The organism is Stenotrophomonas sp. STEN225 (assembly GCF_056756445.1).
In genome coordinates, this window is record NZ_JBRRBV010000005.1 from 226,899 (window position 1) to 271,933 (window position 45,035).

The following is a 45,035-nucleotide window of genomic DNA, read 5'->3' on the forward strand; positions in this document are numbered from 1 at the left end:
TCGCTGTTGTTCACGGTGGCCGCCGGCCTGCTGCTGGTGACGCTGGACAACTCGGTGCTGTACACGGCGCTGCCCACACTGACGGCAGAACTTTCCGCCAGCGCGGGTCAGGCACTGTGGATCATCAATGCCTATCCACTGGTGATGGCTGGCCTGCTGCTCGGTGCGGGCACGCTGGGCGACCGCATCGGTCACCGTCGCATGTTCCTGATCGGCCTGGTGGTCTTCGGCGTGGCTTCGCTGGCGGCAGCGTTCTCTGTCACCGCAGCGCAGTTGATCGCTGCCCGTGCGCTGCTCGCCGTGGGCGCCGCGGCGATGATGCCGGCCACGCTCGCGCTGATCGGCCTCAGCTTCCATGAAGAGCGTGAGCGCAACATCGCCATCGCGATCTGGGGCTCGGTGGCGATCGTCGGCGCCGCACTCGGACCGATCATCGGTGGCTGGCTGCTGCAGCATTTCTGGTGGGGATCGGTGTTCCTGGTCAACGTGCCGGTGGTGATCGTGGCCTTCGTCGCGACGCTGCTGCTGGCGCCGGAGGGGCAGCGCGACACGTCCCGGCCGTGGGATCTGCTGTCCTCGCTGCTGGCGCTGGCGGCGCTGTCGGGGCTGGTGCTGGCGATCAAATCGCTGATCGCCACGCCGCCTTCCTATGGCCTCGGCGCGGCGGCATCGGTGCTGGCGCTGGCGGCGGGCGCCGCGTTTGCCCGCCGCCAGCAGCGCCTGCCGCATCCACTGCTGGACTTCGCGATCTTCCGCAATCCGGCATTCCTGGCCGGTACGCTGTCTGCGGTGTTCACCCTGTTTGCGATGGCGGGCCTGCAACTGCTGACCACCCAGCGTTTCCAGCTGGTCGCCGGATTCACGCCATTGCAGGCGGGCCTGCTGGTATCGGTGGCGGCGCTGGGCAGCCTGCCCAGCGCGCTGCTCGGCGGCAGCATCCTGCACCGCGTCGGCCTGCGTCCGCTGATCTGCGGCGGACTGGCCGCGGGGGCACTGGGAGTGGGCGTGGTCGCGTTCGGTTTTCCGCACGGACTGGGCTGGGTCGTCGCCGGCATGGCGATCACCGGGTTCGGCATGGGCTCGGCAATCTCGGTCGCATCCACCGCCATCCTCAACAACGTGCCTGCGCACCGTGCGGGCATGGCGTCCTCCGTGGAGGAGGTCTCCTACGAATTCGGCGGCCTGCTGGCGGTGGCGATGCTGGGCAGCCTGGGCGCAGCGATGTACGGCGCCTTCCTGCCGGTATCGGCGGATGTTCCGGCACTGGCGCGGGAAGGATTCGCCCAGGCGCAGCAGGTCGCCCGCGAAGCCGGCCCGGGCGAGTGGTTCGCCGGCGCCACCGCCGCCTATGACCGCAGCTACCAGATCGTGCTGCTGGTCATCACCGCGGTGCTGGCCGTGGGTGCAGCGCTGATCGCGCGCCTGCTGCGCGGGCGGGCGGGGAGCCGCGAGGGAGCGGCCGATCGCGTAAAGTAGTGCGATGAGAACCAGCAAGCGCCAGCGCATCCTCGATGCCGCCGTCAACGTGATCAATCGAGACGGCGTGCGCGCGGTGACCTTCGAGTCGGTGGCGGCAGAAGCCGGCCTCACGCGCGGCGGCCTGCTGTATCACTTCCCGTCGCGCGAGGCACTGCTGCGCGGCATCGACGAGCACCTGGTGCACAACTGGGAGGCGTCGATGGAAGCGCTGCTCGGCAAGCGTGCCAGCGAGGCCACGGCGCTCGAGCGCTATCAGACCTTCGTTCGCGTGTCGGCGCAGAGCGCGACGCGCGCCGAGCTGATGTTCATGCTCGAATCGGTGGACCCGGAGGCCGGTGAGCGGCCATGGAGCCCGGCCGTGCAGCGCTGGGCGCCATCGCCGCCGCCGGCCGGCGTGGTTGATCCTGCGGCGCTGGACAATTTCGTGGCACGGTTGGCGGCCGATGGGCTGTGGATCTACGAGGCCATGTACGAAGGACAGCTGGACGACGCGGTGCGCGCCCAGGTGGCCGAGCGCATTGCGGGCCTGTTGTCACCCGGCCGATGATGGGGGTTGCCCACTGACGATGGCGGGTCCCGCCATGGCCGCGTTCATGCCGTTGGCATGTCTTCCGGCCGCAACCGCTCTGGATGGGTGTACACATTGAATCCACTGCCGCGGGCGAAGCCGACCAGGCACAGCCCTGCGCTGCGCGCCAGATCGATCGCCAACGCCGTTGGCGCGGACACGGCGGCCAGTACGCTGGCACCGGCGCGCACTGCTTTGCTGACCATCTCGTAGCTGGCCCGGCTGGAAATCAGCAGCAGTCCACCGTCGATGGCGTGCTCGTTGTGATGCAGGGCGCCGATCAGCTTGTCCAGTGCATTGTGGCGGCCCACGTCCTCGCGCACCCAGCCGATGCGCCCGTTGGCGTCGGCCCAGGCGGCCGCGTGGGTGGAGCCGCTGGCCGCATTCATCGGCTGGTGCTGCGACAGCGTGGCCAGTGCCCGCTGCAGGGCCGCCGGCGCGTAGGTCCGTCGTTCGCGTACCGGGGGCAGGGGCCGCAGCACATCCTCGAGCTGCCGTGTTCCGCACAGGCCGCAGCCGCCACGGCCGGGCAGCAGGCGGCCATCGGCCGGATCCAGACCGGCGCCCGGTGCCTCGGCGGCAACCGTCATCCGCAGTTCGATGCCTTCCAGCTGCGGCGCCACATCGATCGAGAGCAGCTGCGTCGGCGTGGTGATCAAGCCCTCGCTGAGCGAGAAACCGAGCGCAAAGTCCTCCAGGTCACAGGGCGTGGCCATCATCACCGCGAACACGGTGCCGTTGTAGTGCAGCGCTACCGGCACCTCTTCGGCGACCACGTCGGCCTGCGCCTGCACCTGCTGCCCGCCCTCGCGCCAGCGCTGCAACGTGCGCTGCGCGGTGCCGGCAGGCGGAGAGGGCGGCGGGGGCGAGTCAGCCATGCAGAGTGTCCGGACAGAGTGAGCGTGTCATGGGCTGTTGGCCCACGCCCCGAGGATAACGCAGTGCGTCCGTGGCAACGCAGCAGACTCCGTCGCCCCGGAGGCGCGCCGGAAGATTCGGGGCGGCTCTGGCGAAGCGGTCCCGGGCGTGCTTGACTCTGTCTGTCGTGCCCTTCGCAGTCTCGTCTCCTGGCGCCAGGTCTTCGAACATGTCCGAGCAGAAACCACCCCGTTACAAGCCCTACAACCAGCCCGCAGGCGGTTGGGGTGCGGCCGGCGCCACCGCCCGGGTTCTGCTGCAGCAGAGCGTGATCGGCAACGGCTCCAGGGCACTGCTGGCGATGAACCAGCCCGCTGGCTTCAAATGTCCCAGCTGCGCCTTCCCCGACGCCGACGAGCGCAGGAAACTGGAGTTCTGCGAGAACGGGGCCAAGGCACTGGCCTGGGAGGCGACCCGGTTCCGGGCGGATCGCGAGCTGTTCGCGCGTTATACCGTCAGCGAGCTGATGGAGCGGACCGACTACTGGCTGGAAATGCAGGGGCGGCTGACCGAGCCGATGCGTTACGACGCAGCCACCGACCACTATGTGCCATGCAGCTGGGACGAGGCGTTCGCACTCATCGGCCGTCACCTGCGGTCACTGGACAGCCCGCATCAGGCCGAGTTCTACACGTCGGGCCGCACGCCGAACGAGGCGGCGTTCCTGTATTCGATCTTCGTACGCGAGTTCGGCACCAACAACTTCCCCGATTGTTCGAACATGTGCCACGAGCCGACCAGCCGTGGCCTGCCACCTTCCATCGGTGTGGGCAAGGGCACCATCGTCCTGGAGGATTTCGAGCACGCCGAGGCGATCTTCGTGATCGGCCAGAACACCGGCACCAATTCGCCGCGGATGATGGGCAACCTGGTCGAGGCGCGCAGGCGCGGCGTGCCGATCGTGGCGGTCAACCCGATGCCCGAGCGCGCCCTGATCCGGTTTGCCGAGCCGCAGGATGTGGTGCAGATGGCGACCTTCGGCTCCACCGAGATCAGCAGCGAATTCGTGCATATCCGCATCGGCGGTGACCTGGCGCTGATCAAAGGCATGATGAAGGTGATGTTCGAGCGCGAGGCACAGGGCCAGCGCGTGCTCGACCATCGGTTCCTGGATGAACATACGGTCGGCCTGGACGCCTTGCGCGCGGACGTGATGGCGCAGGACTGGGACGACATCGTCAGGGTCTCCGGCATCTCGGAGGCGCAGATCCGGCGCTGCGCCGAGATCTACATCCGCTCCAATGCCACGGTGATCTGCTATGGCATGGGCCTGACCCAGCACCAGTATGGCTCGCGGCTGCTGCAGCAGGTCGCCAATCTGCTGATGCTGCGCGGCAACTTCGGCAAGCCGGGGGCGGGGATCGGCCCGATCCGGGGTCATTCCAACGTGCAGGGCGATCGTACCGTCGGCATCGACGAGAAGCCGGCGGCAGCGTATCTGGATCGCCTTCAGGAGGTGTTCGGTTTCAATCCGCCGCGGGAGCACGGGCATCATGTGGTCGAGTCGATCGAGGCCATGCTCGATGGCAGCGCCAGGGTGTTCGTCGGGCTGGGCGGCAATTTCATCCATGCCGTGCCGGACACGCCCCGGGCCTACGAAGCCATGCGCAGCCTGCAGCTGACGGTGGGTATCGCCACCAAGCTCAACCGCGGGCACCTGGTGCATGGGCGCGATGCGCTGATCCTGCCGGTGGTGGCGCGCTCGGAACGTATCGTCACGCCCGCAGGCGAGCAGTTCGTGACGATCGAGGATGCGATGTCGAACGTGACCGCTTCGCGCGGTGTTCTTGAGCCGGCCAGCGACCAGCTGCTGCCGGAGGTCGAGATCGTCTGTCGCATGGCGATGGCGACGCTGCCGGACAGCAGGGTCGACTGGGCAGGTTGCAGGCATGACTATGCGCGGATCCGTGACCTGATCGCTGCCGTGTACCCGCAGATCTATGCAGGCTTCAATGAGCGCATCCGGCAGCCGCACGGCTTCCATCTGGACATTGCACCGCGCCGCCGGGTGTGGCCCACCGCCAACGGCAAGGCCAACATCCTGGTGATGCCGGGCCTGGATGTGGACGACCCGGTGCACGATCCGGACATGCTGCGACTGGCCACGGTGCGTTCGCATGACCAGTTCAACACCACCATCTACAGCTACAACGACCGCTATCGCGGCGTATACAACGATCGCAGGGTGGTGTTCATGAACATCGAAGACCGGCTGGCACGCGGTCTGGAGAAGGAGGCGCGGGTCAGCCTGGAGACGCTCAGCGCAGATGGCGTGCGGCGTCGCATCGACGGGCTGACCGTGCTCGACTACCCCATGCCACGGGGCGCGCTGGCGGGCTACTACCCTGAGTTGAATGCGCTGCTGCCGCTGGACTACTACGATCGCCTCAGCGGCACGCCTGCGGCGAAGTCGATTCCGGTACGCATGCGGGCAGACGCAGGCAGCGCGGACACCGCATAGGGTCCGGTGGCGGCCCAGCCTGCCACGCCCATCGGCTATGATGCCTGCGATGAATGCTGCTGCTCTCCTGCTGCGCTGGCTGTTGCTCGTTGCCCTGGTGCTGACCGCACCGGGACTGGCGCGGGCTGCATCGGGCGACGGTGGACAGGGCGACACGGAGTACTGCGCCGCGTCGCATGAGACGGCCGTGGATCCGGCCGGATGCTGCGGCGATCGATCATCGGGCGACTGCGCAGCCAGTGAGTGCCCGTGCCCTCCCGCGTGTACCGGCGTGCCGGCGACCTCCTCCGCCGTGGCGATCACACCCTGGCGCGAGGCGCCACGCGCTGCCCTTGCACGACGGCCTGTGCCGCCGCCCCTGACCGACGCGTTGCGACCTCCCATCGTGTGATGGCCTGCAGGCGCCAGCCGCCTGTTGTCCTGCCTGTCCCATTCCCGATTTTCCCGCGCCTTCGATGCGAGGGTCGCGGGCGTTCCGCCCGCATGCACAAAGGAACCAACACGATGAACCGTTCTCTCTCTCTCGGCCTGCTGCTGGCCAGCATTCTGTCCGGCGCCGGCTGCGCCCGTGCAGCCGAAGAGGTGGCCGCGGCGCCGGGCCATGCCCACGCAGCGGCCGATGCCGCCTCCGTCCCCGATGCGCAGCTGCCGACCGCAATCGTCCACAAGACCGCCAGCTGCGGTTGCTGTGGCGTCTGGGTCGAACACCTGCAGGCCGCGGGCTTCGCGGTGGACGTGCGGGATACCGATGACATGAACCCGATCAAGCGGCGCCTGGGTGTGCCGGTCGGCAAGGGGTCCTGCCATACCGCCGAGATCGACGGCTATGTGGTGGAGGGGCACGTTCCGGCCGAGGACATCAAGCGGCTGCTGAAGGAGCGTCCTGCGGCGCGTGGACTGGTGCTGCCGGGCATGCCGGCCGGTTCGCCCGGCATGGAGATGCCCGACGGTTATGTGCAGCCGTACACGGTGGAACTGGTGCGCGGTGACGGCAGCACCGAGCCGTTCGCCCACCACGGCCAGGGCGGCTGAGGGTCGCTGCTGCTGTGGCGGCTCACAGGCCGCCACGGCTTCAGTGCGCGTTGTCGCGTTCCCTGGCCAGCTGTGCCTCGAAACTGCGCTCGGCTGAATCCGCGTAGGCGCTGCAGCGCATCGCTGCAGCACTGGCCTTGGCGCCTGCGGCATAGTCCCAGCCGCTGGCGCCAGGATGCGGGGTCAACAGCACGTCGCAGGGCAGGCGGCGCACGGTCGCGAAGCTGCGGCGATAGTCCTCGATCAGGTGCGGATAGCGGGGATTGCCCTGCAACCGATAGCCCGGCGCACTGAGGCTGTCCGCATAGGCGATGCGTACCGGCCTGCCATCGCGGGTGTCGTTCCAGGTCCAGGCGGTGCTGCCCGGTGTGTGACCCGGCATGAAATGCGCGGTGAAGTGCATTCCGCCCAGCGACACGACCTCGCCGTCCATCAGGATGCGGTCGGCATTGGCCGGAGGGAAGGTGATGTCATCGCCGAAGTGCAGATCGTTGCTGCCCCCGCGCGCCAGCAGGACGGCCGTTTCGGCGTTGCTGGCGATCTGCGCGCCGGTGCGGCGCTTGAGTTCGGCCACCGCACCGGCGTGGTCGGCATGGGCATGGCTGAGCAGGATCCAGCGCAGCTGCTGCGGTGCGACGCCGCGCTGCTGCAGGTTGGCCAGCAGGTGATCGGCCATCTGCGGCATGCCGCCATCGATCAGCACCGCGCCGTCGTCGGTCTGTACCAGCAGTGCGGTCAGGTTTTCGGTGCCGATCTGCCAGGTATGGTCGGCGATCTGCAGCGGCCTCATCGGCTGCAGCCATGAAGCATCCACCGTGTAGGCCCGCAGCTGGGGCAGGGGCGGCTCTGCTGCATGTAGCGGCGGGACCGCCACGGCAAGGACGAGGGCAGGCAGGAAAGAGCGCATCGTGAAGGTTCGCTGGGAGGAGGCGCAGAAACTAGCATGGGCCTCGTCGGCCGCGTTCCGCATAGATTTCATGGCTCCCATAAGGCTAGTCCAGCCCGGCCCGCAGCCGGTCGTACAGGCGGACCAGGTCGACCAGCGTGCGCGCGCCCATCTTGCGCATCACCTGGGCGCGGCGCACCTTCACCGTGATCTCGCTGACGCCCAGGTCCGCAGCGATCTGCTTGTTGAGCCGGCCCCGGACCACACCATCCACCACGTCGCGCTCGCCGGCCGACAGCGACTCCCAGCGCTGCTGCAGGGCGCCCAGTTCGTCGCCTTCGCGGCGGCGCTGGCGATCGATGCCGATGCCCTTGTGGATCGCATCCAGCAGTTCCTGGTCGCGGAAGGGCTTGGTCAGGAACTCGATCGCACCGTCCTTGATCGCGTTGACACCCATCGCGATGTCACCGTGGCCGGTGATGAACACCACCGGCAGGTGCAGGCCACGCTGGCGCATGCCGCGGTGGAATTCCAGGCCGCTCTGGCCCGGCATGCGCACATCCAGCACCAGGCAAGCGGGCGCATCCAGCAGCGGTTGTTCGAGGAACGCCTGGGTGGACGCGAAGCCCCGTACCTGCAGGCCCATCGAGGCCAGCAGATCCTCCAGCGCCGCGCGCACCGAGGGATCATCGTCGATCACGTACACGATGGGCGCCGGCTCGACGGCCGGTGCAGCGGGTCTACGCATGGCGGTCCCCGATGGCAACAGGCAGGTCGAACACGAAGCAGGCGCCACCGCCGGCAACGCGTTCCGCGCGGATGTGGCCGTCATTGGCCTCGATCATGGAGCGGCTCAAGCTCAGGCCCAGGCCGAGTCCGCTCGACTTCGTGGTCCAGAACGCCTCGAACACGCGCTCCGGCTGTTCCGCCGGCAGGCCGATGCCACGGTCGCGCACGCTCAGGGTGATCCGTTGCCCGTCGCGCCGGCTCAGCAGTGACAGCCGGCGTTCGGCCACCGCTACGCCTTCCATCGCATCGACGGCATTGAGAATCAGGTTGCCGATCACCTGCTGCACCTGCACGCGGTCGGCCTGCACCGGCGGCAGGTCCGGCTCCAGCAGCAGGGCCACGGTCACCCCATGCTGGTCGAGTTCGCTGCGCGAGAGCGCAAGCATTTCCTCCACGGCCTGATTCAGGTCGAAGGTGTCGCGCTGGGGTGCCGCACCCCGGGTCAGTCCGCGGATGCGGGCGATCACATCGCCGGCACGATGCGCGTCGGCGAGGATGCGTGACAGCGCCTGCCGTGCCTTGTCAACATTCGGCGGTTCCTGCGCCAGCCAGCGCTGGCAGGCGTCGGCGCTGCTGGCAATGGCTGCCAGCGGCTGGTTCACCTCGTGCGCGATGGACGTGGTCAGCTCACCGACGGTGGACGCGCGGGCGACCCGCAGCAGGCGTGCCTGCGCCTCCTGCACGGCGGCCTTGGCGGCTTCCATTTTCAGCGCCAGCCAGGTGGTGATGGCGATCACCAGCATGCCGATCACCGAATTGACCAGACCGATGCGGTAGGTGCCGAAACGCGTCAGTACGAAGCTCAGGCTGGTCAGGGCGACACAGGCCACGGCCAGGGCCAGCAATCCGCGCGGCGAAAGCACCCGCGAGGCTGCCAGGATCACCGCCGCATAGAAGCAGGCGGCTGCCACCGCGTAGTCGGTCAACGTGTCGAGCAGGAAGATCGCCACTACGGAGACGATCAAGGCCAGCAGCACCAGTGGACGGCGGGACGACAGCGAAGGCATCGGGACAGCTCCCTGGCGGGATGGAAAGGATAGCAAAGCCGGATCTGCCTTCCGCGGCAGGGCGTGTGACCCGTGATGGCAGCGGCTGCCGCGCTGCACGTGCGCGCGATGATCTCGCGTCACTCCTCCAGGCTGGCATTCCAGAACCCCTGCAGGACGCCGGGCGTGGTGGATAACGCCGCCAGAACCGCATCCAGCTCGTCGCCATCGGCGGTGGTGGCATACAGTACCGCTTCGATCTCCACATCGCGCTCGCCGAAGGGATGGTGGTCCACCGCGCGCACGGGGTACTGGGCCTGTTCCAGCAACAGCAGCAGGCGATCCAGTACCTCGGCCTGCTGTTCGCGCTGGCAGACGACATTGATGGCATAGACGGCTTCGCTGAACGTCTCCGGCAAGGGCTGCCGCTGGATGCGGTTGACCACCGGCCGCAGCAGCGTGTTGGCGGCGAGCACGAACAGCGTGGCCATCACCGCCTCCGGCAACAGCTTGATGCCGGCACAGGCCCCCACTGCCGCCGAGCCCCACAGGGTGGCGGCGGTGTTCAGGCCCGAGACCTGCGCGCCCTCCTTCATGATCGCGCCCGCGCCCAGGAAGCCGACACCGGAGATCACGTAGGCGACCACGTGCAGCGGCGACGGCGGCCCGCCGTACAGGTCGTGGAAACGGACAGCCAGGTCGACGAACACCGCCGCGCCGACGGCTACCAGCGTGTTGGTGCGCAGCCCTGCGGTACGTTGGCGCAGCTGGCGCTCCAGGCCGATGGCGGCACCGAGGACGAAGGCGGTGGACAGGCTCAGCAGCGAGCCGAGCGTGGCGCCGGCGTTGAACGCGGGCAGGTTCAGGTTGATGGCGGACATCAGGATCTCCCCAGGCACGGCCGGCAACGCCTACTGCCAGCCGTAGCGACGGATGTAGAGCTTCTTCAGTGCAGTGGTCAGTGCGGCATAGCCGAACAGGATCGCCACCAGGAACGGCCAGTACCCTGCCGGCAGTGCCTGCAGCCTGAAGTAGGTGGCCAGCGGGCTCATCGGCAGGATCACGCCCAGGGCCATGATCAGTCCCGTCATCAGCAGCAGCGGTGGCGCGGCGATGCTCTGCAGGAACGGCAGCTTCGGCGTGCGGATCATGTGCACGATCAGGGTCTGGGTCAGCAGGCCGACGACGAACCAGCCTGACTGGAACAGGCCCTGGTCGGCGGGTGTGCGAGCGTCGAACACATACCACATCAGGGCGAAGCAGCTGAGGTCGAAGACCGAGCTGATCGGTCCGAAGAACACCATGAAGCGGCCGATGTCGGCCGGGTTCCATTTCAGCGGCTGCCGCACCAGGTCCTCGTCCACATTGTCGAACGGAATGGCAATCTGCGAAACGTCGTACAGCAGGTTCTGCACCAGCAGCTGCAGCGGCAGCATCGGCAGGAACGGCAGGAAGGCGGACGCTACCAGCACCGAGAACACGTTGCCGAAGTTGGAGCTGGCGGTCATGCGGATGTACTTGAGCATGTTGCAGAAGGTGCGCCGGCCCTGGATCACGCCTTCCTCCAGCACCATCAGGTTCTTTTCCAGCAGGATGATGTCGGCCGCTTCCTTGGCGATGTCCACGGCGCTGTCGACGCTGATGCCGATGTCGGCGGCGCGCAGCGCGGGCGCATCGTTGATGCCGTCGCCGAGAAAGCCGACCACCTTGCCCTGCGCGCGCAGCTGGCGTACCAGTCGTTCCTTGTGCAGCGGCGTCAGGCGGGCAAACACGCGGTGGTGCTGCAGGGCGTGTGCCAGCGCTTCATCGCCCATGCGTTCGATCTGCGGGCCGGTCAGGATCGTGTCCGCGTCGAGTCCGACCTGGGCACAGACACGGGCGGTGACCAGTTCGTTGTCGCCGGTGAACACCTTGACCTCGACGCCATGCATCGCCAGTGCCTGCAGTGCCTGTGCAGCCGATTCCTTGGGCGGATCAAGAAAGGCCACGTAGCCGATCAGGGTCAGTCCACATTCGTCGGACTGGGTGTAGGTCGCCTGCTGCGCGCTGGTTTCCTTCATCGCCACCGCCACCACCCGCAGGCCCTGTTCGTTCAGTTCCTCGGTGGTCTGCCGGACCCGCGCCAGCCGCCGTTCGTCCAGTGGCATGTCGTGGCCGTTCTCGCGCACGGTGGAGCACACCGCGAGCATCTCCTCGACCGCGCCCTTGCAGATCAGCTCATGGTGATTCCCGCATTCGGATACCACGACCGACATGCGGCGGCGCTCGAAGTCGAACGGTATCTCGTCCACCTTCCGGTAGTCCTGGCTCAGGCGCAGCGAGCTCTGCAGTTCCACGTGCTCCAGCACGGCGCGGTCCAGCAGATTGATCAGGCCGGTCTGGAAGTGGCTGTTGAGATAGGCGAACTTCAGCACGTCTTCCGAGTCACGGCCGAACACGTCGGTATGCCGTTCCAGGGCGATCCGGTCCTGGGTGAGCGTGCCGGTCTTGTCGGTGCACAGCACGTCCATGGCACCGAAGTTCTGGATGGCGTCCAGGCGCTTGACGATCACCTTGCGGCGCGACAGCAGCACCGCCCCCTTGGCCAGGGTGGAGGTGACGATCATCGGCAGCATTTCCGGGGTCAGGCCGACCGCCACCGACAGGGCAAACAGGAAGGCTTCGGTCCAGTCACCCTTGGTCCAGCCATTGACCAGCAGCACGAACGGCACCATCACCAGGGCGAAGCGGATCAGCAGCCAGCTGACACTGTTGACCCCGGCCTGGAAGGCCGTGGGCGCACGGTCGCTGGCGATGCTGCGCTCGGCCAGAGTGCCGAAATAGGTGCGGTTGCCGGTAGCCAGTACCACTGCGGTGGCCGTGCCGGAGACCACGTTGGTACCCATGAACAGCAGGTTGTGCTGATCGAGCAGGCCGGCCTGCGCATCGCCCGGATGGGCGAACTTCTCCACCGGCAGTGATTCCCCGGTCATGGCCGCCTGGGCCACGAACAGATCCTTGGCCGACAGCACCCGGCAGTCGGCCGGAATCATGTCGCCGGCCGAGAGCACGAGGTGATCGCCGGGTACCAGCTCGCGGATCGGCAGGTCCAGCAGCCGTGAGGGCCGCCGGCTGTGCAGGTGCGCACCGAAGTACTGATCGGCCAGGTCTGCCGCTTCCGTTCCAGGGGTGCGCCGCAGTACACGCGCCGTGTTCCCCACCAGTGCCTTCAGCCGTTCAGCGGCGCGGTTGGAACGCCCTTCCTGGACGAAGCGGATCAGGGTGGACAACAGCACCATCGCGCCGATCACCACCGTGGCCTTCGCATCCTCCGTCAGCCAGGAGACCGCTGCCAGCACGGTCAACAGCAGGTTGAACGGATTGCGGTAGCACTGCCACAGGTGGCGCCACCACGGCAGCGGCTTTTCGTGATCGACTTCGTTCGGGCCGAGGGCGGCCAGCCGTACGTCCGCCTCGTGCTGGCCCAGGCCATCGGCGTGCGAGTCCAGCCTGCTCAGCAGGTGCGCTTCATCGAGCTGCGCCAAGGTGACCAGTCCGGCGGTGAGGTTGAACGGTACGCTCCCGCTGTTGCCGGGACCGAAGCCGGCTTCGGGCATCGCCCGGCGCCGGAACAGGTTGCCGGCGCGCCGGCTGCGCAGGAAAGCGTTGAACCAGGCATTGAGCAGGCTCATGGGGAACTCCTTGATGGGGCCGGCGCAGGACCGGCACGCAGGGGGCAGGGCGTCGCGTCGCCGTTCAGGCGGAGCGCAGGGCCAGTACGTCAGGCGACCAAGGCTGCATGCGAAGGCGCTGGCTGCCGCCGATGCACAGCGGCTTCATCGCGTCGCGGAGGGGGTAGGGCAGATGGCGCAGGACGCTGATGCGCTCGCTGATCGGCAGCAACGAAAGGACGTCGGCCACCACGCGTGGCGAGCCCAGCGCCAGCGAACGGGCAAACAGCACTGGGCCATGCACCCACAGCTGGCTGCGCAGGGCGGTGACATCGCGCTTACCCATCAGGCGGCGCAGGGTGATGTAGAGGGTCTTGCAGGACATGGGGGCACTCTCCAGGCAGGTGCGCCTGGCGGCCCCCGCACTCACGCAGGCAGGGACCGGCCGCCAGGCGCCCGGTACGGGCGGAAACAGGCAGGCAGGGGCGCGTTGCGCCCGGCAGGGTCGGGATCCATCGGCGTCTCCGTGCAGGTGGGAAGGGGCTGCCGGGCGCGTTTCCCGGCGGTGGTGCCATTGTCGGCCGCTGGCCGGGCACGGCCTAGAGGCCCGTGGGTTAGCGTCGCTATACCTTGGTATAGCGGCCGCAGTCGAAGCTGACGGAATTGTCAGGCAGGCGACAGCATGGTGCCGGAGGTTGCCACCCAGGATGACGGCAGGCCTGCGCAGACCGGCGCGGGCACCGGATTGGACCCCCTGCCATGCGATTGCCTGATGTCACTGCGCTGCTGCGCCGCCGCCACCTCGCGCTGGGAGCGGCACTGCTGGTTGCCCTGTTGCTGGCGATGTTGTTCCACGGCGTTTCCCGCGGCGACGCACAGCCCAGTACGGCACCGCCACCGGTACCGGTGGTCACCACGCGCGTCGAGCAGCGTGATGTACCGCACTGGCGAAGCGGCGTCGGCACGGTGCAGTCGCTGCAGAGCACGGTGCTGCGCCCGCAGGTGGATGGCGTGCTGACCGAAGTGCTGTTCGAGGAAGGGCAGAAGGTGCGCAAGGGGCAACTGCTTGCGCGTATCGATGATCGCGCCATCCGTGCCGGTCTGGGCGGTGCACAGGCGGCGCTGGTGCGCGACCGTGCCACGCTGGATGCGGCGCGCTCGGACCTGTCGCGGCTGCAGCATCTGTCCAGCGACCAGCTGGTGTCGCGGCAGATGCTGGAGCAGCAGGCCGCCACCGTGCAGCAGTTGCAGGCCACCGGCCGCGGCAACCAGGCTGCGGTGGACGCAGCGCAGGTGCAGCTCTCGTATACCCGCATCGTGGCGCCGATGGACGGTCGCATCGGTCTGCGCCAGGTGGATCCGGGCAATCTGGTGCGCGCCAGTGACACGCAGGGGTTGGTGACCGTGCAGCAGACCGATCCGATCTCGGTGGTGTTCGCGCTGCCGCAGGACGCGCTGCCGCAGCTGCGACAGGCGCTCGCCGCAGGCGGCGCACAGGTGCAGGCACTGGACCGCGAGGGTGGCCAGCTGCTGGCTGAGGGCACGTTGCAGGTGATCGACAACCAGGTGGACGAGGCCTCCGGTACGGTGCGGCTGCGCGCGCGCTTCAGCAATGCGTCCGACCAGCTGTGGCCCGGACAGCTGGTCAGCGTGCGGGTGCGCACCGGCCAGAGCACGGGCGCGCTGGTGCTGGATGCCGCGGCGATCCAGCGTGGCGTGCAGGGCAGCTTCGTCTACCGCGTGGTCGCTGATGGCAGCGTGGAATCGCTGCCGGTCACGGTCGGTGAACAGGACGGCGGGCAGGTGGTCGTGCAGGGTGAGCTGCGGGTCGGCGATGTGGTGGTACGCGATGGACAGTCGCGGCTGCGGCCGGGCACGGTGGTGGCCGAGGCCAAACCCGCCGCGGCGCCTGCAGCGGTCCGGCGCGGGGCGGCACCGTGAGCGCGCGCACCTCGCTGTCCAGCTGGTTCGTTCATCACCCGGTCGCCACGACCCTGTTGACCCTGGCGGTGGTGCTGCTGGGCGTGGCAGCATTGCCGCGCCTGCCGGTGGCGCCGTTGCCGGAGGCTGAGTTCCCGACCATCCGGGTCAATGCCAATCTGCCCGGTGCCAGCGCCGAGACCATGGCCTCGGCGGTGGCCACGCCACTGGAAACCCAGCTGACGGGCGTGCCCGGCATCATCGAGATGACCTCGACCAGTGCACTGGGCAGCACTTCGATCACCCTGCAGTTCGATCTGGAAAAGAACATCGACACGGCCGCGCAGGAAGTGCAGGCGGCGATCAACGCCGCCGCCGGCCGCCTGCCCAGTGAACTGCCGAACATGCCGACGTGGCGCAAGGTGAATCCGGCCGACAGCCCCATCCTGGTGCTCAGCGTGGTGTCGACCCAGATGTCGATGACCGAACTGAGCGATCTGGCCGAGAGCCGCCTCGCACGCTCGATCAGCCAGATCAGCGGCGTTTCGGAGGTCGGCATCGTCGGCCAGCAGCGTCCGGCGATCCGCATCCAGGCCCAGCCGGAGCGGCTGGCGGCGATGGGCCTGACCCTGTCCGACCTGCGTGGCGTGGCGCAGAACGCCAGCCTCAACCAGGCCAAGGGTGCACTGATGGGCGAGCAGCGCACGTCCACCTTCGAAGCCAACGACCAGCTGTTCAGTGCCCAGGACTACCGGCGCCTGGTCGTTGCCTATCGTGACGGCGCACCGGTGGCGCTGGGTGATGTCGCGCAGGTGATCGACGGCGCCGAGAATGCCTACGTGCAGGCGTGGCCCAACGGCCAGCCTGGGGTCGGCCTGATCATCAGCCGGCAGCCCGGCGCGAACATCGTGCGCACCACCGATGCGGTGCTGGCCGCCTTGCCGGAACTGAGCGCGAACCTGCCGGCCAGCGTCGATGTGGAGGTGCTCAACGACCGTACGCGCACCATCCGCGCGTCGCTGCACGAGGTGGAGCTCACCCTGGTACTGACCATCGTGCTGGTGGTGCTGGTGATGGGCCTGTTCCTGCGCCAGCTTTCCGCCACGCTGATCGTCGGCGCGGTACTGGTGGTCGCGCTGGTGGCGACCTTCGCCGCGATGTACGTGGCCGGCTTCAGCCTCAACAACCTGACCTTGGTGGCACTGGTGGTTTCGGTCGGCTTCGTGGTCGACGACGCGATCGTCGTGGTTGAGAACATCCACCGTCACCGCGAGGCCGGGCTCGGTCCGGTGGACGCCGCCCTGAAGGGCGCCGGCGAAATCGGCTTCACCGTGGTCTCGATCAGCCTGTCGTTGATTGCCGCCTTCATCCCGCTGCTGTTCATGGGCGGGGTGGTCGGGCGCCTGTTCGCCGAGTTCGCGCTGACCATCACCGTGGCGATCCTGATTTCCATCGTCGCCTCGCTGACCCTGGCACCGATGATGGCCGCGCACCTGATGAAGCGCATGCCGGCGCACCGGGACAGCGAGCGGACCCTGGCCGGGCGCCTGCTGGCCGGCTACGACCGCAGCCTGCAATGGGCCCTGCGCCGCCAGCGGCTGGTGCTGGCGGGCTTCGGCCTGACCGTGGCGGTGGCGGTGGCCTCGTACATAGTGATTCCCAAAGGCTTCTTCCCCCTGCAGGACACCGCCTTCGTGTTCGCCACCACCGAGGCGGCGCAGGACATCGGCTACGAGGACATGGTGGCCAAGCACCAGCAGCTCGCGCGCATCGTTGCGGATGATCCGGCCCTGCAGGCCTACAACCACGCGGTCGGTGCCACTGCCGGCAGCCAGACGCTGTCCAACGGCCGCTTCTGGTTCGTGCTGAAGGACCGCGGCGACCGCGATGTGGACGTGCACGGCTTCATTGACCGGGTGCGGGCGAAGATGGCCAGCGTGCCCGGCATCACCGTGTACATGCGCGCGGCGCAGGACATCAATCTCGGCGCCGGGCCGGCGCGGACGCAGTACCAGTATGCCCTGCGCGGACAGGACAGCCGCGAGCTGTCGCAGTGGGCCGAGCAGCTGACCGAGCGGCTGCGGGGCCTGCCGCAGCTGCGCGACGTATCCAATGACCAGCAGGTCGGCGCCAGCGTGACCCGGCTGGAGATCGACCGCACGGCTGCGGCGCGCTTCGGCCTGACCGCCAACGACATCGACCAGGTGCTCTACGATGCCTTCGGCCAGCGCCAGATCAACGAGTTCCAGACCGAAACCAACCAGTACCGGGTCATCCTGGAGATCGCGCCGGGCATGCTGGGGCAGGTCGATGCGCTGTCCTACTTCCACCTGCGTTCGCCACTGACCGGGCAGATGGTGCCGCTGTCGGCCGTGGCCCAGGTGCAGCCTCCGGGCAATGGTCCGCTGTCGATCAGCCACAACGGCATGCTGCCGGCGGTGAACCTGTCCTTCAATCTGGCCCCCGGCGTTTCACTGGGCGAAGCGGTCGGCCTGGTGGAGCAGGCGCAGGCGCAGATCGGCATGCCTGCCAGCATCAGCGGCCGCTTCCAGGGCACGGCACAGGCCTTCCAGGAGTCGCTGGCCAGCCAGCCGCTGCTGATCCTCGCGGCCCTGCTGGCGGTCTACATCATCCTCGGCGTGCTGTACGAGAGTTTCGTGCACCCGCTGACCATCCTGTCCACTCTGCCGTCGGCCGGCATCGGCGCAGTGCTGATGCTCTGGCTGTGGGGGCTGGACTTCTCGATCATGGCGCTGATCGGCATCGTGCTGCTGATCGGCATCGTCAAGAAGAACGGCATCCTGATGGTCGACTTCGCCCTCGACGCACAGCGCAACCGCGGGCTGGCGCCGCTGGAGGCGATCCACGAGGCCTGCCTGACCCGGTTCCGCCCGATCATGATGACCACGCTGGCCGCGTTGCTCGGTGCCATTCCGCTGATGATCGGTTTCGGTACGGGTTCGGAACTGCGCCAGCCGCTGGGCGTGGCGGTGGTCGGTGGCCTGCTGATCAGCCAGCTGTTGACCCTGTACAGTACCCCGGTGATCTACCTGGCCCTGGACCGCCTGTTCCTGCAGCGTCGCCGCGAGCGCAGGGAGGCGGCGGGCGCTGCCCTGGCGGACCCTGGATGAAACTGCTGATCGTGGAAGATGAAGGCAAGACCGCCCATTACCTGCGCACCGGCCTGGGCGAGCAGGGCTGGGCGGTGGATCTGGCTGCAGACGGTGTCACCGGCCTGCATCTGGCGCGCGAGTTCGACTACGACGTGATCGTGCTGGATGTGATGCTGCCGGGCATGGATGGCTTCAGCGTGCTGCGCGAGCTGCGCCGCAGCAAGCAGACACCGGTGATCATGCTGACCGCGCGGGACCGCGTGGATGATCGCGTGCACGGCCTGGGGCAGGGCGCCGACGACTACCTGGTCAAGCCGTTCTCGTTCATCGAACTGCTGGCGCGGCTGCAGGCCCTCGTGCGGCGTGGGCGCCAGCAGGAGCCGACCGAACTGCAGGTGGGCGATCTGCAGGTGAACCTGCTGGCCCGGCGGGCTTACCGCGATGGCTCGCGGCTGGACCTGACCGGCAAGGAGTTCGCGCTGCTGGCGCTGCTGGCACAGCGGCGGGGCCAGATCCTGTCCAAGACGGTGATCGCCGCCCAGGTCTGGGACATCAATTTCGACAGCAATACCAATGTGGTCGAAGTGGCGATCAAGCGCCTGCGCGGCAAGATCGACGGCCCTTACCCGAGCAAGCTGCTGCATACCGTGCGCGGCATGGGCTACGTGCTGGAAGTGCGCGAGGACGAGGGTGGGCGGGGATGAGGATGTCGATCGCCCAGCGCCTGTCGGCGATGTTCGCGCTGGCCGCATTGCTGGTGTTTGCTCTGCTGGGCGTGGGCGTCTATGGCGTGCTCGAGCGGCAGGTGGTGCGCTACCAGCATGCGGAACTGCAGACCAAGCTGCACGCGGTCAGTGGCAGCGTCGCGATGTGCGACAGCACCGAGCGCTGGAACAAGGTGCGCGAGAAGGTCGGCAACCTGATCTCCGGGGACCGCGACACCCTGGTCTGGGCATGGAGCGAGAACCCCACATTCCGCATCGGCCAGGCAGAGCCGCAGGTGCAGGCCCCCGGCAAGGGTGACAACGGCATGGGCACGCTGGCGCGTGAGGGTGGGCACCCGCTGCGCACGCTGTATGAACGGGTGCCGGGCAAGGGTGCGCGACCGGATGTGGACCTGTGGATCGGCATCGACTCGGAGCCCTATACGCAGGCGCTGCAGCGCTTCGGCGTTGCGTTGTGGGTGGCCGGCGGGCTGGGCGTGCTGCTGGTGGCCGGGCTCGGCTACTGGATCGCCCGGCTGGGGCTGGCCCCGCTGCGGGCGCTGTCCAACGAGGCACGCTCGCTCAGCCCGCAGCGGCTGTCGCAGCGCCTGGCCGCGCAGGGACTGCCGGCCGAACTGGGCCACCTCACGCAGGCCTTCAACGGCGCGCTGGATCGGTTGGAAGCAGCGTACACGCGGCTGGACGGGTTCAACGCGGACGTCGCGCACGAGCTGCGCACCCCCCTGGCCAATCTGATGGGACAGACCCAGGTGGCCCTGTCCCGTCCGCGTGATGTGGCGGCGCTGCAGGAGGTCATGCAGTCCAACCTGGAGGAACTGGAGCGCCTGCGTGCGATCGTCAACGATATGTTGTTCCTGTCGCGGGCCGGCCAGGGCGATATCGCGGTGGAAACGCGTCAGGTCCAGCTGGCAGACGAGGTCGCCACCGCCGGTGAATTCATGGAATTCCTGTTCGAAGAGGCCCAGCTGACGTTGCATGTCGAAGGCGACGCCACCGCCCGCATCGATCCGTCGTTGTTCCGCCGCGCGCTGACCAACCTGTTGCACAACGCCGTGCAGCATGCGCGTCCAGGCAGCGACGTGCGTGTGCAGCTGCAGTCCGAAGGCGAGGGCGTGCGGGTGGCCGTGCTGAATGAAGGCAACGGCATCGCCGCCGAGCATCTGCCCCTGCTGTTCGAGCGCTTCTACCGGGTCGACCAGGCCCGTGAGTATCGGGGCGAGCGCCATCACGGGCTGGGGTTGTCCATCGTCAAGGCCATCGCCGCACTGCATGGCGGCGAAGTGTTCGTGGCCAGTTCGGACGGTCTGACGACGGTCGGCTTCACCGTGGCACGGTGAAGGGGCGATTCAGCCGGGCTGGCCGAAACGATCGGCGAAGTCGTCGGTCGCGCGCACCAGCGCGTCGGTCGTGGCCGCTTCGTTCGCACTGTGGCCGGCAATCACCATCTCCAGTCTGGCTTCCGGCCACGCCTTGGCCAGTTCCCACGCGCTGCGTGGCGGACAGATGATGTCGTAGCGGCCCTGTACGATCACCGCCGGGAGGTGGCGGATCCGCTCCACATCGCGCAGCAGCTGGCCGGGCTCAAGGAAGGCCCTGTTGCGGAAGTAATGCGCCTCTATCCGGGCCTTGGCCAGGGTATCCATCGGGTCGCTGCTGGATTCGGCGGACACCTCGTGCTGCAGGGTCGCAGCATTGTCCTCCCAGCCCAGCCACGCCATTGCGGCAGCAATGCGGATGGCGGGGTCCGGGCTGTCCAGGCGTGTCCAGTACGCCTGCAGCAGGTTGCCGCGCTCATCTTCGGGAATGTGCGCTTCATAGCGGTCCCAGCGCTCCGGAAATATCCAGCGCGCACCGCCCTGCGGCTCGGAAAACCATTGGTTCTCGATGTCCCGCCCCAGATACACGCCGCGCACGATGAGGCCGGTGGCGCGGGCGGGATGGGCCTGCGCGTACGCCAGCGACAACGTCGAGCCCCAGGAGCCGCCATACACCAGCCAGCGCTCGATACCGAGGTGCTCACGTACCTTCTCGATATCGGCCACCAGTTCCTGCGTGGTGTTGTCGCGCAGTTCGCCGAACGGGGTGGAACGGCCGCTGCCGCGCTGGTCGATCAGCACGATGCGGTACCGCGCCGGGTCGAAGAAGCGACGATGCGTGGGTGAGATGCCGGCACCGGGACCGCCATGCAGATACACCACCGGAATGCCGTCGGGCGTCCCGCACTCTTCGACATGCAGGGTGTGCAGCGTGCTCACGGGTAGAGTGTGCTCGCGATAGGGCGTGATCGGGGGATACAGCGTGCGCATGATGGACGTCAGTGGACCGGGGTCTGACAGCATACCCCCGGCGCGCGCCTACAATGGCGTCATGTCCAGGCAGCCCACTCTCGACGACCTGCGCCGCTACGCGGTGGCGCGCACCCTGTTCCCGCCAACAACGTTGATGGCTGCGATCCGGCGGCTGGGCTTCGTACAGGCCGATCCGATCCGCGCGCCGGCCCGGGCACAGGATCTGACACTGCGGCATCGGGTGAAGGACTATCGGGCCGGTGACCTCGAGCGGCGTTACCCGCGCCTGCCGGTAGAGGAGGACTGCCTGGTCAACTACGGCTTCCTGCCGCGCGAGTACCTGGCGTTGATGCATCCCCGCGTGGCCCGGCGTGCATGGGACGCGGACACCGAACGCCGTGCGGCGGATGTGCTGGCGTTCGTGCGCGAACGTGGCAGCGTGCATCCGCGCGAGGTCGACCAGGCGTTCGCGCACGGCCGGGTGACCAACTACTGGGGCGGCACCAGCAACGCCAGCACGCATCTGCTGGAGGGCATGCACTATCGCGGCCTGCTGCGGGTGCAGCGGCGCGACAGCGGAACGCGCATCTACAGCGTGGCCGAGCATGCGCCGGCGGAGGACAGCGAGGACGGGCGCGTGCGGCGCGCGGCTGCACTGGTCGCGTTGATCGTGCGCAAGTACGCGCCGCTTCCATCGGCCAGCCTGACCTACCTGGCCCGGCTGCTGGGCTACGGCGCACCGCATCTGGCCGAGCAGACCCGGCAGGCGCTGAAGCTGGCGAAGGAACAGCTGGCGAGCGCTACCGTGGAGGGCACCACGTGGTACTGGCCGGCGGACGAGAATCCGCGCTCACGACGGCATGCGCCGGACGAGCAGGTACGCCTGCTGGCGCCGTTCGATCCGGTGGTCTGGGACCGCCGGCGGTTCGAGCTGCTGTGGGGCTGGGTCTACAGGTTCGAGGCCTACACGCCGGCGCCCAAGCGCCAGTATGGCTACTACGCGCTGCCGATGTTGTGGCACGAGCAGGTGGTGGGGTGGGCCAATGTGACTGTCCGCGACGGCCAGCTTGAGCCATCGCTCGGCTACGCGGGGCGCTCACTGGCGCGCGACCGGCTGTTCCGCAGTGCGCTGGAGGACGAGCTGCAGCGCATGGCGCTGTTTCTGGCGGGCGGGCGCGGGGCCGGGTAGCGCTCGCAGCAGGTTGCTGTGGGCGCGTTCGCCATGATCGCCGAGCGTCGTTTCGATGACGTCGACGGCGCCTGCATGACGGCGCAGGCACAGTGGTAGCTCTGCCCGCCGGCTTCAGGAGTTCTGCATGGCCCGCCGCAAGACGTTGCGCATCGCCACGTTCAACGTCAACGGTATCGGCACGCGCTTGCCCCATCTGCTTGCCTGGCTCGACAGGACATCGCCGGACGTGGTCGCATTGCAGGAGCTGAAGGCCACCGATGCTGCATTCCCGGCCGATGCGCTGGAACAGGCCGGCTACGGTGCACTGTGGCTGGGCGAAGCGCGATGGAATGGCGTGGCCCTGCTGGCAAGGGATGCGGTGCCGGTGGAGAGCCGGCGGCGGTTGCCGGGCGAACCGGCGGATGTGCAGAGCCGCTATCTGGAAGCGGCGGTGCACGGCATCGTCGTGGGTGGTCTCTACCTGCCCAACGGCAATCCCCAGCCGGGCCCCAGGTTCGACTACAAGCTGCGCTGGATGAAGCGCCTTATCCGTCACGCGCGCAGCCTCGTCGATCTCCCGCACCCTGCAGTGCTGCTGGGCGATTTCAACGTCATCCCCACCGAGGCCGATGTGTACGACCCGAAGGCATGGCGCCGCGACGCGCTGTTACAGCCGGAGGTGCGCGAGCAGTTCGAGCATCTGCTCGCGCAGGGCTGGACCGACGCCCTGCGCAGCGTGCACGGTGACAGCACGATCTACACATTCTGGGACTACTTCCGCCAGCATGCCGAGCGCGACCGGGGACTGCGCATCGATCACCTGCTGCTGAACCCGATCCTGGCGGCACGCCTGGTGGATGCAGGCGTGGATCGTTGGGTGCGCCTGCAGGACAAGGCCAGCGATCACGCGCCAACGTGGGCGACGGTGCGCACCTGATCCGGATCCGGCGTTGTCCGTCGGCACTGTGGTGGGGCGTCCGCTCAGCGCGTCTGCAACGATGCCTGCAGGGCGGCGGCCAGGGCAGCATCACCTGACACCAGGTCACGCCAGCGCAGGACCACACCCTTGCGCCGGCCTTTTTCCACCAGCTTCAGGCCCTGCGGATCAAGCGTCAGGGTGTAGTGCTGGCCGTCGATCTCCAGTTCACGCCGCAGTGGCCGGTCCAGCGGCGTCATCTGCGTGCTGCCGATGCAGGCCGGGGGGCGCGTGCCGAGACGTGCCGATGGCCGCGGACATGCCAGCGCCACGGAAAGTCGACGGCGCGGCTGATGCCGATCCGCGGGCCGATGACCGGGTCCGTCGGCGGAGGTGTGCCGTCGCGGGCAATGACCACACCATGGCTGCCCGTCACCAGATCGGCGCCGTCGAAGCTCTTGTCCAGGCCGAATGCCTGGGACAGCTTGCCTGGGCCGCTGGCAAGATCGCGGTCGTGCCGTGCGGCTGGCCTGAGTTCCCGCATCCTGTCGATGCCCTGCACGGGCTCCGCTGCACGCAGCAGGATTGCCACGCCCTCGTGTTCCTGCCCGCACACCACGTTGCTTCCCCAGTGGATGCCGTAGCTGAAGTACACGTACAGATGCCCGGCCTCCCCGAACATGCTGGCTGTCCGCGGCGTCGGTCCTCGGTAGGAGTGCGCGGCCGGGTCCTGGCTGCCGCCGTAGGCCTCGACCTCGACGATACGGGCCGCCCGTCCATCGCTGCGTATCAGCAGCGCATTCAGGAGTTCGGGGGCGACCTCCTGCGGCGGACGCTGGTAGAAGCGGCGCGGCAGGAGCGTCCAGTGATCGGGCAGCCAGTCAGGCACGGCGGTAGCGGGTCGGCGAACGGGGGATCAGTCTGACGCTGGCAGGGTGAAGCGGATGCGGACGCGGCGTCAATCCGGTGAACGCGGCGCGCGAAGCGCCGCACGCCGGGCGGCGTAGACTTCCGGCGTCTGCGGTTTGACGAACAGCGCCACCAGTTCCGGGTACTCACGCTTGACGGCGTTTTCGATGCGGGTGATGCAGGCCTCGATCTGCGGCGTATGCCGATCATCCTCGAACTCCGCGCTGAGCATGGCCACCACCTGCTCTGGGCCCATCTGCATGGTGGTCACGCCATTGGCGCGGCGCAGATCGGCATCGGTTTCGGCGACGGCCAGGATGCGCTCGGCCACCGCTGGATGGGCAGGCTCGCCCACCAGCAGGCCCTTGGTCTCGCGTGCCAGCAGGAACGCAGTCACCGCCAGAACTGCGGCGATGCACAGCGAGGCCACGCCGTCCAGGACCGGCATGTCCAGGAGTTGCGCCGCGACCAGCCCGGCCAGCGCGAATCCGAGACCGAGCAGGGCTGCACTGTCCTCCAGAAGCACGGTGAACGTGGACGGGTCCTTGCTGCGTCGGAACGCCTCGAAGTAGCCGAGCCTGCCCTTGGTGCGGCGGAACTCGCGCAGCGCCACCCACCACGACGCGCCTTCGAAGAGGATGGAAATGCCCAGCACGCTGTAGCTCAGCACATGGTGGGTCGCCGGTTCCGGCTGGCGGATGTGCTGGATGCCCTCGTATGCCGACACGCCCGCGCCCGCCGCAAACACCAGCAAGGCCACGATGAAGCTCCAGAAATACAGCTCGCGCCCGTAGCCGAATGGATGCACGGTGTCCGGCGCCTTGCCGGCCCTGCGCAGCCCGTACAGCAACAGTACTTCGTTCAGGGTGTCGACCAGCGAGTGCACGCCTTCACTGAGCATCGCTGAACTGCCGGAGATGCCAGCGGCGATGAATTTGGCCACGGCAATGGCGAGGTTGCCGGCCAGGGCGGCATAGATGACGAGGCGGGGACCGGTGGGGGCGGACATCGCAGGGCGGTTCAAGGAAGGTTGCCTGATCTTCCTGATACTGCCGTCCCCGGGGCGTGCAGGGCGTCCGTCAGCGACCCTTCGGATTCAGGTAGAGCCGCGCGCCGTCGGACTCGCGAAAGCCAGACCACCGTCCGCCACCCGATGCACGGAAACGGCCGTACACCGTGTTGCTGGTGTCGGTCAGCAGCAACTGGTTACCGGAAAGCACCCAGCGGTTGGCCGGGAAGAATCCCTCTGGACAGCCCGCCGGCACATAGGCGCTGTAGCCGCCGAACCACTCCATGCTCTTCAGTTCGATCGTGCAGGTGTTCCCGTTCTCCTCGCCCAGCGTCCACGTGCCGAACAGGTCGCTGTCACGCAGATCGCGGGGATGGCGGCGTTCCTGGCCCCAGCGATCGGTGTCATCGGGGACGCCGATCTCCAGATCCACGCCGGTGCTCTCGCTGTTCGATTCGGAATGCGTCCGGGAATGGGTGCTGGACTGCGAGGTCATCGAGCCGCTGCTGCCGAAGGCCGTGTCATCGCTGCGCTGGCTTTGGCGCTGGGTGGTCGAGGTCTGGGTGGTCTGCGAGGTTTCGGTGCTCTGCTGGCCAAAGCCGAAGGATGCATCCTGGGCCATGACGGGAAGGGACAGGCAGCACAGCGCGGCCAGGCAGGTACGCGGGAGCAGGGCGATCATGGCGGGATGCTCGGGAGGGCGACCCGGAAAGCATGAGACCGGCAGGGTGGGAGACCGCGTGATGGTGCCATGCGGGCTGCGCAACGGTCCTCACTCGTCCAGAACCTGCGCGATGGCATCGGCCAGCAGCATGCGTACGCGGGGCGTGGGCAGATCAGGGTCGCGCACTGCCCGCATGGCCAGCCCTTCCACCAGCACTCGCAGCAGCAGGGTACGGCGGGCGATCCGCTCTTCGTCCAGCGTGCGGCCACGGCCCGCGTCCCGCTCACGCAGCCAGCCATGAATCGCGGCGGTGATCTGCTTGTCGTGGCGGCGCAGCACCTCGGCCAGCGCCGGGTCGCGGTGTGCTTCGGCGTTGATTTCCGCAAACAGCGCCACGCTGGCAATGGCATTGCCGTGGATCGGCAGTACCTCACCCCGTGCCCATTGCTGGTAGCACTCCAGCAGGCCAGCCAGCAGGTCCGGTGCGTCCGGCATCTGGCTGATGGACGCTTGGTCGTGCCGGAGCTGGCGCTCGATCAGGGCCAGGATCAGGGCACGCTTGTTGGCGAAGTAGCGGTACATCAGTCCCTGGCTGATCTGCGCCTGCGCAGCGATGTCGGCAATGGAGCCGGCATGGAATCCCCGGGTGATGAAGCATGCCTGCGCGGCATCGAGGATGCGCCGCCGCTGTGCATCTGCATGGGCGGCGGCGGTATCCGCTGCGGGCGAGGGGACCGCGGGCGTCTGTGTCATGGATCTTCCTGGCTGGGATGAAGGGCCGGGATAGTACTTCACGGATCGCGTGAATGAACGGTCATTCATCTGTCACTGGCCGCCTCCACACTGCGCCGGCCAGCCCCTTCCGTGAATGAGTCCGATGCGCCACCTTCCGCTGCACCGATCCCTCCTTGCCCTGGCCGTTGCCACTACGTTGCCCGCCTTGGCCCGTGCCGAAGAAGCCCCGACCGCCGATATCTCCAGCGAAACCGCGCGCACCGTGGTCGCCCTGGACCAGGTGGTGGTGACCGCACAGAAGCGCGCCACCAACCTGCAGGAAACGCCCATATCGGTCTCCGTCGTCGACGCAGAAGGCTTGAAGGATCGGAGTGCGATCTCGCTGGGCAGTCTGTCCGACGGATCGATCCCATCGCTGCGTGTCACCCCGTTCGCGACCCGCAGCTCGGCGCTCAACATCGGCATCCGCGGCATTGGCGCATCCGGAGACGCCAATCAACCCGCCCGCGATGCCGGAGTCGGCATCTATGTCGATGGTGTGTTCATGGGGCGTGCGCAGGGCTTGGGCAGCATGCTCTACGACGTGGAGCGCATCGAAGTGCTGAAAGGGCCGCAAGGCACGCTGTTCGGCCGCAATACTGAAGGCGGTGCGGTGAGCATCGTGACAAAGCAGCCAACCGGGGAGTTCGGTGGCAGCGTGAGCGCGGGCGTGTCGAACTTTGGTGGCTACACCACCGCACTGCACCTGGATCTGCCGAGGGTGGCGGATCTCAGCTTCAAGGTCGATGCCGTGCAGGCAAAGCGTGACGGCACCACGGACAATCCGATGCGCGGCGAGCGCGATTTCAACGCCTATGACAAGCGCGGCGCGCGACTCAGCGCGCTCTGGCAGCCCAGCGAAGATTTCTCGCTGCTGTACGCCTTCGACAGATCCTACGATGCGACCACGCCTTACCACACGCAGGTGCTGGTCCCGGGTGCCTTCCTCAGCCCGCTGCAGCAGGCCGGTGCCAGCCAGGACCGGCGCGACAGTGCGATCCTGGGAGGACCGCAGGAGGACAATATCGGCCGCACCAGCGGACACCTGCTGAACCTGTCCTGGACCCTCAGCGACCAGCTTGAGCTCAAGTCCATCAGTTCCTATCGCGAACTGACCCAAGGCCAGTTCGACATGGGCCTGGTCGACGCGATCTCGGCCTATGGAGGGGCCGGTACGCCATTCGGACGCTACAGCCTTGCCCAGGTCTACCAGCACCAGTACAGCCAGGAGTTCCAGCTGATCGGCAACACCGACCAGCTGCAGTTCCTGGGCGGAGCATTCTTCTACCACGAGACTGCCGGCGACAATGCGCAGACTCCGAACATGCTGGTGTGGGGGCCGGGTGGCAACAGCTACACCGTCAACCCGGCAACCAATCCGCTGGATCTCTCGAAAGTACGCGTGGACCGTGCCAGCAAGGCATGGACCGACAGCCTGGGGGTATTCGGGCAAGCGACGTGGACGCCGGAAGCGATGGACCGGCTGCACCTGACCGCAGGTGGCCGTTACACACGCGATGACAAGAAGGGCAACCTGTACACCGTCAACGGTGCCGCCACCCAGCTGGCGTTCAACGACCGCTGGAGCCGCTTCGACTCGATGGTCAACATTGCCTATGACCTCGGTGGCCAGGCCATGGTCTACGTGCGTTACAGCACCGGCTTCAAGGCTGGTGGCGCGAATTCCCGCTCGACGAACTACACCGCGTTCGGCCCGGAAGAAGTGACCGCCTACGAGCTGGGTTTCAAGACGCAGTTCTGGGACGACCGCGCCCGTCTCAACGTCGCGCTCTTCGACGCCACGATTGCTCACAAGCAGATGGATTTCTCGTTGCCGTTCGACCCGAACAGCGGCGAGACGCGTACCACGATGGTCACCACCAACGCACTGGGCGATGGCAGATCACGCGGCGCGGAACTGGAGTTCAACGTGATGCCGGTGGACAACCTCACCCTGGCACTCAACTACGCCTACACGAAGATCGATGCGCAGACCGCGGTCGATCCGTTCGGCGCAGGCGTGCAGGTGACCGTGCAGCCGCTGCTGGCGCCGAAGAACGCCGGCAGCCTGGCCATCGACTATCTGGTGCCGTTCGCTAATTTTTCCGCGCTGAAGTTCCACGTTGATGGGAACTGGTCCGACGGCTTCTACACCAGCGAGTACGACCAGATGCTGACCGACCGTTCATTCGTGGTCAATGCCCGCGTTGCACTGGTGGATGTACCCATGAACAGCACTGGCACCACGATGTCGTTCTCATTATGGGCGCGCAATCTGCTCGATGAGCAGCACCTGTTCTACAAGCTCAACAGTCCGGCACTTGGCCAGACCGGCATCTTCAACGACCCGCGCACCTTTGGCCTCGATGTGGCCATCAACTTCTGAAAGCCCTGGAGAACCTCATGAAGACCCGCCCTGCCAGCCTTTTCCTGGCCCTGATGCTCTGCTTGCCGGTGGCCATGACTGCGGTCGCCGCCGATGCCCCGGAGGCCGTGGCTGCAAAGCCGACTGCCACCGCCAACGTGGTGCCTGTCGCCGCCGATGCGTCGCGGGAAATACCGCTGCAGGGAGCATGGAACGTGCGTACCTTCGCCGGTCTGCAGGGCCGCCATGGGCCGATTCCCGCCGAGGCATTCGTGCGCACCGCCGACCTCGGCCGCCTGACCGACGCAGACCGCGACGCGCTGGCCGCGGCCGGGGTGAAGCTGGACATCGACCTGCGTACCGCAGACGAGGAACGGCAGTCGCCGGACCTGCTGGCCCGCGATGAGCGCTTCGATTACCAGCGCATCTCGCTGATGGGCACCGAGCAGATGGACCTGCAGAAGATGATGGCCAGCTTCCCCGATACGTTGGGCGATGCGTACGTACAGTGGCTGGGCCACAGCCAGCCACAGTTCAAGCAGGTGTTCCAGCGCATCGCCGCACAGCAGGACGGCACCGTGCTGTTCCACTGCACGGCCGGCAAGGATCGCACCGGCATCATCGCGGGCCTGCTGCTGGATCTGGCCGGCGTGCCCGAAGCGGACATCGTGCACAACTATGCGATCTCAGCCCACTATCTGCAGGGGCAGCCGAAAGACAGCGCCATGAACGCGCAGATCATGGCGCTCATCAGGCAGAATCCGGAGATCGGCCGCAAGATGGCCGGGATGGCCGGGACCGCGCCGGACAACATGGAGCGGTTCCTGGCGGCGCTGCGCAGCCAGTACGGTGGTGCCGAGGGTTATCTGAAGGCGATCGGCGTGAGCGAGCGGGAGATCCAGCAGCTGAAGATCAGGCTGGGCCAGGCAGGCTGAGCGTCGGCATGACGCGTGCGCGGGGACGCGTTGGATGGCGTCCCCCGCCCTCAGGGCCTGGGTTTCAGCCGCGCCACGCGTCGTCGGTACTGGTAGACGTTGTCGCCCTCGATGCGGGTGGCCTCGGTGCCGCGCACCTGGCCCACCTTCTGGTCCGAGCCGCTGACGGGCGCGGCCTGCACTTCGGTTTCATGCTCGAAGGCGTGTGATTTGTCGGTATTGCGGTAGTAGCGGTACAGCGCCCAGTACAGCGCGGTCGCGCCGGCCGGACCTGCCGCCAACAGCCAGAGGCCACTGTCGTCGCTCATGCGGTCGCCATCAGAATGAGGATTGCCACTGCTTCGATGATCGTGCCGGCCGTAAGGGCTGCCAGCAGCATCTTCCACTGCTGCACGGGCACGCTTCCCATGGTTTCGCCGGTACGCCCGTTCACCGCGATGTAGTGCAGCATGCCGCCGTTGCGGCCGGGCTGATGATAGGAGTACAGCCAGACCGGCAGGTACATGGATACCCAGCGGGTGCCATGCACGTCCAGCTGTTCCTGCTCCCAGCGGACGCCCCGGTTGTAGCCGCGCACCGACGCTTCCACCTGTGCGCGCGCGATCGACAGCAGCTGGTCCTCCAGCCGCGGGCGCAGCGTTTCGACATCGAGATTGCGCTTCTCGGACGTGAAGCCGGCCAGGTAGGACGCGTTCCATTTCACCGCGTTCTTGGTGTCGAACGGCAGAATGGTGTTGATGATGTTGTTGGTGTTGGCACTGATGTCCAGATTGCCGCGCTCGGCAGAGGATTCCAGCGGCAGATCGTCGACGGTGAAGTTCACTTGGCGCTCGATCTGGTAGACATCGGCATCGTATACGGTGCGCTTGTTCTTCTCGCTGCCCACGGTGTATCGGCGGGTCTGGATCTCGCCCTTGCCCGCCACGGCGGCGCTGACATTGCTGTCCACGATCATGTATGGCAGGTACACGCCGACCACGTTCTCGGGCGTGAACTGATCCTTGAAGGCTTTCAGGGCGAACAGACGGCGCTTGTCGACGAACTGGCGGATGCGGGCAACCGCATCGTCCTTGCTGATGTGGAACGGCAGTACCGCATCCGGCACCGCGCCATTGGCGATCTGCTCGTTGACGCCGAACACATGCCGGCACCAGTGGCAGCGCGCCGTCATCGTGCTCTCGGTGTTGACCGTGACTTCGGCGCCGCAGCCGGTGCATTTGAAGCTCATCAGCGCCGACGCATCGGCATCGATGTCGCGTGCACCGCTGGCAATGATGGTGCCACGCAGCTGGTCGATGTTCTCGCCCAGACCGAATGCCTCTTCCACCCGGGCGCCATGCCATTCGTGACGGCAGTACAGGCAGACCAGGATGTCTGTGCCGAGCTTGGGCCGGATATCGGTGGCGCCGCATTTCGGGCACCGGTTCAGGCCGTCCTTCAACTCGGTGGCGGAGGTGTCGATGGCCAGCGGGTCCGGGGCGTCCACTTCGTCGCGGATCGCCTGCGGCAGCTGCGAGGTGTCCAGCGGGAAGCTGCCGGGTGGGGGAGGGACGTCCCGCGGAGAGCCCGGACCGTCCAACGCCGCCCCCGGCAACGGCGGAGGTGTCACAGGGCCGGAAGCGGGCAGCGGAGGCGGTCCGTTGCGTGGATCTGACATGTGCGGTTCGCGTCCTGCGGGTTACAGGCCCAGCGCCTTGGCCTTCAACGCATCATAGTCATCCTGGGTGATCAGGCCCAGGTCCAGCATCTCCTTGGCCTTTTTCAGCTTGGCCACCGGGTCATCCGCGGCCGGGGTGGCCGGCTGCTGCATGCCGCCGACACCGAACATGCCCGATGCCATGCCGACCCCCACCAGGCCTGCCGCGCCACCGTTCTCGCCGGCGGACTGGATGCCCTGGGCGACACTGGCCTGCAGGTTGGAGTTGCCGCGCGATCCGGCCAGCGCGTCGGCGCGCTGCACGGTCTTGAGCAGTTCGCGGGTAGTGGCGTCGTATTCGATGGAGACGATCGCCGTCTTGACGATGGCCAGGCCGCGATCGCTCTGCCACTGGTAGGCCTGCTCGACGGCGGCCGACAGGCTCTGCGCGAAGCCGATCGAATCCTGCTGCAGCCGGGTGATGCGGTTGCCCTTGCCCGGATCGTTGGTGTACAGGCTGAAGGCCGGCGCCAGCGAGCCCACCACCTCATTGAACAGCTGGGTGGCGGCAGCGTTGTCCAGGTCGGTGAAGTCGAACACCTTGCCCGGCTGCAGGTAGGCTGCGGGTACGAAGTTCTTCACGAACAGGATCGGATCAACGATCTTCAACGTGTACGAACCGCGGGTGACCGCGCCGACCTGGGTGTTGAGGAAACCGTCATCCCAGTAGATCTCCGACTGGGTGCCGAAACGGTTGTCCGGCAGTTCCTTCAGCGAGACGAAGAAGGCGGCCTGCTGGCTTCCCGGCTGGCCACCGAACTTGAAGCGCTCCCAGCTCTGCTTGATGAAGGTGCTGACCAGGCCGTCGCCGGCGAAGAGGGACTGCGAGTTCAGGTCGTCCGAGCGCCATTCGTATCCGCCCGGTTCGGCGACGAAGGCGGTGATCGCACCGTCCTGGAACAGCAGCAGGCCGTAGCCCTCGGGCACGACGATCTTCGAGCCGTTGCTGATGATGTTGGACGACGCGTGGGTATTGGAGCCGCGCCCGGCATTGGTGCCCTGCGGGACCGCAGCGAACAGGGCTGCGGTGGCCGGTAGGCCGGTGGGCACGGTGTAGAAGTCCTTCCACTGGTCGGCCAGCACACCACCGACCGCACCCTTCACCGCCTGTACCAGACCCATGGCCAACTCCCTGTTGTTGCGTGGACAGGCACCATGCCTGTCGAGCCCGCCTGAATATAGCAGCGGGCGGGGGCGGGCGTGCCATCCCTTGCTGAATCAGGCGGCGGGCGGTCCTCGCAGCGCCTGCAGCACGGCCGCCATGTCCAGCCCGCCCAGGCCGAGCCGCTGGGCGCGAGCGAAGAGAGCATCGCTGGCCTCGATCAGCGGTGCCGTGATGCCGGCGTCGCGCGCCGCCGCAGCCACCAGCTGGCTGTTCTTCAGCACGTCGGTGATCGACGCCTGCACCGCGTAGTCGCCGCGCACCATCTTGTCGAGCTTGATCCGCGAAACGTCACTGGCCATCGGGCCGGCATCAAGCACCTGCGCGAAGCGCTCCAGCGGAATGCCGTGCGCTTCGGCGAAATGCACGGCCTCGGCCAGGCCGGTCACCAGCGTGATCAGGTACAGGTTCACGGCGAGCTTCATGCGCAATGCCGCGGTAACATTGCCGCAGGGAACGCATTGCCTGCCCAGCGGCGCCACCAGCGCGGAGGCCTGTGCGACGTCCTCGTCTTCACCTGCCAGCAGGATGACCAGCTGCGCTGCTTCGGCCTGCACCCGCGAGCCGGACACCGGGGCTTCCACATAGCGCCCGCCGGCTGCGCGCACCTGTTGTGCCAATGCCTGCGAATAGGACGCGGAGCTGGTCCCCATGTTGATCAGCAGGCGACCGGCAGCACGCGCGGCGAATTCGGGGCTGTCGCGCGCCAGCACGCTGTCGATCGCCGCGTCGTTGGCGAGCATGAGGATGATCGTGCCGCAGGCAGCGAACACGTCTTCAACGCCATCGGCCACTTCGACACCGGCGGCGACCGCCTCGGCGTCGTTGCGGCCCGAGCGCGACCATCCCAGTACCTGGCTTCCCGTCCGCGCCAGGTGCGACGCCATCGGCGTTCCCATCACTCCGAGCCCGATGATTCCGACAGGCATGACTGCTTCCGCTGGGGACAAGGCGCCCATCATGCCGCAGGGCGCCGGCGACCGGCAGGGATTGACCGCGCGCAGTCGGGGACGCAGGCTGGGCCGGTTCATGGCCGCCCGACACCCATCGCCCCTGTCCGCATCCCCGCACGCCATTGAAGGGATGGCGTGCGCGGAGGATGCGTGGCCCTGCCTCGTGCATGCGGGGAGGCCATGAACCAGAGCCCGGAACTGCTGCGCCGGTTGCTGCGTGCCCGCGACTGCATGGACCGCGCCAGCCACGAACCGTGGCCGGTCGCCCGTCTGGCCGACGTCAGCGCAGTGTCCGTGGCGCACTTCGCACGCTCCTTCAAGCAGGCGTTTGGCACACCGCCCCATCGCTACCTGCTCAGCCGGCGCATCGAGCGGGCGGTTGCCCTGCTGCGCGAGACCGAACTGCCCATCACCGAGATCGCGCTGGCGACCGGCTGGGTCAGCCTGGGCACCTTTGGCCGCATCTTCCGTGACATCACCGGCGCCAGCCCGGGTGCCATCCGCGAACGCGAGCGCGCAGGGGTGGCAGCGCAGGGTCGGGTACCGGAGTGCCACGCCCGCGCGGCACGACGCCCTGACCTGAAGACCGCAGTTCTGGAGAAGCGGCGACGCGACAGCGCTGCTAACGTCGCCCCCGACTGAGGGAGGTCCCATGACGAACAGCGTGAATGTGGTCGGCCTGTACGTGCGCGACCAGGATGAAGCACTCGACTTCTACGTCGGCAAGCTCGGCTTCGAGGTGCACACCGATGTGCGCAACGGTGACTACCGCTGGCTGACGGTCCGCAGCCCCGGGCAGGACGGCGTCCAGCTTGGCCTGTTCCGGCCCGGCCCACCGGTCCACGACGCCGCCACCACGGCGAGCCTGCAGCAGCTGCTGGCCAAGGGGGCGATGCCGCCCCTGGTGCTCGCGGTGGACGATTGCCGGGCCACCTACGAAGCTTGGCGACAGCGCGGGGTCGAGTTCACCCAGGAACCGGTCGAGCGCTACGGCGCGGTCGATGCCGGATTCCGTGATCCTTCCGGCAATGGCTGGAAGATGATCGAGGCCCGGTCCGATGCGAGGCGGCGGCCATGAGCCGCGGGCGCGGGGCCGGCCCCACGCTGCATTCGGTTGACCGGATCACGCCACGGCGCCGGCCGCGTGGGCGGCCAGCAGGGCCGGCAGCTCATCCATGCGCTGGAACACCCGATGGACACCTGCGGCGCGCAGTGCCTCCGGGGTGCTGTGGTGCGGCCCGCCCTCGCTGAAGCCGAACACGGTGGCACCCGCGGCCACGCCGGCCGCAGCGCCGGTCACGGTGTCCTCGATCACCGCACAGCGTTGCGGCTCGACGCCCAGCGAAGCGGCAGCGGCCAGGTAGACATCCGGATGTGGCTTGCTGCGCGGCATGTCCTGGCCGCTGAAGACATGGCCCTCGAAGGCGTCGAACATCCCGACCTTGCGCAGTTGCAGTTCCACCTTGTGCAGGTCCGCGCCGGACGCGCAGGCGATGCGGCCGCCGGTGGCTGCGTGGATGGCCCGCACGGCTTCAGGGGCACCTGCGATGGCGGTCAGGTCCCGCTCCAGGGCACGATTGCGCTGCTGGCGGAACTCCTCCAGCCATTCGGCGGTGAAGGGTTTTCCCGTGCGCTCCTCGATCAGGCCGGCCAATCCGGCGACGGACTTGCCGAGAAAGACCTCGCCTGCCTGGGCGGGGGTCAGCAGCCAGCCGCGCGCACTCAGCATCTCGGAGAGCACGCGGGCCACCAGCGGCTCGGAATCCACCAGTACGCCATCGCAGTCGAACAGCACCGCATCGAAGGGGTAGGGGGACATCGACAACTCCTGCCAGTGAAAAGCCCATCATTATCGCCGGTTCGCGCAGCGCCGGGTTGCCGGGCTGCGGATGGGATGCCGAGGGCGCGCCGACTACAGGCCCGGCTCCCGTCCCATGCGATGCGCCAACGCGAAGATCGCATCGGCCCCGGCCTGGGCAGCGTCCCTGTCTTCCGGCTGCAGGTCGCTGGTGAACAGGTCCTCGACCGACTCCGGCCCGCACATGCCCGACTGGCCGCACAGGCGGTTGAGCAGCGGAGAGTCGATTCCGCAGGGGATGCCGAGCCGGCATCCGGCGAGCATCCAGGCCGCTGTGGCGACCTCACTGCCGGCGGGAACGCCCTGCAGCTGCTCGCGCCTGCCGGCCGCCGTCGAACCCATCAGGTTGGAAAGAGCCACGTACGCCTCGCCATCCTCCTGCAGGAGGACGGCTTCAATCAGTGTCCTGTGATCGGCCAGGGACAGATCAGAACGTGCATGCAGGATCTGCTCTTCTATCTGCGCCACCAGACTGCCCTGCCGGGCGGCCAGGCTTCGGTAGTGCCGGACGTTCCTGATGCTCTCGAGAATGCGCAGCGACACCCCGGCACAGCGCCTCTGCAACCAGGCATGGCTGCGTATCAGGGCCGCACGGCGCGCAGTCGGGATGTCGCTCGTCGCGAGTGCCGTAGGGTCGATGGACATCATGCACTCGTCGTAGATCCGGCTCAGGGCCAGGCTGGCGTCGGCGTCGCCGCTGCGCGAGCGCTGCTCCAGGTCGGCGATGAGCAGATCCAGGCGGGCCGCCTCGCGGTAGCGCGCCATGGGTGAAAGCACGGGCTTGGCCTGTCCGGTACCCGCGGCGGCTGCCGACGCCGGCGCACCGTGCAGCGCAGCCTCGGCTCCGGTAGTGGCCGTGGGTGATTGCGTGCTGTCCGCAGACCGCCGCGAGGCGACGACAAGCGTCATCGCCAGGAGGACCAGCAGGGCGGCCACGCATGCGGCCATCCGGAACGGGAACTTCGCCATTGACCTCTTTTCGGCAATTGAATCTGCCGGCACCGGCCGGGAGCTGTCTGTGTGCCTGCATCGGCACGCTCGAGCCTAGCACGCCGCATTCATGTTCAGGCCTGGCGACAGGGGCGTTCCCGCCATGTTGCGTCGCAAGGTGTCTCCCACCATTCGCACTGGTACGGTCCGGCTCGTCGCACTGCAGCGACGGGGAGAAACGACGATGCGCAAGATGCTGCTGCTGTTGATCCTGTTGACCGGCCTGTCACCTGCCGCCTGGGCGGTGACCGTCACCACCACCCATCAGACGATACCCAGCTGGGACGGAACACCGCTCGGGGTATTCGTCATCCAGCCGCAGGGGCAGGGCGAGGGACGCCTTCCGCTGCTGGTCATGCCCAGCAGTTGGGCCGTTCCCAGCGTGGAATATGTCGGCGTCGCGCAGGCGCTGGCCCAGCGTGGCTATATCGTGCTCAGCTACAGTTCGCGCGGATTCTGGGAGTCGGGTGGGGCGATCGACATCGCCGGACCCGCCACCGTCGAAGATGTCAGCGCGCTGATCGACTGGGCGCTGGACAACACCCGGGCCGATCCTGCCCGCATCGGTGTCTCCGGCATCTCCTACGGCGCCGGCACCAGCCTGCTGGCGGCGGCGCGTGATCCGCGCATCAAGGCAGTGGCCGCACTGAGCGGCTGGGCCGACCTGGAGGCGGCGCTGTACAGCAACAACACGCCCAGCGCGCAGGGCATTGCCCTGCTGGTGGCCGCCGGCATGGCCACCGGTCGTCCCGGTGAGGAGCTGGCCACGATCAACCGCAAGGTGGTGACCGGCAACTTCCAGGGCGCGGTGGAATCGCTGCTGCCGGTTGCGGCACTGCGCAGCCCGTCCGCCAGCGTGGCGGAGATCAACGCCAACCGCCCCGCCATTTTCCTGGCCAATGCCTTCAACGACAGCCTGTTCCCGCCTGGCCAGCTGGTGGACTTCTTCAATGCGCTGACCGGTCCCAAACAGCTGCAGCTGCGTCATGGCGATCACGCCCTCAACGAGGCGCTGGGTGCGCTGGGGGTGCCGAATGAGGTCTACGCCTCGGTGGGGGACTGGTTCGATCACTACCTCAAGGGCGTGGCGAACGGCATCGATCGTGCCCCGGCCGTGCAGCTGAAGTCGCAGAAGGGCAGCTGGAACACCTATGCAGACTGGCAGGCGACCCGTGCCGGGGCGACCCAGTACGCGCTGACCGCGCCGGGCGGACTGCTGCTTCCCACGGGTGGCCTGGTCGAGAACGGGCGCAGCAGCGGCTGGAGCTACCGCATCGGCAGTGGCCTGCCGACCGCCGCCAACTCCGGTGTCGCGATGGTGTCCGGCTCCCTGCAGATGATCAACGTTGCGCCTGGCGCCTACGTGCCCTTCATCGGCCGCAATGCCGCCGGCGTCTGGCAGAGCCCGGTCTACTGGAGCGCCCGTCGCCTGGACGGCATGCCGGAAGTGCGCGTCACCGTCACCCCAAGCCGGGCCGATACCACGCTCTATGCGTATCTGTTCGTCGAGGACGTCCTCGGCAACGGGCAGCTGATCAGCCACAAGCCGTACACCCTGCGCAGCGCGACCCCAGGGCAGGCCAGCACGCTCGATCTGCGTCTTGAAGCGAGCAGCTGGAACATCCCGGCCGGAAGCCGGCTGACCCTGGTGATCGACACCGTGGACCTGCGCTATGCCGGCGTCAGCCAGCTGGGCGGAACGGTCACCTTCAGTTCCCCGGCCAACGCACCTTCAGTCCTGCGGGTGCCCTTGCACTGAGGCGATGCCGCGTTCCTCGACGGGGACGCGGCCGCGTGCGGCGGAGGAAGCGCACGGCGCCGCTGCCAGCGGCGCCTGCTGCATCCGCGTGCCATGCGCCGCATACCATCGCAGGTCTTCGATGAGGCGGGCGATGTCACTGGCCGACGCCGGGTCTGCCGTGCGTTGGCGCAGTGCCGGCATCAGGGCCCGCGCGATGGCTTCGATGCCACGCTCGCCAGCGATGGCCGCGCTGCCGCAGATGCGGTGGGCCATGTCGCTGGCCTTGCCCCAGACGCCCGCCTCGACCGCGACCTGGAGATCCTGCAGGTCGCTGTCATACGATTCCCAGAAGATCTCCAGCATTCCGCGTGCGATCTCGTCCCCCGGTCCGCGGCCCAGCCAGGCCCTGAGCTGGAAGGTGGAGAGAGGTTTGGTCACGACGTGATCGAACCCCGCCTCGGCGCACTCCTTCGCATGTTCAACGCCCTCCATCGCTGAGATCGCCAGGATGCTGGCATGTCCTTGCCGCCGCGAGTGCTCAATCGCGCGGATCCGCCGGCACAGTGCGTAGCCATCCATGTCGGGCAGGTTGCAGTCCAGCAGGATCGAGCCGAACTGAGGAGCCGTCCGGATCACGCGCAGGGCATGCGCAGCATCCGTCGCCAAGGTCACCGACAGCCCCATCGCCTCGATCTGCGCCTTGAACATCCGTGCACTGTAGATATGGTCCTCCACGATCAGCACCGATGGATTCCCGTGCGTGGCGGTCGCCTGCTGTTGGAGTGCGAGCGTGGGAGCGGAAGGTTCGCAGGCTCGCGCGTGACGTGCGGGAAGCACGACGTGGAAGCGACTGCCTTTTCCGGGGCTGCTCTCCACCTGGATGGAACCCCCCAGCCGCTGCGTGATGCGCGAGCAGATGGACAGGCCCAGGCCAGCACCGCCCAGGGCGCGTCCCTGCTGGCTCTGCCAGTAGTCGGAGAACAAGGCGTCGCGCTCCTCGGCACTCATGCCGATACCGCTGTCGATGACCTCGATATTCAGTGTGCAGTGCCCGGACGTGCCGGCCTCCACCCACAGGCGTACACGTACGTCACCGTTGCGTGTGAACTTGATCGCGTTGGACAACAGGTTGACGACCACCTGCCGCACCACGATGGGATCGATCCACAGATCGCCCGGCTCGCCACCGGGCAGTTCCACATGGCAGGTTACGTTGCGTTCGCGCGCCTGCGGGCGGAACGCGCGCACCGACTCCTCGATCAGGGGGCGCAGCGCGACCCGCGTTGGCTCCGCTGCGCGGCTGCCTCCTTCAAATCGCGAGTACTCCAATGCGTTGTTCAGCAGAAGACTGAGGCTGGAGGCACTGGCCAGGGCTGCATCGAGGGCCTCTTCCTGCTCCGGAAGCACGGGGCCCTTGCCGAGCAGGTCGGTTGCCGAAAGCAGCGCATTGGCCGAATTGCGGATTTCATGGCTGACCACGGCCAGCATCCTTGCCTTCTCCTGCGCGGCGCATTTGGCCAGATCCCGTGATCGCTTCATCTGGTAGGCCGCGAACGCCAGCGCCAGCAGGACGAGGGCGGCGGAAATCGCTTCCGTCCGGTAGTACAGCAGGATTGCGCCGACCGAGGGCGGCGTGCGGTACACCGTCTCCAGCCAGCCATCGATCACATCCCGGTGATGGGCGACCGAAAGCGCGCGGAGTCCGCTGTCGATGGTGTCCAGCAGCGCCTTGTCCTCGCGCCTGACCACCGCACGCACCACGATCGGCAGCTCCGCGACCGCACCGGACGCGACCAGGGTATGCTGGAAGTATCGGCGGATCACCGGGTTGTACAGCGCATCGGTTCCCAGCGCCGCATCCGCCGTTCCCGACTCGACCGCACCGAGGATCTGCGGCACTCCCGTGAACTCCAGCACCTTGATATCCGGATGATGGCGCCGGATCCAGTCAACGTACTGGCTGCCCTCGCGTACGGCGACCACGTGGCCGGCCAGCGCGCCAAGCGTAGCGAAACCGGGCCCCGCCGCGCGCGAGAACAGCAGTGTCCTACCCTCGTAGTAGGGCGGCGAGACCAGGAAGCGGTCATCCTGGGGAAGACCCAGGTCCATGACTGAAGGCACCAGATCGACCTTGCCCGACTGAAGCTGACGGTAGGCCTCCGTGGGCGATCCGGTGGGTACGAACTGGAAGCGGACGCCCGCGAGCCCGGCGATGTGCATCATGTAGCGATAGGCGGAAGCACCTTTCCCGGTGGCGAAGCCAACCGCACGCCCTCCGTCCAACTGCGGATCGGCGGCCACACGGATGATGCGCGCCTGCGTGACGTCGTCGTTGCGGGAGGAGTGATGGACTCCCGTGGCAAGCGCGCAGAGCAGAAGCGCGGCTGCAGCCAGCAGCCCGGCCATTCCTGTTGATCGTTTCATCGGCCTTCCAGAGGCGGGCAAAGCACGTGAGCGGATCTCACGGGACGTTGTGCTGGAGAAGCCGTTGCGACGCGGTGCTGTCACCCCGCGGTGCTCCTCCATTTCGGTGCTGGAAGGCTAGCAAAGAGTGCCCGATGCGTCTTTGCAACTAATTGTATTGGAGAACCTGAACGAGCCGTACATCATTCCTGCCCCGGCCCGCTGCCGCCTTCCCACTACACGAGGTGCCAACGCGACCCTGGGCGCGCCCGTCGGCAGACGCGCTCATTCCAGTCCCAACTCCGATGCGAACCTGAAAAGTTCGGCATTGCTGCTCACGCCGAGCTTGCGCATTGCCGCACGCTTCTGGGTGCTGACCGTCTGCTTGGTGACCGCCAGCTCAAGCGCAATCTCATTCACGCCCTTGCCCGCCAGGAGCAGATGTACCACCTGTGCTTCGCGAGGCGAGAGCAGTTCGCCGGCGGAATCGAATCCTTTCACATCGCGGCTGGCCAGGATGGCGGGTGAGAAATACCGGCGTCCCTGGGATGCGGCCAGCAACGCTCTGGCGACATGCCGCAGGTCATCCGACTTGCTGACCACCGCGGCCACCCCGCGCGTGAGCAGAACCTGGATGATCGGCCACTGGTCCAGCGCGGTGAGAACCACGATGCGCAGTGCCGGGTACCTGCTGCACAACGTATCCACCAACGCCAGGCCATCGCAGCCGTCGCCAGCGGGCATGGAGTAGTCGACGACGGCAACATCGGCAGGCTGGACAGCGAGGAGGTCCAGCAGTTCGACGCCGTTTGCAACGCTGGCCAGGCATTGGAATCCTGCCTGCTCATCGACGATCGCCTCAACCGCAAAGCGCGTAATCGGATGATCGTCGGCAATGACAACATCCTCGACTCGGTCTTTCATAGTGTTTTCCTTCGCATTGCGTTTTCGCGAACAGGAAACTTCACGGCCAACCTGACAAGCGTCAACAGAAGGAGGCGCGAAACATGCCTGTCGAATTCATCATCGCCGATGATCACCCCGTGGTCACCATCGGCGTTGCCCGGCTCATCGCCGCACACCCGGACCTGTCCCTGCGGGGGTGTGCCAGGAATTCGAGCGAGCTCGTCAACCTGCTGGCCACCACCAGCGTGCAGGTCGCGGTGATCGACTACTCGATGCCGGGTGGCGAGTACGGAGACGGTCTGTCATTGATCCGCTTCCTCCTGCGACGCTTTCCTCGCACGGCGCTCGTCCTGCTCACCGGGAACGACAGCAGCCACATCATCGAGCATGCGCAGCGGGCCGGCGTGAAATGCATCGTTGCCAAGTCCGATCCGCTGGAGTACCTGCCACCGGCCATTCTCGCCGCGGCGGTCGGCAGGAACCACCTGTCGCCGCGGATGCTCGAACTCGCTTCGCTGCATGAGCAGTTGCCGGGCGTGGTGCTGTCCGGGCGCGAGCTGGAGGTCCTGCGCCTTCTGGTCGAAGGTTACAGCCAGCGCGAGGTGGCCCGCCAGTTGTGCCGCAGCGTACAGACCATCAGTGCACAGAAGCGCTCGGCGATGAAGAAGCTCGGCCTCAACAGCACCATCGATGTCCATCGCTATGCTGCTGCCAATGGCTGGGTGACCTGTGCCGATGGCGGATAGGCTTGCGGCATTTGCAAACTAGTTCGATTGTGGAAGTGAACTGCCATCCATACAGTGACTGCAACTTAACTCGTAGTCCGGGGGAGCGGAATGACCATTGAACTGAATGCCTGCGTAGCCGGAGTGCTTGCACGGTTCGCTGCACTGGATGTCGAGCAGCAGCGGTGGTTCCTTGATTCGTTGAACGGCTACATGTACGCGTCCGCGCCGCAGCGGAGGCAGCTGCGCAGCAGGTGGGAGAACCATCGTCACGACGAGGTGGGCGGTCGCAGCGCCGTGCCCCGGCAGGCCTAGGCGGCCACGCGGGTGGAGTGGGGCGCCCGCACCCATCATCGCTGTTCCGTGACGCCCACGATCTGCACCGATTCCCGATACAGTGCAGCAACGCCGGACCTCGCCGCGCTTGCCTGCTCCAGTAGTGTCTCTTCCACGGGCAGAAGCCCGGAGCGACATGCCTGCACCACGTCCTTGCACTCCATCATCATCCACTTCGTCTGACTGTCGTCCATCACGATTCTCGACAGCACGCGCGAGGCTTTGCGCAGTGCGATCTCCCGCGATGTCGCATGGGCACAGACGTAGGCGTAGAGCGGGGGCGCGAGGCCATGGCGATCACGCCGCAGGTCGAACTTCATCAGAAAGCACACACGCATCCGAACACCGCATCTCCGGCCGGGTCAAACGACGCGCCATCGCGCCGACAGTGCAACTCCAGCGGGTTTCGCTGCAGTGCAATATGGCAACAGTGCAATCAAGTCCGCGTTCTTTCCATAGAACTTTTATCAATCATTCGTTGCCGAGCTGGCCGGACAAGGCGATCCGCGCTGAACTTCGGAGTTGTTCGATTGAGTGCTCCAGCCGGCGGACATAGCATGGACGGCGCGCCGGCGCAGGAAGCGGCGAGGGGGCTGTTACCTACATGGACCATGTCGAGGGGGTCAAGACGATGTTCGCAGCGGGAGCCGGAGTACTGTCGGATCTGCGTCACTGCCTGTGCCGGGACTCCGCAACGATGCCCCATGATGAAGGTGCCATCCTGGGGCCGTCATCTGCATCGGAAGAGGCAGGCGTGCGCAGCCACATTGCCTTCCTGTGCCGATTCCCCGATCGCGATGTGCCGGTGATTACCAGCCGGTTCATGGGCCGGTCACTGACGGTGAGCATCGGGCTGGAGCCCCGTGGCGTCGGTCACGCAGGAAAGCAGGCCACCGGGGCAGAGCAGCGTGCGCTGCGCAGCGCGTGCGGCCGCGGTCGCATCCATACCGTTGCCATATCCACACGCACCGCCGCTCCGATCACCCTGCACGGCATGTTCCGTTCGGTGCCCGATGGCGAAGGCGTGATGATCCTGTGCGCCGACGATGCGGTCCGCCAGCATGTGATCGCTCTGATGGGCCTGTCGAACCACTGTTCCAGCTGCGGCGCGACCCGCTGATTCCCTGTTACAGCGTGCGCAGTACACGAAGCTGAGCCGTTCATCCGCGCGGCCCGGGGTTTCGAATTATTCGGAATAGTTGCATACCCAGGCAGAGTATCCGTCCCTATCGTAGCGCCCTTCGATGAAGAGGGTGTCGGCAACGCCGCACCCCGACCTCAAGGAAGCTCCGATGAAACGCCTCATCCTGCTGGGCGCAGCCTTGCTGTTGCCCACGTTCGCCAGCGCCGAAATGCCGTCGATCCACGTCGGCGCCATGTACGAGTACCTGTTGCCCGACCAGGGCGCATTGCTGAAGCGTGTCCGCAACAGCGGTGACGCCACGGCATTCGTGCGTGTGCAGGTCACCGAGGTGCGCTACACGGAGGACAACACGCCTTACGAGGTCGATGTGGAGCCGGGTGTGTATGGCGGTGGTGGCAATGCCCTGATTGCCAGCCCTTCGCGCCTCATCGTTCCGCGCCAAGGGCAGCAGGCCACGCGGCTGCTCTTCCACGGCAATCGTGACAAGGAGCGCTATTACCGCGTCCGCTTCGTGCCTGTGCTGCCGAAGAAGGAGGACGAGTTCGCACTGACCGAGGCGCAGTCCGAGGACTATCGCCGTTCCATCGCGGCCGGCGTCAACGTGCTCACCGGCTATGGCGTCTTCGTCATCGTGCATCCGGAAAAGCCGTTGTCTGATCTGCGCACTGATCGACAGGCCGACCGCACCGTGGTGCACAACGCGGGCAACAGCACCGTGGTGCTCGACAACGTGCGCCAGTGCAGCACCGGCACCCAGCCCGGGCAATGCGGAGCGTCGCGCAGGGTGCATCTGTTGCCCGGACGCAGCGAGGCATTCGCACATCTGCCTGGCCAAGACCATCGCTTTGAAATCGTCGAGGGGAAATCCCGCAAATCCGTCCTGCTCGACTAGCAGCTTCCTCTGAAGCTGCGTCCACCGCCGCACACGTCGGCATTTTCCAACCCTGGAGCAATTGCAATGAACCTGAAGTCCATCACCGTGGCCGCCCTGGCCACCCTGACCCTGTCGCCGGCCGTCGCCTTCGCCGATCCGGAGCAGTTCCCGCTGCAGATCAACGTCACGGCCACCGTGCCGTCGCCGACCGGCCTGCAGATTTCCCCCGTGGGTGACTGGGCCGGCGAAACCCAGGACCTGCCGTGGAACATGACCACGCAGCGTCTGGAGCCGGTGCAGAAGCAGATCGACATGAAGAGCGGCCTGGGCGCGATCACTGCGCACCTTGCCTACGACGCCAAGCTGGCGGCAGACGCCGGTGAAATGCCGATGACGGTTTCCGTGGCCGGCAAGACCCTGGACGTGGGCCCGGCCGCCGCCGTTGAAGTCGCGACTGAAGTCGAGGCTGCGGCTGGCAAGCGTGCCCTCGTGTCCATCGCAGCGGCGCCGGCCGGCGGCGACTACCTGCAGGGCAACTACAGCGGCACCGTTTCGATGATGTTCGAAAGCCGTTCGCCGTAAGCACAGTCCTGTGCAGACCGGGCGCGCCCGGGCCCCCCCCGCGAGGGGGCGCCCGGCGCAGGATGTGTGAACAAATATTCATCAATTGTCTGGGCGCCCACCCTCAG

Annotated in this window: 42 protein-coding genes (1 of these 42 only partly in view); 20 read left to right on the forward strand and 22 right to left on the reverse strand. The window is 67.1% G+C overall.

Going from position 1 to position 45,035, the window contains the following annotated elements; all coding sequences use genetic code 11:
- Together ACVOJ1_RS07450 and ACVOJ1_RS07455 are read left to right on the forward strand one after the other, a co-directional pair.
- Positions 1-1,476: the 3' portion of an MFS transporter gene (locus ACVOJ1_RS07450; RefSeq protein ID WP_065176191.1), read on the forward strand. The gene continues 57 nt to the left of window position 1, outside the view; 1,476 of the gene's 1,533 nt are visible here — the last part of the coding sequence; its start codon lies off the left edge, out of view; it ends in the stop codon at positions 1,474-1,476.
- Positions 1,477-1,480: 4 nt separating this feature from the next.
- Complete coding sequence (locus tag ACVOJ1_RS07455) at positions 1,481-2,026, forward strand: TetR/AcrR family transcriptional regulator (RefSeq protein WP_065182328.1); 546 nt, start codon at positions 1,481-1,483, stop codon at positions 2,024-2,026.
- 44 nt (positions 2,027-2,070) lie between these two features.
- Here ACVOJ1_RS07455 and fdhD read toward each other — a convergent pair whose 3' ends face one another.
- Positions 2,071-2,925, reverse strand: a complete 855-nt coding sequence (gene fdhD / locus ACVOJ1_RS07460; RefSeq protein ID WP_128989677.1) for a formate dehydrogenase accessory sulfurtransferase FdhD — start codon at positions 2,923-2,925, stop codon at positions 2,071-2,073.
- A 209-nt stretch (positions 2,926-3,134) separates the two neighbouring features.
- Here fdhD and ACVOJ1_RS07465 point away from each other — a divergent pair, with 209 nt between their 5' ends.
- Both ACVOJ1_RS07465 and ACVOJ1_RS07470 read left to right on the forward strand, forming a co-directional pair.
- On the forward strand, positions 3,135-5,426 hold the full coding sequence (locus ACVOJ1_RS07465; RefSeq protein ID WP_346480234.1) for an FdhF/YdeP family oxidoreductase: 2,292 nt from the start codon (positions 3,135-3,137) through the stop codon (positions 5,424-5,426).
- 504 nt (positions 5,427-5,930) lie between these two features.
- The gene (locus ACVOJ1_RS07470) at positions 5,931-6,458 is read left to right on the forward strand and encodes a DUF411 domain-containing protein (RefSeq protein ID WP_081358907.1); all 528 of its coding nucleotides are present in this window, start codon (positions 5,931-5,933) and stop codon (positions 6,456-6,458) included.
- Positions 6,459-6,498: 40 nt separating this feature from the next.
- Here ACVOJ1_RS07470 and blaL1 read toward each other — a convergent pair whose 3' ends face one another.
- From blaL1 to ACVOJ1_RS07500, 6 genes are all read right to left on the reverse strand, one after another.
- Positions 6,499-7,365 (reverse strand): L1 family subclass B3 metallo-beta-lactamase, encoded by an 867-nt coding sequence (blaL1, locus tag ACVOJ1_RS07475; RefSeq protein ID WP_065182325.1) that lies wholly within the window; start codon positions 7,363-7,365, stop codon positions 6,499-6,501.
- Positions 7,366-7,450: 85 nt separating this feature from the next.
- The gene (locus ACVOJ1_RS07480) at positions 7,451-8,092 is read right to left on the reverse strand and encodes a response regulator transcription factor (protein WP_065182324.1); all 642 of its coding nucleotides are present in this window, start codon (positions 8,090-8,092) and stop codon (positions 7,451-7,453) included.
- The gene (locus ACVOJ1_RS07485) at positions 8,085-9,140 is read right to left on the reverse strand and encodes a sensor histidine kinase (RefSeq protein ID WP_346480235.1); all 1,056 of its coding nucleotides are present in this window, start codon (positions 9,138-9,140) and stop codon (positions 8,085-8,087) included. Before ACVOJ1_RS07485 ends, ACVOJ1_RS07480 begins: the two co-directional genes overlap by 8 nt.
- 119 nt (positions 9,141-9,259) lie before the next feature.
- Complete coding sequence (locus tag ACVOJ1_RS07490) at positions 9,260-10,000, reverse strand: MgtC/SapB family protein (protein ID WP_065176105.1); 741 nt, start codon at positions 9,998-10,000, stop codon at positions 9,260-9,262.
- A 30-nt stretch (positions 10,001-10,030) separates the two neighbouring features.
- Positions 10,031-12,790: a magnesium-translocating P-type ATPase gene (gene mgtA, locus ACVOJ1_RS07495; RefSeq protein WP_346480236.1), complete on the reverse strand. Its 2,760-nt coding sequence runs from the start codon at positions 12,788-12,790 to the stop codon at positions 10,031-10,033.
- Between the two features lie 64 nt (positions 12,791-12,854).
- Positions 12,855-13,154 (reverse strand): hypothetical protein, encoded by a 300-nt coding sequence (locus tag ACVOJ1_RS07500; RefSeq protein ID WP_346480237.1) that lies wholly within the window; start codon positions 13,152-13,154, stop codon positions 12,855-12,857.
- Between the two features lie 374 nt (positions 13,155-13,528).
- Here ACVOJ1_RS07500 and ACVOJ1_RS07505 point away from each other — a divergent pair, with 374 nt between their 5' ends.
- Genes ACVOJ1_RS07505 through ACVOJ1_RS07520 form a run of 4 tightly spaced genes read left to right on the forward strand, consistent with a single transcriptional unit; the run spans position 13,529 to position 19,864 of the window.
- The gene (locus ACVOJ1_RS07505; protein WP_346480238.1) at positions 13,529-14,710 is read left to right on the forward strand and encodes an efflux RND transporter periplasmic adaptor subunit; all 1,182 of its coding nucleotides are present in this window, start codon (positions 13,529-13,531) and stop codon (positions 14,708-14,710) included.
- Positions 14,707-17,820 (forward strand): multidrug efflux RND transporter permease subunit, encoded by a 3,114-nt coding sequence (locus tag ACVOJ1_RS07510; RefSeq protein WP_346480239.1) that lies wholly within the window; start codon positions 14,707-14,709, stop codon positions 17,818-17,820. Before ACVOJ1_RS07505 ends, ACVOJ1_RS07510 begins: the two co-directional genes overlap by 4 nt.
- A complete protein-coding gene (locus ACVOJ1_RS07515; protein WP_053515914.1) occupies positions 17,817-18,506 on the forward strand; it encodes a heavy metal response regulator transcription factor in 690 nt (229 codons plus the stop codon). Before ACVOJ1_RS07510 ends, ACVOJ1_RS07515 begins: the two co-directional genes overlap by 4 nt.
- 2 nt (positions 18,507-18,508) lie before the next feature.
- Complete coding sequence (locus ACVOJ1_RS07520) at positions 18,509-19,864, forward strand: heavy metal sensor histidine kinase (RefSeq protein WP_227255275.1); 1,356 nt, start codon at positions 18,509-18,511, stop codon at positions 19,862-19,864.
- A gap of 9 nt (positions 19,865-19,873) precedes the next feature.
- Here ACVOJ1_RS07520 and pip read toward each other — a convergent pair whose 3' ends face one another.
- A complete protein-coding gene (pip, locus tag ACVOJ1_RS07525; protein ID WP_277380714.1) occupies positions 19,874-20,833 on the reverse strand; it encodes a prolyl aminopeptidase in 960 nt (319 codons plus the stop codon).
- A 61-nt stretch (positions 20,834-20,894) separates the two neighbouring features.
- Between pip and ACVOJ1_RS07530 the strand changes: the two genes are divergently transcribed.
- Positions 20,895-22,004, forward strand: coding sequence for a DNA glycosylase AlkZ-like family protein (locus ACVOJ1_RS07530; protein WP_111186909.1), 1,110 nt, complete (start codon positions 20,895-20,897; stop codon positions 22,002-22,004).
- 127 nt (positions 22,005-22,131) lie between these two features.
- Entirely contained in the window at positions 22,132-22,923 is a 792-nt protein-coding gene (locus ACVOJ1_RS07535; protein ID WP_346480240.1) for an exodeoxyribonuclease III, read from the forward strand.
- A gap of 44 nt (positions 22,924-22,967) precedes the next feature.
- Here the strand turns inward: ACVOJ1_RS07535 and ACVOJ1_RS07540 are convergent, their stop codons facing one another.
- The 5 genes from ACVOJ1_RS07540 to ACVOJ1_RS07560 form a co-directional block, all read right to left on the reverse strand.
- Positions 22,968-23,162 (reverse strand): hypothetical protein, encoded by a 195-nt coding sequence (locus ACVOJ1_RS07540; RefSeq protein ID WP_111186911.1) that lies wholly within the window; start codon positions 23,160-23,162, stop codon positions 22,968-22,970.
- A complete protein-coding gene (locus tag ACVOJ1_RS07545) occupies positions 23,159-23,791 on the reverse strand; it encodes a DNA-3-methyladenine glycosylase (protein ID WP_346480241.1) in 633 nt (210 codons plus the stop codon). Before ACVOJ1_RS07545 ends, ACVOJ1_RS07540 begins: the two co-directional genes overlap by 4 nt.
- Before the next feature lie 69 nt (positions 23,792-23,860).
- Complete coding sequence (locus ACVOJ1_RS07550) at positions 23,861-24,820, reverse strand: cation diffusion facilitator family transporter (protein WP_180875229.1); 960 nt, start codon at positions 24,818-24,820, stop codon at positions 23,861-23,863.
- Between the two features lie 70 nt (positions 24,821-24,890).
- Positions 24,891-25,502, reverse strand: a complete 612-nt coding sequence (locus ACVOJ1_RS07555; protein WP_111186913.1) for an AprI/Inh family metalloprotease inhibitor — start codon at positions 25,500-25,502, stop codon at positions 24,891-24,893.
- 90 nt (positions 25,503-25,592) lie between these two features.
- On the reverse strand, positions 25,593-26,237 hold the full coding sequence (locus ACVOJ1_RS07560) for a TetR family transcriptional regulator (protein WP_197571394.1): 645 nt from the start codon (positions 26,235-26,237) through the stop codon (positions 25,593-25,595).
- A gap of 124 nt (positions 26,238-26,361) precedes the next feature.
- On the opposite strand from ACVOJ1_RS07560, the gene ACVOJ1_RS07565 reads away from it, so the two are divergent.
- A complete protein-coding gene (locus ACVOJ1_RS07565; RefSeq protein ID WP_346480242.1) occupies positions 26,362-28,644 on the forward strand; it encodes a TonB-dependent receptor in 2,283 nt (760 codons plus the stop codon).
- Positions 28,645-28,661: 17 nt separating this feature from the next.
- Positions 28,662-29,558 (forward strand): tyrosine-protein phosphatase, encoded by an 897-nt coding sequence (locus ACVOJ1_RS07570; protein ID WP_111186916.1) that lies wholly within the window; start codon positions 28,662-28,664, stop codon positions 29,556-29,558.
- 50 nt (positions 29,559-29,608) lie between these two features.
- Here ACVOJ1_RS07570 and ACVOJ1_RS07575 read toward each other — a convergent pair whose 3' ends face one another.
- From ACVOJ1_RS07575 to ACVOJ1_RS07590, 4 genes are all read right to left on the reverse strand, one after another.
- On the reverse strand, positions 29,609-29,866 hold the full coding sequence (locus tag ACVOJ1_RS07575; protein ID WP_053515893.1) for a hypothetical protein: 258 nt from the start codon (positions 29,864-29,866) through the stop codon (positions 29,609-29,611).
- The gene (locus ACVOJ1_RS07580) at positions 29,863-31,215 is read right to left on the reverse strand and encodes a hypothetical protein (RefSeq protein WP_065176084.1); all 1,353 of its coding nucleotides are present in this window, start codon (positions 31,213-31,215) and stop codon (positions 29,863-29,865) included. Before ACVOJ1_RS07580 ends, ACVOJ1_RS07575 begins: the two co-directional genes overlap by 4 nt.
- Before the next feature lie 21 nt (positions 31,216-31,236).
- Complete coding sequence (locus ACVOJ1_RS07585) at positions 31,237-32,376, reverse strand: SPFH domain-containing protein (RefSeq protein WP_193395822.1); 1,140 nt, start codon at positions 32,374-32,376, stop codon at positions 31,237-31,239.
- Positions 32,377-32,472: 96 nt separating this feature from the next.
- Complete coding sequence (locus ACVOJ1_RS07590; protein ID WP_346480243.1) at positions 32,473-33,345, reverse strand: NAD(P)-dependent oxidoreductase; 873 nt, start codon at positions 33,343-33,345, stop codon at positions 32,473-32,475.
- A 204-nt stretch (positions 33,346-33,549) separates the two neighbouring features.
- On the opposite strand from ACVOJ1_RS07590, the gene ACVOJ1_RS07595 reads away from it, so the two are divergent.
- Together ACVOJ1_RS07595 and ACVOJ1_RS07600 are read left to right on the forward strand one after the other, a co-directional pair.
- Complete coding sequence (locus ACVOJ1_RS07595) at positions 33,550-34,011, forward strand: helix-turn-helix transcriptional regulator (protein WP_111186918.1); 462 nt, start codon at positions 33,550-33,552, stop codon at positions 34,009-34,011.
- Between the two features lie 10 nt (positions 34,012-34,021).
- Positions 34,022-34,447, forward strand: coding sequence for a VOC family protein (locus ACVOJ1_RS07600; protein WP_053515885.1), 426 nt, complete (start codon positions 34,022-34,024; stop codon positions 34,445-34,447).
- 45 nt (positions 34,448-34,492) lie between these two features.
- Here ACVOJ1_RS07600 and ACVOJ1_RS07605 read toward each other — a convergent pair whose 3' ends face one another.
- Positions 34,493-35,188 (reverse strand): HAD family hydrolase, encoded by a 696-nt coding sequence (locus tag ACVOJ1_RS07605; protein ID WP_111186919.1) that lies wholly within the window; start codon positions 35,186-35,188, stop codon positions 34,493-34,495.
- Between the two features lie 93 nt (positions 35,189-35,281).
- Entirely contained in the window at positions 35,282-36,196 is a 915-nt protein-coding gene (locus tag ACVOJ1_RS07610) for a hypothetical protein (RefSeq protein ID WP_283219768.1), read from the reverse strand.
- A 205-nt stretch (positions 36,197-36,401) separates the two neighbouring features.
- Here ACVOJ1_RS07610 and ACVOJ1_RS07615 point away from each other — a divergent pair, with 205 nt between their 5' ends.
- Positions 36,402-37,976, forward strand: a complete 1,575-nt coding sequence (locus ACVOJ1_RS07615; RefSeq protein ID WP_346480244.1) for a S15 peptidase family protein — start codon at positions 36,402-36,404, stop codon at positions 37,974-37,976.
- Here the strand turns inward: ACVOJ1_RS07615 and ACVOJ1_RS07620 are convergent.
- Both ACVOJ1_RS07620 and ACVOJ1_RS07625 read right to left on the reverse strand, forming a co-directional pair.
- Positions 37,950-40,364, reverse strand: coding sequence for an ATP-binding protein (locus ACVOJ1_RS07620; protein ID WP_346480245.1), 2,415 nt, complete (start codon positions 40,362-40,364; stop codon positions 37,950-37,952). The two genes, ACVOJ1_RS07615 and ACVOJ1_RS07620, sit on opposite strands and share 27 nt — an antisense overlap.
- A gap of 282 nt (positions 40,365-40,646) precedes the next feature.
- Entirely contained in the window at positions 40,647-41,285 is a 639-nt protein-coding gene (locus ACVOJ1_RS07625; protein ID WP_346480246.1) for a response regulator, read from the reverse strand.
- Positions 41,286-41,368: 83 nt separating this feature from the next.
- Between ACVOJ1_RS07625 and ACVOJ1_RS07630 the strand changes: the two genes are divergently transcribed.
- Complete coding sequence (locus tag ACVOJ1_RS07630; protein ID WP_065182299.1) at positions 41,369-42,013, forward strand: LuxR C-terminal-related transcriptional regulator; 645 nt, start codon at positions 41,369-41,371, stop codon at positions 42,011-42,013.
- Positions 42,014-42,103: 90 nt separating this feature from the next.
- Positions 42,104-42,307 (forward strand): hypothetical protein, encoded by a 204-nt coding sequence (locus ACVOJ1_RS07635; RefSeq protein ID WP_346480247.1) that lies wholly within the window; start codon positions 42,104-42,106, stop codon positions 42,305-42,307.
- A gap of 35 nt (positions 42,308-42,342) precedes the next feature.
- On the opposite strand, the gene ACVOJ1_RS07640 is transcribed toward ACVOJ1_RS07635, so the two are convergent.
- Complete coding sequence (locus ACVOJ1_RS07640) at positions 42,343-42,648, reverse strand: hypothetical protein (RefSeq protein ID WP_154582308.1); 306 nt, start codon at positions 42,646-42,648, stop codon at positions 42,343-42,345.
- A 434-nt stretch (positions 42,649-43,082) separates the two neighbouring features.
- Between ACVOJ1_RS07640 and ACVOJ1_RS07645 the strand changes: the two genes are divergently transcribed.
- From ACVOJ1_RS07645 to ACVOJ1_RS07655, 3 genes are all read left to right on the forward strand, one after another.
- Complete coding sequence (locus ACVOJ1_RS07645) at positions 43,083-43,448, forward strand: hypothetical protein (protein WP_346480248.1); 366 nt, start codon at positions 43,083-43,085, stop codon at positions 43,446-43,448.
- A gap of 172 nt (positions 43,449-43,620) precedes the next feature.
- On the forward strand, positions 43,621-44,364 hold the full coding sequence (locus ACVOJ1_RS07650; protein ID WP_262100613.1) for a CS1 fimbrial subunit B flags: Precursor: 744 nt from the start codon (positions 43,621-43,623) through the stop codon (positions 44,362-44,364).
- 66 nt (positions 44,365-44,430) lie between these two features.
- Positions 44,431-44,928: a CS1 type fimbrial major subunit gene (locus ACVOJ1_RS07655; RefSeq protein ID WP_053515864.1), complete on the forward strand. Its 498-nt coding sequence runs from the start codon at positions 44,431-44,433 to the stop codon at positions 44,926-44,928.
- Positions 44,929-45,035 lie beyond the last annotated feature (107 nt).

What these genes read in the sequence shown, in the direction of transcription:
- ACVOJ1_RS07535 (WP_346480240.1), top strand. Translation starts at nt 22,132, where the DNA reads ATGGCCCGCCGCAAGACGTTGCGCATCGCCACGTTCAACGTCAACGGT.
- ACVOJ1_RS07455 (WP_065182328.1), top strand. Translation starts at nt 1,481, where the DNA reads ATGAGAACCAGCAAGCGCCAGCGCATCCTCGATGCCGCCGTCAACGTG.
- blaL1 (WP_065182325.1), bottom strand. Translation starts at nt 7,365, where the DNA reads ATGCGCTCTTTCCTGCCTGCCCTCGTCCTTGCCGTGGCGGTCCCGCCG.
- ACVOJ1_RS07635 (WP_346480247.1), top strand. Translation starts at nt 42,104, where the DNA reads ATGACCATTGAACTGAATGCCTGCGTAGCCGGAGTGCTTGCACGGTTC.
- ACVOJ1_RS07560 (WP_197571394.1), bottom strand. Translation starts at nt 26,237, where the DNA reads ATGACACAGACGCCCGCGGTCCCCTCGCCCGCAGCGGATACCGCCGCC.
- ACVOJ1_RS07500 (WP_346480237.1), bottom strand. Translation starts at nt 13,154, where the DNA reads ATGTCCTGCAAGACCCTCTACATCACCCTGCGCCGCCTGATGGGTAAG.
- ACVOJ1_RS07585 (WP_193395822.1), bottom strand. Translation starts at nt 32,376, where the DNA reads ATGGGTCTGGTACAGGCGGTGAAGGGTGCGGTCGGTGGTGTGCTGGCC.
- ACVOJ1_RS07465 (WP_346480234.1), top strand. Translation starts at nt 3,135, where the DNA reads ATGTCCGAGCAGAAACCACCCCGTTACAAGCCCTACAACCAGCCCGCA.
- pip (WP_277380714.1), bottom strand. Translation starts at nt 20,833, where the DNA reads ATGCGCACGCTGTATCCCCCGATCACGCCCTATCGCGAGCACACTCTA.
- ACVOJ1_RS07530 (WP_111186909.1), top strand. Translation starts at nt 20,895, where the DNA reads ATGTCCAGGCAGCCCACTCTCGACGACCTGCGCCGCTACGCGGTGGCG.
- ACVOJ1_RS07590 (WP_346480243.1), bottom strand. Translation starts at nt 33,345, where the DNA reads ATGCCTGTCGGAATCATCGGGCTCGGAGTGATGGGAACGCCGATGGCG.
- ACVOJ1_RS07600 (WP_053515885.1), top strand. Translation starts at nt 34,022, where the DNA reads ATGACGAACAGCGTGAATGTGGTCGGCCTGTACGTGCGCGACCAGGAT.
- ACVOJ1_RS07575 (WP_053515893.1), bottom strand. Translation starts at nt 29,866, where the DNA reads ATGAGCGACGACAGTGGCCTCTGGCTGTTGGCGGCAGGTCCGGCCGGC.
- ACVOJ1_RS07485 (WP_346480235.1), bottom strand. Translation starts at nt 9,140, where the DNA reads ATGCCTTCGCTGTCGTCCCGCCGTCCACTGGTGCTGCTGGCCTTGATC.
- fdhD (WP_128989677.1), bottom strand. Translation starts at nt 2,925, where the DNA reads ATGGCTGACTCGCCCCCGCCGCCCTCTCCGCCTGCCGGCACCGCGCAG.
- ACVOJ1_RS07620 (WP_346480245.1), bottom strand. Translation starts at nt 40,364, where the DNA reads ATGGCCGGGCTGCTGGCTGCAGCCGCGCTTCTGCTCTGCGCGCTTGCC.
- ACVOJ1_RS07550 (WP_180875229.1), bottom strand. Translation starts at nt 24,820, where the DNA reads ATGTCCGCCCCCACCGGTCCCCGCCTCGTCATCTATGCCGCCCTGGCC.
- ACVOJ1_RS07520 (WP_227255275.1), top strand. Translation starts at nt 18,509, where the DNA reads ATGTCGATCGCCCAGCGCCTGTCGGCGATGTTCGCGCTGGCCGCATTG.
- ACVOJ1_RS07555 (WP_111186913.1), bottom strand. Translation starts at nt 25,502, where the DNA reads ATGATCGCCCTGCTCCCGCGTACCTGCCTGGCCGCGCTGTGCTGCCTG.
- ACVOJ1_RS07480 (WP_065182324.1), bottom strand. Translation starts at nt 8,092, where the DNA reads ATGCGTAGACCCGCTGCACCGGCCGTCGAGCCGGCGCCCATCGTGTAC.
- ACVOJ1_RS07605 (WP_111186919.1), bottom strand. Translation starts at nt 35,188, where the DNA reads ATGTCCCCCTACCCCTTCGATGCGGTGCTGTTCGACTGCGATGGCGTA.
- ACVOJ1_RS07655 (WP_053515864.1), top strand. Translation starts at nt 44,431, where the DNA reads ATGAACCTGAAGTCCATCACCGTGGCCGCCCTGGCCACCCTGACCCTG.
- ACVOJ1_RS07650 (WP_262100613.1), top strand. Translation starts at nt 43,621, where the DNA reads ATGAAACGCCTCATCCTGCTGGGCGCAGCCTTGCTGTTGCCCACGTTC.
- ACVOJ1_RS07490 (WP_065176105.1), bottom strand. Translation starts at nt 10,000, where the DNA reads ATGTCCGCCATCAACCTGAACCTGCCCGCGTTCAACGCCGGCGCCACG.
- ACVOJ1_RS07515 (WP_053515914.1), top strand. Translation starts at nt 17,817, where the DNA reads ATGAAACTGCTGATCGTGGAAGATGAAGGCAAGACCGCCCATTACCTG.
- ACVOJ1_RS07625 (WP_346480246.1), bottom strand. Translation starts at nt 41,285, where the DNA reads ATGAAAGACCGAGTCGAGGATGTTGTCATTGCCGACGATCATCCGATT.
- ACVOJ1_RS07505 (WP_346480238.1), top strand. Translation starts at nt 13,529, where the DNA reads ATGCGATTGCCTGATGTCACTGCGCTGCTGCGCCGCCGCCACCTCGCG.
- ACVOJ1_RS07580 (WP_065176084.1), bottom strand. Translation starts at nt 31,215, where the DNA reads ATGTCAGATCCACGCAACGGACCGCCTCCGCTGCCCGCTTCCGGCCCT.
- ACVOJ1_RS07470 (WP_081358907.1), top strand. Translation starts at nt 5,931, where the DNA reads ATGAACCGTTCTCTCTCTCTCGGCCTGCTGCTGGCCAGCATTCTGTCC.
- ACVOJ1_RS07540 (WP_111186911.1), bottom strand. Translation starts at nt 23,162, where the DNA reads ATGACGCCGCTGGACCGGCCACTGCGGCGTGAACTGGAGATCGACGGC.
- ACVOJ1_RS07640 (WP_154582308.1), bottom strand. Translation starts at nt 42,648, where the DNA reads ATGAAGTTCGACCTGCGGCGTGATCGCCATGGCCTCGCGCCCCCGCTC.
- ACVOJ1_RS07615 (WP_346480244.1), top strand. Translation starts at nt 36,402, where the DNA reads ATGCGCAAGATGCTGCTGCTGTTGATCCTGTTGACCGGCCTGTCACCT.
- mgtA (WP_346480236.1), bottom strand. Translation starts at nt 12,790, where the DNA reads ATGAGCCTGCTCAATGCCTGGTTCAACGCTTTCCTGCGCAGCCGGCGC.
- ACVOJ1_RS07630 (WP_065182299.1), top strand. Translation starts at nt 41,369, where the DNA reads ATGCCTGTCGAATTCATCATCGCCGATGATCACCCCGTGGTCACCATC.
- ACVOJ1_RS07610 (WP_283219768.1), bottom strand. Translation starts at nt 36,196, where the DNA reads ATGGCGAAGTTCCCGTTCCGGATGGCCGCATGCGTGGCCGCCCTGCTG.
- ACVOJ1_RS07565 (WP_346480242.1), top strand. Translation starts at nt 26,362, where the DNA reads ATGCGCCACCTTCCGCTGCACCGATCCCTCCTTGCCCTGGCCGTTGCC.
- ACVOJ1_RS07570 (WP_111186916.1), top strand. Translation starts at nt 28,662, where the DNA reads ATGAAGACCCGCCCTGCCAGCCTTTTCCTGGCCCTGATGCTCTGCTTG.
- ACVOJ1_RS07595 (WP_111186918.1), top strand. Translation starts at nt 33,550, where the DNA reads ATGAACCAGAGCCCGGAACTGCTGCGCCGGTTGCTGCGTGCCCGCGAC.